This is a genomic window from Bradyrhizobium sp. MI1.3, assembly GCF_055811695.1.
This window is the reverse complement of record NZ_JBVVPQ010000002.1, coordinates 1-55,437: the sequence shown is the minus strand read 5'-3', so window position 1 is coordinate 55,437 and position 55,437 is coordinate 1. Positions and strand designations below refer to the sequence as shown.

53 protein-coding genes and 3 pseudogenes (1 of these 56 only partly in view) are annotated in these 55,437 nt (G+C 64.8%); 27 read left to right on the top strand and 29 right to left on the bottom strand.

What is annotated here, in order from left to right; all coding sequences use genetic code 11:
• Positions 1-220: the 3' portion of a nuclear transport factor 2 family protein gene (locus AC0L3A_RS01355; RefSeq protein ID WP_219683245.1), read on the top strand. Its footprint begins 191 nt before the window's first position; the window shows 220 of its 411 coding nt (coding positions 192-411); its start codon lies beyond the left edge, outside the window; it ends in the stop codon at positions 218-220.
• A gap of 11 nt (positions 221-231) precedes the next feature.
• Positions 232-864 (top strand): annotated as a pseudogene (locus AC0L3A_RS01350) (class I SAM-dependent methyltransferase).
• Positions 865-986: 122 nt separating this feature from the next.
• Here AC0L3A_RS01350 and AC0L3A_RS01345 read toward each other — a convergent pair.
• The 4 genes from AC0L3A_RS01345 to AC0L3A_RS01330 form a co-directional block, all read right to left on the bottom strand.
• On the bottom strand, positions 987-1,730 hold the full coding sequence (locus tag AC0L3A_RS01345; RefSeq protein WP_007592179.1) for an SDR family oxidoreductase: 744 nt from the start codon (positions 1,728-1,730) through the stop codon (positions 987-989).
• A gap of 246 nt (positions 1,731-1,976) precedes the next feature.
• Positions 1,977-2,387, bottom strand: a complete 411-nt coding sequence (locus AC0L3A_RS01340) for an SMI1/KNR4 family protein (RefSeq protein WP_007592181.1) — start codon at positions 2,385-2,387, stop codon at positions 1,977-1,979.
• A gap of 76 nt (positions 2,388-2,463) precedes the next feature.
• Positions 2,464-2,847, bottom strand: a complete 384-nt coding sequence (locus AC0L3A_RS01335) for a hypothetical protein (RefSeq protein ID WP_473253435.1) — start codon at positions 2,845-2,847, stop codon at positions 2,464-2,466.
• Positions 2,847-2,999 (bottom strand): integrase, encoded by a 153-nt coding sequence (locus tag AC0L3A_RS01330; protein ID WP_035992850.1) that lies wholly within the window; start codon positions 2,997-2,999, stop codon positions 2,847-2,849. Before AC0L3A_RS01330 ends, AC0L3A_RS01335 begins: the two co-directional genes overlap by 1 nt.
• Positions 3,000-3,118: 119 nt before the next feature.
• Between AC0L3A_RS01330 and AC0L3A_RS01325 the strand changes: the two genes are divergently transcribed.
• Positions 3,119-3,511: a VOC family protein gene (locus AC0L3A_RS01325; protein WP_007592186.1), complete on the top strand. Its 393-nt coding sequence runs from the start codon at positions 3,119-3,121 to the stop codon at positions 3,509-3,511.
• 113 nt (positions 3,512-3,624) lie between these two features.
• Here the strand turns inward: AC0L3A_RS01325 and AC0L3A_RS01320 are convergent.
• The 3 genes and pseudogenes from AC0L3A_RS01320 to guaA form a co-directional block, all read right to left on the bottom strand.
• A pseudogene (locus tag AC0L3A_RS01320) lies at positions 3,625-3,759 on the bottom strand (GMP synthase (glutamine-hydrolyzing)); the annotation flags it as partial.
• Between the two features lie 66 nt (positions 3,760-3,825).
• Entirely contained in the window at positions 3,826-4,725 is a 900-nt protein-coding gene (locus tag AC0L3A_RS01315; protein ID WP_473253434.1) for an HNH endonuclease, read from the bottom strand.
• A gap of 140 nt (positions 4,726-4,865) precedes the next feature.
• Positions 4,866-6,464, bottom strand: coding sequence for a glutamine-hydrolyzing GMP synthase (guaA, locus tag AC0L3A_RS01310; RefSeq protein WP_198288294.1), 1,599 nt, complete (start codon positions 6,462-6,464; stop codon positions 4,866-4,868).
• Positions 6,465-6,612: 148 nt separating this feature from the next.
• Between guaA and AC0L3A_RS01305 the strand changes: the two genes are divergently transcribed.
• The 3 genes from AC0L3A_RS01305 (at position 6,613) to AC0L3A_RS01295 (ending at position 8,020) form a co-directional block, all read left to right on the top strand.
• Positions 6,613-6,984 (top strand): nuclear transport factor 2 family protein, encoded by a 372-nt coding sequence (locus AC0L3A_RS01305; RefSeq protein WP_007592190.1) that lies wholly within the window; start codon positions 6,613-6,615, stop codon positions 6,982-6,984.
• Between the two features lie 235 nt (positions 6,985-7,219).
• On the top strand, positions 7,220-7,552 hold the full coding sequence (locus AC0L3A_RS01300; protein ID WP_219683300.1) for a DHCW motif cupin fold protein: 333 nt from the start codon (positions 7,220-7,222) through the stop codon (positions 7,550-7,552).
• Between the two features lie 258 nt (positions 7,553-7,810).
• On the top strand, positions 7,811-8,020 hold the full coding sequence (locus tag AC0L3A_RS01295) for a cold-shock protein (protein WP_007592195.1): 210 nt from the start codon (positions 7,811-7,813) through the stop codon (positions 8,018-8,020).
• 125 nt (positions 8,021-8,145) lie between these two features.
• Here the strand turns inward: AC0L3A_RS01295 and AC0L3A_RS01290 are convergent, their stop codons facing one another.
• Both AC0L3A_RS01290 and AC0L3A_RS01285 read right to left on the bottom strand, forming a co-directional pair.
• Positions 8,146-9,444 carry an RsmB/NOP family class I SAM-dependent RNA methyltransferase gene (locus tag AC0L3A_RS01290; RefSeq protein WP_473253433.1) on the bottom strand — a complete coding sequence of 433 codons (1,299 nt, stop codon included), beginning with the start codon at positions 9,442-9,444 and terminating at the stop codon, positions 8,146-8,148.
• 34 nt (positions 9,445-9,478) lie between these two features.
• Entirely contained in the window at positions 9,479-9,901 is a 423-nt protein-coding gene (locus tag AC0L3A_RS01285; RefSeq protein WP_007592199.1) for an MAPEG family protein, read from the bottom strand.
• Positions 9,902-10,070: 169 nt separating this feature from the next.
• Here AC0L3A_RS01285 and AC0L3A_RS01280 point away from each other — a divergent pair.
• The 10 genes and pseudogenes from AC0L3A_RS01280 to AC0L3A_RS01235 all read left to right on the top strand — a co-directional run bounded on the left by AC0L3A_RS01280 (position 10,071) and on the right by AC0L3A_RS01235 (position 18,659).
• A pseudogene (locus tag AC0L3A_RS01280) lies at positions 10,071-10,729 on the top strand (acriflavin resistance protein).
• A 70-nt stretch (positions 10,730-10,799) separates the two neighbouring features.
• On the top strand, positions 10,800-11,642 hold the full coding sequence (locus tag AC0L3A_RS01275) for a metallophosphoesterase family protein (RefSeq protein WP_473253431.1): 843 nt from the start codon (positions 10,800-10,802) through the stop codon (positions 11,640-11,642).
• Positions 11,643-11,782: 140 nt separating this feature from the next.
• The gene (locus AC0L3A_RS01270) at positions 11,783-13,078 is read left to right on the top strand and encodes an alanine racemase (RefSeq protein WP_007592206.1); all 1,296 of its coding nucleotides are present in this window, start codon (positions 11,783-11,785) and stop codon (positions 13,076-13,078) included.
• Positions 13,079-13,089: 11 nt separating this feature from the next.
• A complete protein-coding gene (locus AC0L3A_RS01265; protein WP_007592208.1) occupies positions 13,090-13,749 on the top strand; it encodes an amino acid ABC transporter permease in 660 nt (219 codons plus the stop codon).
• Between the two features lie 11 nt (positions 13,750-13,760).
• On the top strand, positions 13,761-14,411 hold the full coding sequence (locus AC0L3A_RS01260) for an amino acid ABC transporter permease (RefSeq protein WP_354127922.1): 651 nt from the start codon (positions 13,761-13,763) through the stop codon (positions 14,409-14,411).
• Positions 14,398-15,126, top strand: a complete 729-nt coding sequence (locus tag AC0L3A_RS01255) for an amino acid ABC transporter ATP-binding protein (protein ID WP_354127921.1) — start codon at positions 14,398-14,400, stop codon at positions 15,124-15,126. The genes AC0L3A_RS01260 and AC0L3A_RS01255 overlap by 14 nt, the downstream gene beginning before the upstream one ends.
• A gap of 35 nt (positions 15,127-15,161) precedes the next feature.
• Positions 15,162-15,959 carry a transporter substrate-binding domain-containing protein gene (locus AC0L3A_RS01250; RefSeq protein ID WP_007592214.1) on the top strand — a complete coding sequence of 266 codons (798 nt, stop codon included), beginning with the start codon at positions 15,162-15,164 and terminating at the stop codon, positions 15,957-15,959.
• A 56-nt stretch (positions 15,960-16,015) separates the two neighbouring features.
• Positions 16,016-16,360, top strand: a complete 345-nt coding sequence (locus AC0L3A_RS01245) for a RidA family protein (protein WP_354127920.1) — start codon at positions 16,016-16,018, stop codon at positions 16,358-16,360.
• Positions 16,361-16,423: 63 nt separating this feature from the next.
• Positions 16,424-17,452 (top strand): succinylglutamate desuccinylase/aspartoacylase family protein, encoded by a 1,029-nt coding sequence (locus tag AC0L3A_RS01240; protein WP_007592216.1) that lies wholly within the window; start codon positions 16,424-16,426, stop codon positions 17,450-17,452.
• Positions 17,453-17,594: 142 nt separating this feature from the next.
• Entirely contained in the window at positions 17,595-18,659 is a 1,065-nt protein-coding gene (locus AC0L3A_RS01235) for a LacI family DNA-binding transcriptional regulator (RefSeq protein WP_007592219.1), read from the top strand.
• 9 nt (positions 18,660-18,668) lie between these two features.
• Here the strand turns inward: AC0L3A_RS01235 and AC0L3A_RS01230 are convergent, their stop codons facing one another.
• The 3 genes from AC0L3A_RS01230 to guaB all read right to left on the bottom strand — a co-directional run bounded on the left by AC0L3A_RS01230 (position 18,669) and on the right by guaB (position 21,878).
• Positions 18,669-18,959, bottom strand: coding sequence for a hypothetical protein (locus AC0L3A_RS01230; protein WP_354161479.1), 291 nt, complete (start codon positions 18,957-18,959; stop codon positions 18,669-18,671).
• Between the two features lie 150 nt (positions 18,960-19,109).
• On the bottom strand, positions 19,110-20,132 hold the full coding sequence (locus AC0L3A_RS01225; protein WP_473253429.1) for an NADP-dependent oxidoreductase: 1,023 nt from the start codon (positions 20,130-20,132) through the stop codon (positions 19,110-19,112).
• A gap of 255 nt (positions 20,133-20,387) precedes the next feature.
• Entirely contained in the window at positions 20,388-21,878 is a 1,491-nt protein-coding gene (gene guaB, locus AC0L3A_RS01220) for an IMP dehydrogenase (RefSeq protein WP_007592224.1), read from the bottom strand.
• Between the two features lie 390 nt (positions 21,879-22,268).
• On the opposite strand from guaB, the gene AC0L3A_RS01215 reads away from it, so the two are divergent.
• Positions 22,269-23,759, top strand: a complete 1,491-nt coding sequence (locus tag AC0L3A_RS01215; protein WP_473253428.1) for an MFS transporter — start codon at positions 22,269-22,271, stop codon at positions 23,757-23,759.
• Between the two features lie 104 nt (positions 23,760-23,863).
• Here the strand turns inward: AC0L3A_RS01215 and AC0L3A_RS01210 are convergent, their stop codons facing one another.
• Positions 23,864-24,550: an RlmE family RNA methyltransferase gene (locus tag AC0L3A_RS01210; RefSeq protein WP_007592230.1), complete on the bottom strand. Its 687-nt coding sequence runs from the start codon at positions 24,548-24,550 to the stop codon at positions 23,864-23,866.
• A gap of 1 nt (position 24,551) precedes the next feature.
• Entirely contained in the window at positions 24,552-25,619 is a 1,068-nt protein-coding gene (locus AC0L3A_RS01205) for a Ppx/GppA phosphatase family protein (protein ID WP_219683305.1), read from the bottom strand.
• A 211-nt stretch (positions 25,620-25,830) separates the two neighbouring features.
• Here AC0L3A_RS01205 and AC0L3A_RS01200 point away from each other — a divergent pair, with 211 nt between their 5' ends.
• Positions 25,831-28,203, top strand: a complete 2,373-nt coding sequence (locus AC0L3A_RS01200) for a xanthine dehydrogenase family protein molybdopterin-binding subunit (protein ID WP_473253427.1) — start codon at positions 25,831-25,833, stop codon at positions 28,201-28,203.
• A gap of 173 nt (positions 28,204-28,376) precedes the next feature.
• On the opposite strand, the gene AC0L3A_RS01195 is transcribed toward AC0L3A_RS01200, so the two are convergent.
• Positions 28,377-29,177, bottom strand: coding sequence for a hypothetical protein (locus AC0L3A_RS01195; protein ID WP_473253426.1), 801 nt, complete (start codon positions 29,175-29,177; stop codon positions 28,377-28,379).
• 140 nt (positions 29,178-29,317) lie between these two features.
• Between AC0L3A_RS01195 and AC0L3A_RS01190 the strand changes: the two genes are divergently transcribed.
• The 3 genes from AC0L3A_RS01190 (at position 29,318) to AC0L3A_RS01180 (ending at position 32,773) form a co-directional block, all read left to right on the top strand.
• Positions 29,318-29,815: a YaiI/YqxD family protein gene (locus AC0L3A_RS01190; protein ID WP_007609125.1), complete on the top strand. Its 498-nt coding sequence runs from the start codon at positions 29,318-29,320 to the stop codon at positions 29,813-29,815.
• A gap of 8 nt (positions 29,816-29,823) precedes the next feature.
• A complete protein-coding gene (locus tag AC0L3A_RS01185; protein ID WP_354127916.1) occupies positions 29,824-31,629 on the top strand; it encodes an ABC-F family ATP-binding cassette domain-containing protein in 1,806 nt (601 codons plus the stop codon).
• Positions 31,630-31,693: 64 nt separating this feature from the next.
• On the top strand, positions 31,694-32,773 hold the full coding sequence (locus AC0L3A_RS01180) for an alanine racemase (protein WP_473253425.1): 1,080 nt from the start codon (positions 31,694-31,696) through the stop codon (positions 32,771-32,773).
• On the opposite strand, the gene AC0L3A_RS01175 is transcribed toward AC0L3A_RS01180, so the two are convergent.
• Positions 32,774-33,676, bottom strand: a complete 903-nt coding sequence (locus AC0L3A_RS01175) for a LysR family transcriptional regulator (RefSeq protein WP_007592243.1) — start codon at positions 33,674-33,676, stop codon at positions 32,774-32,776.
• 91 nt (positions 33,677-33,767) lie between these two features.
• Between AC0L3A_RS01175 and AC0L3A_RS01170 the strand changes: the two genes are divergently transcribed.
• Positions 33,768-34,985 (top strand): MFS transporter, encoded by a 1,218-nt coding sequence (locus AC0L3A_RS01170; protein WP_354127914.1) that lies wholly within the window; start codon positions 33,768-33,770, stop codon positions 34,983-34,985.
• 9 nt (positions 34,986-34,994) lie between these two features.
• Here the strand turns inward: AC0L3A_RS01170 and AC0L3A_RS01165 are convergent, their stop codons facing one another.
• The 8 genes from AC0L3A_RS01165 to AC0L3A_RS01130 all read right to left on the bottom strand — a co-directional run bounded on the left by AC0L3A_RS01165 (position 34,995) and on the right by AC0L3A_RS01130 (position 44,400).
• Positions 34,995-36,221 carry a BaiN/RdsA family NAD(P)/FAD-dependent oxidoreductase gene (locus AC0L3A_RS01165; protein ID WP_473253535.1) on the bottom strand — a complete coding sequence of 409 codons (1,227 nt, stop codon included), beginning with the start codon at positions 36,219-36,221 and terminating at the stop codon, positions 34,995-34,997.
• Complete coding sequence (locus tag AC0L3A_RS01160; protein ID WP_219683312.1) at positions 36,218-37,135, bottom strand: SDR family NAD(P)-dependent oxidoreductase; 918 nt, start codon at positions 37,133-37,135, stop codon at positions 36,218-36,220. Before AC0L3A_RS01160 ends, AC0L3A_RS01165 begins: the two co-directional genes overlap by 4 nt.
• A gap of 320 nt (positions 37,136-37,455) precedes the next feature.
• Positions 37,456-37,935 (bottom strand): MaoC family dehydratase, encoded by a 480-nt coding sequence (locus AC0L3A_RS01155; RefSeq protein WP_473253424.1) that lies wholly within the window; start codon positions 37,933-37,935, stop codon positions 37,456-37,458.
• Entirely contained in the window at positions 37,936-39,654 is a 1,719-nt protein-coding gene (locus AC0L3A_RS01150) for an AMP-binding protein (RefSeq protein WP_473253423.1), read from the bottom strand. It lies immediately after the preceding gene.
• A complete protein-coding gene (mmsB, locus tag AC0L3A_RS01145; protein ID WP_473253422.1) occupies positions 39,654-40,544 on the bottom strand; it encodes a 3-hydroxyisobutyrate dehydrogenase in 891 nt (296 codons plus the stop codon). The genes AC0L3A_RS01150 and mmsB overlap by 1 nt, the downstream gene beginning before the upstream one ends.
• A gap of 30 nt (positions 40,545-40,574) precedes the next feature.
• Positions 40,575-41,642, bottom strand: coding sequence for an enoyl-CoA hydratase/isomerase family protein (locus AC0L3A_RS01140; protein ID WP_473253421.1), 1,068 nt, complete (start codon positions 41,640-41,642; stop codon positions 40,575-40,577).
• Positions 41,639-42,784, bottom strand: coding sequence for an isobutyryl-CoA dehydrogenase (locus AC0L3A_RS01135; RefSeq protein ID WP_354161440.1), 1,146 nt, complete (start codon positions 42,782-42,784; stop codon positions 41,639-41,641). The genes AC0L3A_RS01140 and AC0L3A_RS01135 overlap by 4 nt, the downstream gene beginning before the upstream one ends.
• 119 nt (positions 42,785-42,903) lie before the next feature.
• Positions 42,904-44,400: a CoA-acylating methylmalonate-semialdehyde dehydrogenase gene (locus AC0L3A_RS01130; protein WP_007592262.1), complete on the bottom strand. Its 1,497-nt coding sequence runs from the start codon at positions 44,398-44,400 to the stop codon at positions 42,904-42,906.
• Between the two features lie 101 nt (positions 44,401-44,501).
• On the opposite strand from AC0L3A_RS01130, the gene AC0L3A_RS01125 reads away from it, so the two are divergent.
• Complete coding sequence (locus AC0L3A_RS01125; RefSeq protein ID WP_007592263.1) at positions 44,502-45,416, top strand: LysR family transcriptional regulator; 915 nt, start codon at positions 44,502-44,504, stop codon at positions 45,414-45,416.
• Between the two features lie 52 nt (positions 45,417-45,468).
• Here the strand turns inward: AC0L3A_RS01125 and AC0L3A_RS01120 are convergent, their stop codons facing one another.
• The gene (locus tag AC0L3A_RS01120) at positions 45,469-46,089 is read right to left on the bottom strand and encodes a TetR/AcrR family transcriptional regulator (protein ID WP_473253420.1); all 621 of its coding nucleotides are present in this window, start codon (positions 46,087-46,089) and stop codon (positions 45,469-45,471) included.
• Between the two features lie 59 nt (positions 46,090-46,148).
• Positions 46,149-46,688: a PaaI family thioesterase gene (locus tag AC0L3A_RS01115; protein WP_473253419.1), complete on the bottom strand. Its 540-nt coding sequence runs from the start codon at positions 46,686-46,688 to the stop codon at positions 46,149-46,151.
• Between the two features lie 149 nt (positions 46,689-46,837).
• Between AC0L3A_RS01115 and AC0L3A_RS01110 the strand changes: the two genes are divergently transcribed.
• From AC0L3A_RS01110 to AC0L3A_RS01100, 3 genes are all read left to right on the top strand, one after another.
• Positions 46,838-47,608 carry an enoyl-CoA hydratase gene (locus AC0L3A_RS01110; RefSeq protein WP_219683322.1) on the top strand — a complete coding sequence of 257 codons (771 nt, stop codon included), beginning with the start codon at positions 46,838-46,840 and terminating at the stop codon, positions 47,606-47,608.
• Positions 47,609-47,873: 265 nt separating this feature from the next.
• Positions 47,874-49,070: an acetyl-CoA C-acyltransferase gene (locus AC0L3A_RS01105; RefSeq protein WP_354127912.1), complete on the top strand. Its 1,197-nt coding sequence runs from the start codon at positions 47,874-47,876 to the stop codon at positions 49,068-49,070.
• Positions 49,071-49,180: 110 nt separating this feature from the next.
• Positions 49,181-50,476, top strand: a complete 1,296-nt coding sequence (locus AC0L3A_RS01100) for an MFS transporter (RefSeq protein WP_473253418.1) — start codon at positions 49,181-49,183, stop codon at positions 50,474-50,476.
• Here the strand turns inward: AC0L3A_RS01100 and AC0L3A_RS01095 are convergent.
• From AC0L3A_RS01095 to AC0L3A_RS01085, 3 genes are all read right to left on the bottom strand, one after another.
• Positions 50,473-51,876, bottom strand: a complete 1,404-nt coding sequence (locus AC0L3A_RS01095; RefSeq protein ID WP_473253416.1) for a carbohydrate porin — start codon at positions 51,874-51,876, stop codon at positions 50,473-50,475. The two genes, AC0L3A_RS01100 and AC0L3A_RS01095, sit on opposite strands and share 4 nt — an antisense overlap.
• A 22-nt stretch (positions 51,877-51,898) precedes the next feature.
• Positions 51,899-52,915 (bottom strand): transporter, encoded by a 1,017-nt coding sequence (locus tag AC0L3A_RS01090; RefSeq protein ID WP_219683326.1) that lies wholly within the window; start codon positions 52,913-52,915, stop codon positions 51,899-51,901.
• 109 nt (positions 52,916-53,024) lie between these two features.
• On the bottom strand, positions 53,025-53,804 hold the full coding sequence (locus AC0L3A_RS01085; protein ID WP_473253415.1) for an acetoacetate decarboxylase: 780 nt from the start codon (positions 53,802-53,804) through the stop codon (positions 53,025-53,027).
• 255 nt (positions 53,805-54,059) lie between these two features.
• Here AC0L3A_RS01085 and AC0L3A_RS01080 point away from each other — a divergent pair, with 255 nt between their 5' ends.
• Positions 54,060-55,235 (top strand): patatin-like phospholipase family protein, encoded by a 1,176-nt coding sequence (locus tag AC0L3A_RS01080; RefSeq protein ID WP_354161411.1) that lies wholly within the window; start codon positions 54,060-54,062, stop codon positions 55,233-55,235.
• The last annotated feature ends 202 nt before the right edge of the window (positions 55,236-55,437 follow it).

Genomic DNA, 55,437 nt, shown 5'->3' with positions numbered 1-55,437 from the left:
GGTCGAAACGTCCACCGAACCCCGGGAGTTCGTCGCGCAAGGCGACCGGGTCCTGGTCGTCGGCTTCGCGAAGGGGAAGATCAAAGCCACGAACAAGACGTTTAGGGACGACTGGGTCTTCGCCATCACCGTTCGCAACGGCAAACTGACGAACATCAGGGAATACATCGACACGCAGGCACTGGCACGAGCCGCGCGCGTGTCGAATGCCCAAGCCTAAAGGAGATCCAGATGTACGACCAATCCAAGCTGTCCAAGTTGATCCGGTTCGCACGCATCAATGCGGGCTCCACCGTCATCGACGTTTACCCAGGCGATGGCGACTGGACCCGTCTCTTCTCCGAGATCGTGGGAGGCGAAGGACGGGTTGACAGCTTCGTGCCGGCCGAAGTGGCCCACTTCAAGAACGATCCGCTCGGTCGCATCCAGGCGCTTGCAAGGGAGCCGGGTCGAGACAACGTCGAAGCCGTCTCGGCGGACCTCGTGGCGATGCCGGAGGTCACGCGACCGGCGGATGTGCTGTAGCTGCACCTGTTCTACCACGATCTCCACACCGCACTGATCCAGGCCCGGGGCGCGACGGCGGCCCAATTCAATCGAGCCGTCTACGAGCGGCTGAAGCCCGGCGGGTGCTACGTCATCGTCGACCACGCCGCCGCGCTCGGGGCGGGCACGAGCGAGGCCCAGTCGCTGCATCGGATCGAGCCTGCATCCGTTCGCAAGGAGGTGGAGGCGGCCGGCTTCGTGCTGGACGCACAAAGCACCCTGCTCGCGAACAAGGACGACCCGCACACGATCAAGGTGTTCGATCCCGCCATCAAAGGCAACACCGATCGCTTCGCCTATCGGTTCGTGAAGCCGTGACGCCTTCCCCGCGAAAGCAGCGCGCGACCCTTCACTCCCGCACAATCGACCGCGCCGGGATGCCCGCGCCGATCAGGATGCGGCAAATCCCTGAATGTTTGTTACCCGGCATGACGGCGGGCTCAGGCCTGCTGGGTGGGATAAAGCGTGAGGATGTTGACGTTGACCCTGGGCGGTTGCGTCACCGCGTAGAGGATGGCAGCGGCGATGTCCTCGCTCTCGAGCTGCTCCATGTCTCCCAGTCTGGTCTCCACCGCCTGGCGGACATCGGGACGCATCTGCGCGACAAACTCGGTTTTGACGGCCCCCGGCTCGATCGTCGTGACGCGGATGCCGTCCTTCCCGACTTCGCGTCGAAGCGATTCCGCCATGGCGCTGGCAGCATGCTTGGTCCCGGAATAGACCGTTGAGGCATGGATATAGCGTCCGGTGCCGGATGAGAGGATCACGATATGCCCCGAACCTTGCCGCTTCATTCCCGGCAGCGCGGCATGGATCGGGTAGAGCAGCCCCAGGAAGTTTACGTCGATCATCTGACGGTATTCAGCTGTCGTGGTGTTCTGGAACGGCGCGGCGACGCCAACGCCGGCTATGCAGAGCAACATGTCGAGCCGCCCAAACTCCTCGATAGCGCGCAGCACCATCGCCGAGACCTGCGCCTCGTCCGAAACATCGACTTCGAGCGGAAGCGCCTGGCCGCCGGCTTGGCGTATCCGCTCCGCAAGATCTCCCAAGCGCTGCATGCGCCGGGCTGCGATCGCCACGCGCGCTCCTTCGGCTGCAAGAGCCACGGCCGTTGCTGCTCCAATCCCGGATGACGCTCCGGTCACCAGCGCGACTTTTCCGATCAGTTTGCCTGTGCCCATGCGATGTCTCCGTTCGTCTTGCTCCCGCGGCTCACAGCATTGAACGACTTCTTGACGAAATCGCGGTGCGGCTTGTGCGGAGCGGACGCGCGCGAGGATCCGAGGCGAGGCTGCCGCGCAGCAGCAGCAAGCCCCAATACGAATGCGACGGATTTCGCTTTTGGCGGCGGGCTTCAGCAGCTCCAAACCGGCCGCTGGGCATCGACCTGACAGCGAAGTTGATCGTCGGCGCCCACGCGCGTGCTGCTATGAATCGGGGACCAGAACGGCGAGAAACTCCGGGAAGCTCGTCGCGACCAACTCCACGCGGTCCTCGCCAGGCTCCTGTTCGTGATCCCACCAATAGATGGCTCCGGTGCTCGGACCCATGCGGCAATCCAAAAGGTAGAGGTTACCACCTTGGTCTTCGCCAACTGCCAGCATCCCTTCGGGAAGGACGTCGCCAACCAGTTCATAACAACCATCGAGTTGGAGGTAGTCTTCAGCGTCCCCGATTTCGAAGATGCAGCTCACATCCCAGTAGTCTGGATTGGTCGAGACGACCTGAACCGGACGAGACGGCTCTTCCCTGTGTGACCGCAGGAAGGCGAGATACGTCACGGGCAAGCTGGCCCCAAGCGCTGCTTCCAAGCTCTCAATTCGTCGTTCGGCGTCCATAACGCGATGCTAGCGCTCGGCCCGCTCTGGCTCAATCGTCATCCCGCCCTCGTTCTTGAGCTTTCGGTCAGCCGGATCACTTTTGGGCCCTGCCGTCAGATGACTGCTCTGCCGACCCGCCGATTTTCTTCGCGACCACATAGACGTCGACGCCGCTCATCGAGCATTCCTCGCTTGATGCCTGGCTTTTCGTGATGACCTCGATTGTCTTGCCATCCTTGGTCTGAAACGTGATGTCGTAAACCTCCTGGTGGAGGTCCTTGCCGATCTTTTCGGATGCGAGACGAACGGCCTTGGTCTGCGCCTCGATCACGGATGGAATATCGATCAGGCCGGCGTTCTTGAGGTGCACGAGGGCCATGTTCGTGGGCCAACTCGCGCAGTCCGGAGACTTCGCCAGAGCCACCGCAGCCGGCATCACAAATATTGCGGCCAGTACCACTTTCAACGCGGCGCGCATCAATGCACCACCTTGATCGAGTGGTCGCCACTTTCGCAGATCTGCTTGCGCCTATTGATGGGCAGGACGGTAACGTACATGCCGTCGCGGTCGCCGCGCTTGTAGAGCTTCTTGCCAGGCTTAAGCTTCGGAAGTCCCGTATCGGTCAACAAGGTACTCTCCGTTCGGTTCGCCGCCAGATACTATCATGGTACTGCTTCATTATTCTCAAATACGTTGTTATCTTTTTGTCAAAAGAAACTCGACTGCCCTGTCAACTGAGGCCCTGCGAATGAAAAGCTTGAACAATCTAGAGTGCGTGACCCTCTTCGTTGACGACCTCGCGCGCGCGAGGGCATTCTACGAGTCCGTGTTCGACGCCAGGCCGATCTATTCCGACGCCGTATGCAGCGTGATCGGGCTCGGTGGCGTAATGGTCAATTTGCTACAGGAGACGGAGGCACTGCAGCTTGTGCAGCCGGTGGTGCCGGCTGCTTCGAGCGCCGGACCTCGCATGCTCATGACCATTCGAGTCGGCGATGTCGATGATGCCTGTGAGAGGCTCCGGCAAAACGGCGTAGACTTGGTGAACGGCCCGATCGATCGTCCCTGGGGTCGCCGCACCGCCGCCTTTTCCGACCCATCCGGTCATATGTGGGAGATCGCACAGGAGATACCCTCCTAACATCCGTCATCCGCGCCGGGACGTCTGCACCAAAGCGGTTCTCACTGGCGAGTGGCAGAGCATTGCTCCGATGGCATCAACAGGGCCAATCGGGCGATAGCGCCGCTATCCCCCTACTCCCACGCAATCGTCTCAGGCTGCTTGCTCGTCACGTTGTAGACCACCCGGTTCACGCCCTTCACCTCGTTGATGCGCGCCGCGGTCTCGCCCAAGAACTTCATGTCGAACTGGTAAAAGTCCGCGGTCATGCGCGCATTGCAAGCTTTTATGCACTGTCACCGCAATTCCCTAATCCAACATATTCCTATCGATACCTATTGCTTGAAGCAGTGCTCGCGATGCCATTGCAGGAAATGTGGATGTGGACGATCCAATGGCCGCCGCGGTTCAAGCGCGTGGCCGGTCTTGTTGACGACCGATCTTACGCTCTCGCGATCGTTTGTCTGACGTGAGATCAATATCTCCAGATCATCCGCCAAACTAATGAGACCACGATCGAACATCCAATGCGCGGTGCCTGAAAGAGCAATCCCGTTACTAACGATATCCGGTCCGTTCGCCTCGACTGGTCGGATGTGGGCGGCGGCCACCTCGGCGCGCCCCATTCCATTGATGAGCTTCAGCCCGGTGATCGCGCAACGCTCATCATAGGCCCGGAGCACGATCCGGCGGAAAATCCGGTCACGCAAAATTCTCGATACAGTCAGGCTGACGCGGTCGCGTTGTTGGTCGAACCTGAACGGCGCCTGCTCCTCGTTTAAATCGAGCGGTCGGACATCGTCGTCACGCCGCGGCAATAACGGCACGTTCTCGGCGAAACCAAGGGCGCATATTCTATTGAAATCTTCGAGCGAAAGTGGACGGACAGCGGACTGAGCCCGTCCCGAAATCCGTCCCTGCTCGTTCAAAACACCCCGCTCTACTGGTCCGTTCGACCCATTGAAGGGGACCGGATTGGCGAAATCGAGATAGCTTCCTGGCTCGATCACCGCGAGGTACATCCCGGAAGTACCGGGATCCGGAATCACTTGCTGAACCCTTGCAATCGCAAAGTAGCCTCGCGTTTCAGCTACCTTGCTCGGTTCATAATAGATGACCCAATCGTCAATGCAGGCTTCAACACGACGCAGGTACTGACTGGGAAACTGATAACGTTCAGCCGGGCTGTCATCGTAGATCGAGTCGGATCGATGGATGAATACCCCAAATGCCATAACTCAATTAAACTCGTCGGAAGCGACACCCGTCAATCTCGTTCTGCGATTCCGATGGGTTTCGCTGCGCTCTACCCATCCTACTGGCAGAGCATTACTCCGACGGCATTAACAAGGCCAATCGGGCCGCCGCTATCCCCCTATTCCCACTCAATCGTCCCCGGCGGCTTGCTCGTCACGTCGTACACCACCCTATTCACGCCCTTCACCTCGTTGATGATGCGCGTGGCGGTCTCGCCCAAGAACTTCATATCGAACTGGTAGAAATCCGCGGTCATGCCGTCGGTTGAGGTGACGGCGCGCAGGCCCACGACGAAGTCGTAGGTGCGGCCGTCGCCCATGACGCCGACTGTCTTGACCGGGAGCAGCACCGCAAAAGCCTGCCAGATGTCGTCGTAGAGGCCGTGCTTCCGGATCTGGTCGATGTAGACGGCGTCGGCCTTGCGCAGGATATCAAGTTTTTCGCGCGTGATGTCGCCGGGGCAGCGGATGGCGAGGCCGGGGCCCGGGAACGGGTGGCGGCCGACGAAGATTTCGGGCAGGCCGAGCTCGCGACCGAGCTTGCGCACCTCGTCCTTGAACAGCTCGCGCAGGGGCTCGACGAGCTTCATGTTCATGCGCTCGGGGAGACCGCCGACATTGTGGTGCGACTTGATCGTCACCGAGGGGCCGCCGGTGAAGGAGACGCTCTCGATCACATCAGGATAGAGCGTGCCTTGCGCGAGGAAGTCGGCGCCGCCGATCTTCTTGGCCTCCGCCTCGAATACCTCGATGAAGAGGCGGCCGATGGTCTTGCGCTTCACTTCCGGGTCGGTGACGCCTTCGAGCTCGCCCAAAAACTGCTTCGAGGCATCCACGTGCACGAGCGGGATGTTGTAGTGGTGGCGGAACAGATCGACCACGGTCTTGGCTTCGTCGAGGCGCAGCATGCCGTGGTCGACAAACACGCAAGTGAGCTGCTCGCCGATCGCTTCGTGGATCAGCACGGCCGCGACCGCGGAATCGACGCCCCCGGAGAGGCCGCAGAGCACCCTGCCCTTGCCGACCTGGGCGCGGATCTTGGCGATCTCCTCCTCGCGGAAGGCGCGCATCGTCCAGTCGCCGGAAAGGCCGGCGATCTTGCGGACAAAATTGCGGATCAGCTTGGCGCCGTCGGGCGTGTGCACCACTTCGGGGTGGAACATCAGGCCGTAATATTTGCGCGTCTCGTCCTGGATGATCGCGAACGGCGCGTTCGGCGAGGTGCCGGCCACCGAGAAGCCCGGCGGCATCTTGGTGATGCGGTCGCCGTGGCTCATCCAGACCTGGTTCTTGCCGCCCGGTGACCAGACGTCCTCGAACAGCTTGCTCGGCGCCTTCACCTCGACATCGGCGCGGCCGAATTCGCGGTGATGGCCGCCCTCGACGGTGCCCCCGAGCTGCTCCGCCATGGCCATCTGGCCGTAGCAGATGCCCATCACGGGCACGCCGGAATCGAAGATCGCTTGCGGCGCGCGGGGCGAGCCGGCCTCATGCACCGATTCAGGGCCGCCGGAGAGAATCACCGCCTTCGGCTTCATCTCGTTGAAGGCCTGTTCGGCCTTGTTGAACGGGACGATCTCGCAATAGACGCCGTCCTCGCGCACGCGACGCGCGATCAGCTGCGTCACCTGGCTGCCGAAGTCGACGATGAGAATCTTGTCGTGCGCCGAGGCCACCGAGGGCGTCGACGCGGAGCGGTCGGTCTGTGCTGCTGTCATGGCAAGCAGATACGCGACGGGGGCTTTTCCCGCAACCGCGCGGGCCGCGCGCCCACATTCTTCTTTGGGCATGGACAAATCGATATAGGTAAGTATTATTGACCTAATATGGCCCGCCACTCACCAAGGGCCGATCAGGGAGAACGTCATGCCACACCATCATCAGCCGTCGAATCTCGCCGCGCTCGGCCGCACCTGGGTCGAGGCCTGGAACGCACGCGATCTCGAGCGCGTGCTCACGCTCTATGCCGAGGACGTCGTGATGACCTCGGACCGCATCCCCGCGATGGGATTCGATGAAAGCGGCACCGTCCGCGGCAAGGATTCGTTGCGGGCCTATTGGAGCAAGGCGCTCGCCCTGTTGCCGGAGCTGCATTTCTCGCTCATCGAATTGTTCGTCAGCCCAGATAGCGTGGTGGTGTTCTACGAGAACGAGCGGGGAAAGCGGATCTGCGAATATCTGCGGGTGAATGCGGCCGGAAAGATCGTGCAGGGATCGGCGAATCATTTGGTGGGCTGACGCTCACCCACCGCTGTCATTCCCCGCGAAGGCGGGGAATCCAGTACGCTACGGCCTCTCGATTCAACTAGTGCGGCCTCTGGAATACTGGATCGCCCGCCTTCGCGGGCGATGACAGCGCGTGTCAGGCGTGAGCATGCCCCAAGCGCGATAGTGCGGGCGCCGCAATGACGGAGACTGTGGCGAGCGCATACGCTAACAACACCGGCGCCGGCACCGAGACAGGACCCTCCCCATGAAGCTCCCCACCTCCCCCTTCACCGTCACCGACTGGAGCAAGGTCGAGCCGACCATCCATCCCGGCGAGACCGGGCAAGCCCAGTGGCGCACGCTCAACATCGGCGATCTCCGGGTGCGGATGGTCGAATATACGCCGGGCTATCTCGCCGACCATTGGTGCGACCGCGGCCACGTGCTCTACGTGCTGCAGGGCGAGCTCGACAGCGAGCTGCGCGACGGCCGCAAGTTCAAGCTCACGGCGGGGATGAGCTATCAGGTCTCGGATTTCGGCGACGCAGCGCACCGGTCCTCGACCGCGACGGGGGCGACGCTGTTTATCGTCGATTGAGCGCCCGGGAAGGGTTAATTTGCACCGCAAAATAGCAAAATGCGGCGACATTCCGAGCGACGGGTGGTGCCTTGAAGTGGCCCCAAAATCTCGCTATATTGTGATCATCGATACTTGGCCGAACGACTGGGCCGCTTCGCTTCGTTGCTGACGGGCGCGCACGCTTCAGATGATTTCTCCAACATCGACTGATCAGGATTATGGGCGCAATAGTGCGTACCGGTCCGCGTGTTAACTTCTTAAGCAAAGGAAATTCCCATGGCTATGGGCACCGTGAAGTGGTTCAACAATCAAAAGGGTTTTGGTTTCATTCAGCCGGATGACGGCGACAAGGACGTGTTCGTGCACATCAGCGCCGTCGAGCGCGCTGGCCTCTCGACCCTCAACGAGGGCCAGAAAGTCTCGTTCGACATCGTCGCCGATCGTCGCAGCGGCAAGTCCTCGGCTGACAATCTCCGCGTCGGCTAACGCCAGCGCACCGTTCTGACCACGGACGTACCGGCAGAACGTCAAGTTAGAAAACCCCGCGACCGGGTTCCGGTTTGCGGGGTTTTTGTTTTGGGGGCCGCCGCAACCCGCGGTGACGGGGTGGGCTATGCCTTCTTCAAGACCGAGACGAAGAACCCGTCCGTCCCGGTCCGCCGCGGCGTCATCAACCAGCCTTCCGGCGATTGCAGCGCGGCTTGCGTAAACTCCTCCGCCTTGTCCCAGAGCACGCTCGCGGTCTGCTCCGGCGGCACCACCGCGAACTCAGGATGGCGGCCAGTGAACGCCCTCACCTGCTCGCCGTTCTCCTCCGAAAGCACCGAGCAGGTGATGTAGGCGATGCGGCCGCCGGCCTTGACCAGCGGAACCGCGCGCTCGAGCACCTCGGTCTGGTCCCGCAGGCGAATCTCCAGGGCGCCCGGGCGCATGCGCCATTTGGCATCGGGGTTGCGGCGCCAGGTTCCGGTTCCCGTGCAGGGCGCGTCGATCACGACGAGGTCGGCGGTGGCGCTGATCTCGGCCAGCGGATCGGCCTCGCCCTTGGGCGTGCGCACATCGGCATTGTGGATGCCGGCGCGCGACAGGCGTTCGTGGATCGGCGCAAGCTGCCGCTTGTCGCTGTCGGTCGCGATCAGCCGGCCCTTGCCCTGCATCATCGCGGCGAGCGCCAGCGTCTTGCCGCCGGCCCCTGCACAGAGATCGATCACCTGCTCGCCGGGTTTTGCCGCGGTCAAGGCAGCCGCAAGCTGCGACCCCTCATCCTGCACTTCGATGGCGCCCTTGATGAAATCCTCTTCGGCCTGAATGCCGGGGTTGCGCGCATCGGCCGAAAGCTCGATGCGCAGGCCGGTTGCGGACCACTGCGTCGGTTTCGCATGAAGATGAGCAAGCGCCCCCAGCACCTTGTCGCGATTGGATTTTAGCGTGTTGACGCGCAGGTCGAGCGGCGCCCGGCTCGCCATCGCGGCCGCCTCCGCGACGCGCTCGTCGCCGAAGGCTTTTGCCAAATACGGATCCAGCCATTCCGGATAGTCGCCGGCGATCGCGGCCGGGGCACCTTCCAGCGACCGCGAGGCGAGCGCGGCCTGCTCGGCCTCAGTCAACGGCGCCGGGGCAAAGCGGTTGCCGTCGAACAGCGCAGCCATCGTGGCCGTATCCATGTTGCGCTCGAGGCGAAGCATGCCGATCAGCCGCGACCGCGCGGTGTCCGAATCCATCAGGTAGGCGCTCGAGGCGTAGCGGCGCAGCACGTCCCAGACGAGGCCGGCAATGGCGGCGCGGTCGCCGGAGCCGGCGAAGCGGTGCGCGGTGCCCCACTCCTTCAGCGCCTTGGCCGCAGGCACGCGGTCTTTCTCGATGGTGTCGATCAGTTCGATGGCTGCGGACAGCCGGGCAGCGGGAGTCATTTGAATCTTTCAGATCAGGATCGGCGAGTAGCGCCTAGATCAGCAACAGCATTTTCAACGCGAAGTAGATCCACATCGCGAGCAGGACAAGCACGCCGGCGAGCCAGATCGTGGAGCGGCGGCCGAGATTGTTGGAGGAGACGAAGATTCCGGCATGGACGAAGCGCGTCACCACGAACACCCAGGACATCAGCACGATGAACAGATCGGCATGGCGCAACGGGAGCGCCAGCGCGATCAGGGCGTAGAACAGCACCGGCAGCTCGAACTGGTTGCGGTAGCAATTGGCGATTTGTGTGGCGCCCTTGGGCCAGTTGGGCTCGCCGAGCGCAATGTCGCGGCTCTTGGTCTCGCCGGAGACGAGCGCGCGCCGGCGTCCCATCGCCATGGCGATCAGGAGCGCGAAGGTGAGACCGACCTGCACGAAGACCGGCAGCAAAACCATTTGAATGGACATCGGAATTTCCCGGGATTTTCCCATCCGGCGGAAGGCATAGCTAGCGTCCCTTAGCGGTCACCGCTGGTCCTGACAATCAACGAGTTGAACCGGCGTTCCCGATGAGGCGACCAACGGTCGACAGTTAAAGCGATTTTGCCCCTCGGGGCGCGCAAGGCGAGAGACCGCCATGAACACCCTCTTCAGCCTGATCGCCAGCCTGACCGGCGCTTTGACCGAGTCCGCCGACGGCCAGTTCGGCATCCTGATATCGGCGCTGGCCGGCATCGCGACGGCGCTTGCGGTGGCGCTGGCGATGACGGTCTACTTCCGAACAGCTATCGGACCTGGCGAGATGTCCTCAGGCATGGTCTCGCTGCGCTCGCCGCCCTCGCCCTGTTCGCCTTTGCCGCCTACGACATGCGCCATGCCGCGCTGGCCTATCTCGGCCTCAATCCCTCGAAGCCCGCGGTCGAGTTCGAGATCCGCATGCCCAGGGAGACCTTGGCGGCGGCGTCCGACACCCAGATCGAGCTGCATACCGACCGCAACCAGACGCTGGCACTGGTCGATGGCGTGCAGGAGCTCGGTGATGGCCGCTCCGTGCTGCGCGGCGCGGTGGCGCTCAACCACCGCACCGCGGACCGCGTGCTGGTCGTGAACCTGCCCGGCAAGGGCACCTTCGAATTCCGCCTTCGCCTGCCGGCCGAGCCGCATCGCTCCGAGCAGTTCGGCCCTCAGTTCGGTCCTCAGTTCGGTCCTTGGCACCTCGCCGACCGCATCGCCTCGCCGCTGGCAACCCCGGTCGCGCCGCAGGATGCCTACACGATCCGCTATCGCGTGCTTTAAACTTTGTTCGATCGCTGACCGCGGAGGCGCCGTCATCGTTCCGACGTCGGGCGTGGCCTATGATCGATACATGTCCGAATTTCGCCTGACGCAGATCTCCGACACCCATCTTGGCCGGCGCTTCCCTGGCCTGATCGCCAACTTCCAGGCGCTCAGCGAGCATATCGACACCGACAGGCCCGATCTCGTTGTCAACACCGGCGACGTCTCGTTCGACGGGCCGACCAGCCGCGACGATGTCGAATTCGCCAAGGCCCTGCACGATGCCCTGCCCGTCGCCTGCCGCTACATCCCCGGCAATCACGACATCGGCGACAATCCGACCGCGATCGGCCCTGCGCCGAAGCCGCCGGTCGCGGAAGCGCATCGTCAGCAATTCCGCGAGATCATCGGCGAGGACCATTGGTCGTTCGAGGCCGCGGGCTGGTGCTTCATCGGCCTGAACTCGCTGGTGATGAATTCAGGGCTCGCCTTCGAGGCCGAGCAGTTCGATTGGCTTGCCTCGGAAGTTTCGCGCACGAACGGCAAGCCGGTGGCGCTGTTCGTACACAAGCCGGTATTTCTCAACGGGCCCGACGACCCCGAGACGCCGGAGACGTCGATCCGCTACGTGCCGCAGCCGGCCCGCGCGCGGCTGATCGAGATGTTTGCGCATGTCGACCTGCGCCTCATCGCCAGCGGTCACGTGCACCAGCGGCGCGACTTCACCTGGCGCCACACCCGCCACGTCTGGGCGCCCTCGGCCGGCTTCAAGATCAACGACAAGCGCCAGGACCGGATCGCGATCAAGGAGGTCGGGCTCGTGGAGTACCGCTTCCAGCCCGACAGCTTTGAGGTACGCCACGTCAGGGCCGCGGGCCAGGTCGACGTCGACATCGAGGAGCTGTTGGCCCAGATGGGTGGCGAGCACTAGCCCAATTGGCGGGCACGATTCCTTATCCTGATACCTCATTGCACCGAATTCGATCCAAAATGGCTAGAAGATACTAATGACAACGTTGTCATTCCGAAATATCGTTCTCCAAGCGGGCAAGGGCCGCGGGCGGAGTGACGATGCATTTCTTGTCCCGGTGGGATAGCCAACGTCTTTCAACGACCACGCGGGGTATTCCCCTGGTCGCCGGTCTGTCGATCGATGAGATCGCCGATCAGCATTGGCGGCCCTCTCGTGGCGACCTCGCCCTCCCCGCGCTCACGTTCGATGAGACCGCCTTCGCCGCCAATCGCGACCTTTTCCTGCGCTGGTGCAAGGGCGCCGGCGTCACTGTCGCGCCGCACGCCAAGACACCGATGTCGCCGGAGCTGGCCCGCTCGCTGCGCGAGGCCGGCGCCTGGGGCACGACGGTCGCCAACATCCAGCAGGCCGCGGTGCTGCTTGCGCATGGCGAGCGGCGGTTGTTGCTGGCCAACGAAATCGGCGGGCTCGCAGCCGGCCGGCGGCTCGGCGCTGTCCTCGGCGCGTATCCCGAGACGGAGTTTTACGCCTTCGCGGATTCACCGGCCGCGGTCGCGGCACTGGCGGAGGCTGCGCTGATCGCGGACCGGCGCGAGTTGTCCGTGCTGGTGGAACTCGGCGCCGGCCGCGCCGGCGCGCGCGATCGCGCCGCGGTCGAAGCAACAATTGCCGCGGTGCTCGCGGCCGACCGGCTCGTGCTGGGCGGCGTCGCGACTTACGAAGGCGCGGTCGCAACGTCCGATTCCAATGAGACGATGCGCGCGATCGCAGCGCTGATGGAGCGCACCATCGAGACCTTCGCGCTGGTGCGCGCTGCGGCCCCGCGCCTGCCGCTGATCATCAGCGCGGGCGGCTCCGCCTATTTCGACATCGTGGCACGCGCGCTCGCACCCGTCGCCCATGGCGACGGCAACGCCATCGTTCTCCTGCGCTCGGGCGCGCTGTTCTTCGCCGATCACGGCATCTATGCCCGCGCCCTCGCCGAGCTCGACCGGCGCGGCGGTCTACTCGTCGACGGCGCGCAACGCTCCGCCGCCGAAGGTTTTCGCCCGGCGCTCACGCTGTGGGCCGAGGTGCTGTCGCGGCCGGAAGCAGGCCTTGCCATCGGGGGCTTCGGCATGCGCGATGCCTCGTTCGACCAGGGACTGCCGGTGCCGCTGCGCGTCTTCCGCGACGGCGTCGCCCAGCAAGGGCTCGCCGCGACCTTGTCGGTCACACGTCTCAACGACCAGCATGCGTTCCTGTCGCTCGCGCCCGATAGCACGCTTGCGGTCGGCGACGTCATCGCCTTCGGCATCTCGCATCCCTGCACCTGTCTCGACCGCTGGCGTGTCATCTTCGCCCTCGATGCCGATGGCGTGGTGACGCGCGCCCTCCCCACCCAGTTCGGCTGAGAGCGGGCACGATGAATTTCCTGCCGCTCTGGCGCTATCAGAACCAGCTCATCGACGGGGCCATCGTCACGCTGGAGCTGACCGTGATCGCAGCGGTGGCAGGGCTTCTGATCGGCGTCGCCGGCGCGGTCGCGCTGAAGGGCCGCGTCACGCCGCTGCGCTGGCTCGTGCGCGCCTATATCGAGCTGTTCCGCAACACGCCGTCGCTGATCCAGATCTTCATCGTCTTCTTCGTGCTGCCGAATTTCGGCCTGAAGCTGCCGGCGTTCGAAGCCGCCTGTGTGGCACTGTCGCTCTATTTCGGCGCCTATTCGGTCGAGATCATCCGCGCGGGCCTCGACTCCGTGCCGAAGAACCAGATCGAGGCCGGCCAGTGCCTCGGTCTCTCCACCTGGCAGGTCTTCCGTCACATCCTGCTGCCACCGGCTCTGCGCAATGCCTATCCTGCCGTGACCAGCCAGTTCGTGCTCCTGCTGCTCGGCACCTCGCTTGCCTCGCAGGTTGCCACCGACGAGCTCTTCCACGTCGCAGGCTTCATCGAAAGCCGTACCTATCGCAGCTTCGAAGTCTACGCGGTGATCTGCGCGGTCTATTTCGCCATGGCGATGTCGTTCAAGGCGCTGTTTGCCGTCATTGGCGCGGCGGCCTTCCGCTGGCCGCGACGGCGCTGAGGGATCGGGCGATGCGTTCCTTCTCCCTCATCGATCTCGTCTCGCTCGTCGAAGCCCTGCGCTGGACTGTCGCGCTCGTCGTGCTCGCGCTCGCCTTCGGTACGCCGCTGGCGCTCGGGCTCGCCGTCGGCCGCATCAGCCGGTCCGCCGCCCTACGCTGGACGATGGCGGCGTCCATCCAAATCATCCAAAGCGTGCCGCTGCTCGGCCTGCTGTTCTTCTTCTATTTCGGCATGCCGGTGTTCCTGGGCATCCAGGTGCCCGCGACCGTCGCGGTGACGGTGGCCTACACGCTCTACACGGCCGCCTTTCTCGGCGAGATCTGGCGCGGCGGCCTGGAGGCCGTGAAGCAGGCGCAGTGGGAGGCTGGCGCCTGCCTCGGCCTCTCCGCCTGGCAGCAGTTTTGCCACATCATCGCGCCGCAGGCGCTGCGGCTGTCGCTGCCGCCGACCGTCGGCTTCCTGGTGCAGCTCATCAAGGGCACCTCGCTCGCCTCGATCCTCGGCTTCGTCGAGCTCGCGCGCGCCGGCCAGGTGGTGAGCGCGGCGACATTCCAGCCGCTGCTCACCTACGCACTGGTCGCCGCGATCTATTTCGCGCTGTGCCTGCCGCTCACGCTCTGGTCCCGCTCCCTGGAGGCCCGCCTCGATGGCTCTCGTTGAAATCCGCGACGTGCACAAGACATTCGGCCGGGTCGAGGTCCTCAAGGGCGTCTCGCTCGACGTCGAGGAAGGCGAGATCGTCACGATCATCGGCCGCTCCGGCTCGGGCAAGTCGACGCTGCTCCGCTGCATCAATGCGCTCGAGAGCGTCGATTCCGGCGATATCCGCGTCGAGGGCTTGAAGGTCCATGCCGAAATGCGCGACCTCAAGAAATTCCGTCAGCGCGTCGGCATCGTGTTCCAGGCCTTCAACCTGTTTCCGCATCTGAAGGTCGAGCGCAATATCACGCTCGCCCCGCTCCTCACCGGCCGCATCGACAAGGCCCGCGCGCGGGCGCTGGCCGAGGATGTGCTGACCCGCGTCGGTCTCGCCGACAAGATCGACGCCTGGCCGGAGCAGCTCTCCGGCGGCCAGCAGCAGCGCGTCGCGATCGCGCGGTGCCTGGCCATGGCGCCTCAGCTCATGCTGTTCGACGAGGTGACCTCCGCGCTCGACCCCGAACTCGTCGGCGAAGTGCTGAAGGTGATGGAAGCGATGGCAAAACAGGGCATGACGATGATCCTGGTCACCCACGAGATGGGCTTTGCCCGCAATGTCGCGGACCGCATCGTCTTCATGCACCAGGGCCGAGTCTGGGAACAGGGGCCGCCGGCAAAGCTGTTCGCCAGTCCTGACACGCCCGAGCTCGCAAGCTTCATCGCGTCGTCGAGATGACCATCGTTCACCAAATCCGCCACCAGGAGAGAGCCATGAGAAAACTGAAGTCACTCTTCACCATCGCAGCCGCGGCGCTTGCCGTTCTCGCAGCGCCGAACCTCGCGAACGCCGACAAGCTCCAGGACGTGCTCGGCTCAGGCAAGCTGCGCATCGGAATCCTCACCGATGCGGCGCCATGGGGCTTCAAGGACGACAAGGGCGAGATCGCAGGTCTCGACGCCGATCTCGCCAGGCTAATTGCTGCCGACATGGGCGTGAAGCTCGAACTCGTCCCGGTAACCGGCGCCGCGCGCATCCCGAGCCTGCTGTCGGACAAGATCGACATGCTGATCGCGGGCCTCGGCGCAACGCCCGAGCGCGCCCAGCAGGTGATGTTCTCGCAGCCTTATGCGGTGGTGAATCTCGGCGTCTACGGCGCCAAATCGTTTCCCGCCGCGACCGGCAAGAAGCCGGACAATCTCGACGGCCGCAGCGTTGCAGTGGCCAAGGGCTCGACGCTGGATGTCTGGCTCACCGACAATGCACCGAAGGTGAAGCTTGTGCGCTTCGAGGACACGCCCGCCGCACTCGCCGCGTTTCTCGCCGGCCAGGCCGAGACCTTCGCCGAGAACAGCGCGATCGCACTCAAGGTGCAGGAGCAGAACCCCGCCAAGGAAGTCGAGCTCAAATTCCTGATCCGCCAGTCGCCGGCCCATGTCGGCGTGCGCCAGGGCGAGCAGAACCTGCTCAACTGGATCAACACCGACATCTTCACCAACAAGCTCAACGGCAAGCTCGGCGCGCTGCAGTTGAAGTGGTTCAAGGAAGAGCAGTCGCTGCCGACGCTGTGAGCCAGCACGCGCTCCCGCGACCCCGCGGGAGCCACTGTCACGAGGAGGTATTTCAGATGATCAAACGTTACGTCGTGGGCTCGCGCATGAGCCAGGCCGTCGCCGCCGGCGGCATGGTGCATATCGCCGGCCAGGTCGCGGACGACCGCAAGGCCGGAATCGTATCCCAGACCCAGCAGGTGCTCGCCAAGATCGACGCGCTGTTGAAGGAAGCCGGCTCCGATTGCTCCAGGTTGATCGCGGTCAACGTCTTCCTGCCGCACATCATCGACTTCGACACCATGAACTCGGTCTACGATTCCTGGATCGATCCGGTCAATCCGCCGGCGCGCGCCTGCGTCGAAGCCCGCCTCGCCGATCCCGACCTGCGGGTCGAGATGACCGCGGTTGCCCTGCTGTAGCGGCGCCGCCCTTTCATTCAACCTTCGGCCGGCGTCGGCGACGACGCGGCCCCGAGGCAAGCCATGCATACCGGACTTTTCCACGACATCGATTTCGAGAAGGACCAGAAATGGTCCGGACATCTCGGCATTCCCTTCTCGATCGACCGCTCTCCTTACTACCAGCTCAAGATCCCGATCTTCCGGATCAAGAACGGTGCCGGCCCAAAACTCCTTTTGATGGCCGGCAATCACGGCGACGAATATGAGGGCGAGATCACGCTGACGCGGCTGTATCGCCGGCTCGATGACGCCGCCGTGAAGGGCGAGATCACCATCCTGCCCTTCGCCAACCTGCCGGCGGTGATGGCAGCACGGCGCCGCTCGCCGCTCGACGAGGGCAATCTCAACCGCGCCTTTCCGGGCGATTCCGGAGGCACGCCGACGTTCCGCCTCGCGCACTTCCTCGAGCACGAGCTATTTCCGCGGCACGATGTCGTCTTCGACATCCACTCCGGCGGCACCTCGATGGCGCATGTGCCTTGCGCGCTGATCGAGCGCCAGGGACCGCCCGAGATGTTCGGCCGCGCGCTGCGCCTGATGGAAGGGCTGGGGATGCCCTTCGCCTTCGTCGCCGAGAACGGCGCCACTGCGCCGACCTCGATGGCGGCCGCCGCACGTGCCGGCGCGATCGGACTCTCCGGCGAGTTCGGCGGCGGCGGCACCGTCACGCCGCAGACGATGGCCCTGACCGCGCGCGCCGTCGATCGCCTGTTGCTCGCGCTCGGCCTGGTCCAGGCCCCGGTGCTGGGGCCACATGCGCCGGTCGAGCGCGCCACCGAGCTGTTGGCATTGCAAAGCCATGCGCAAGCGGTGTTCGCCACGCGGCGCGGCTGGTTCGAGCCTGCCGTCACGGTCGGCGCGCGGGTTGCGGCCGGCGACGTCGCGGGCTGGTATCATGATTTCGAGCGCCCGGAGCTGGCCGAAGAGATACTGCGCTTTCCAGCCGACGGCATCGTTATCTCGCAAAGGCTGCACACCGACAGCCAGAGCGGCGACTGCCTCGTCCAGGTCGGCCGCGCGCTGGCACGCGATGAGGTGGGGACGCACTGAGCTTTGGAGACGGTACCGACTTCGATTAAAGCGCGATGAGATTGGGATGAATCGTCATCGCGCTTTAGGTTGTTATTTGAGCATGATCTTTTCGGAAAACCGCTTCACACTTTTCCGGATCATGCTCTAGCCTCGGGATTCGATGACCGATCCGGCAAAGCCGACCTATGACGACGTGGTGCGCATTCCGGCGCCGCCCGGCCGCAGCAGCGCGACCGGACGGCCGCCGCGCATCGCGGAGGTGGCGGAGCGCGCGGGCGTTGCGCCGATCACGGTGTCGCGGGTGCTGCGCCATCCCGAGAAGGTCAATCGCGAGACCCGCGAGCGTATCCTCGAAGTGATCGAGGCGACCGGCTATGCGTCCAACCCGCACGCGCGCGCGCTGCGCTCGGGCCGATCAAACGTGGTCATGGCTTTCGTCTCCAACATCCTCAGCCAGCAGTTTGGGCTGGCGGTGCGCAGCTTCGCCGCGACGCTGGAGCCGGAAGGCTTTGAAGTGCTGATCGGCCAGACCTCCTACTCCTATGCCAAGGAGGTCGCGATGATCCAGTCGCTGCGCGGCATCCGGCCTGCGGCCGTGATGTTCACCGGCGTGATCGAACTCGAGGAGAATCGCGCCGCGCTCGAAGAGCTCGGCATTCCCGTGATCGAGACCTGGGCGTTTCCGCGCGATCCCATCGACATGCTGGTCGGCCTTCCCAACGCCGATGCCGGTGCGATGGCGGCGCGAAGGCTGGCTGAGGCCGGGCATCGCCGCGTCGGTTTCATCGGACGCAGCGTTGGGCGCGGTGCGCTGCGCCGCGACGGTTTTCGCGCGGCCGCGGCACAGCTCGGGCTCGAGATCATCCATGAGATCGGTGTCGGCGAAATCACGGGGCTCGTCGACGGCCGCGCCGCCTTCACCGCCCTGCTCGACCGCGGCGACCGCATCGATGCCGTGTTCTGCGCCAACGATCTGCTCGCGACCGGCGCACTGATCGAGGCGCGCGGCCGGGGCCTGTCGGTGCCGCGCGATCTGGCTGTGCTCGGCTTCGGCGACAACGACGTCGCCGATCAGATCACGCCCGGCCTCACCACGATCTCGTTCGATGCCGCGGCTGTGGGGCGTATCGCAGGCGAACTGCTTCTGGCGCGCCTGACCGGCGCGCCACGGCCCGAGCAGCGACTTGCGGTCGAGCTGTTCATGGTCGAGCGCGGCAGCGTCTGAACGCGCGGATCAAGCGACGCTCTTGAGATCCTGCTGGATCGCGGCAAGCAAGGACTGCAGCGCGTCGCTGTTCACCGGTTTGGCCCCGGTATTGGCGGGCTGAACATTGGCAGGCCGCGCAGCTTTGACCGGGCGCTTGGGGAATGGCGGCGTGGGTGTCGGCATCGCGGATTGCGCGAACACGTCCTCGGTGTGAACGAACTTGCCATGGATGACGTCGTCGCGACGGCCCATGACAAACATCGTCGCCCAATAACCGGCGGCCACAAGGATTACGCAGAAAACAACAAGCTCTAACATCATCGCACCTGAAATATGCGCAATGATTCAATGCCTTCGCGGGCCCGTCAATGAACCGACGGTCACACCTGCGGCTTTTACGGGCGGGTGTGGCCGATCGGTCACTCTTTGTTAACCATATCCGGTCCCCGAGGGGGCCGAAGAGGCGGATCAAGCCCTATCCGGCCCGACCCGCACCAATTGCTTGCCGAAATTGGCTCCCTTCAGAAGCCCCATGAAGGCCCCGGGCGCGCTCTCCAGGCCCTCGGTGACGAACTCCTTGTACTTGACCTTGCCCTCGCGGACCCATCCGGACATGTCGCGCAGGAAGTCGCCATGGCGGGAGGCGAAGTCGGAGACGATGAAGCCGCGGAAGGTCAGCCGCTTGGTCAGGGTCGCGCGCATCATGCTGGCGGCCCATTTCGGCGGCTTCGCTTCAGTGTCGTTGTAATGGGCGATGAGGCCGCAGACCGGCACGCGCGCGAACGCATTGAGCAGCGGGAAGACCGCCTCGAACACGGCGCCGCCGACATTCTCGAAATAGACGTCGATGCCTTTCGGGCAGGCCTCCTTCAGCTTCGCCGCCAGATCAGGATCGCGGTGATCGAGGCAGGCATCGAAGCCGAGCTCCTTCACGACGTAATCGCATTTGTCCTTGCCGCCGGCGATTCCAACCGCGCGTGCGCCCTTGATCTTCGCGATCTGTCCCACGGCCGAACCGACCGCACCGGAGGCACCGGCGACGACGACGGTCTCGCCCGCTTGCGGCTTGCCGATATCGAGCAGGCCCGTGTAGGCGGTCATGCCGGGCATGCCCAGCACGCCGACGGCCGTCGAGATCGGCGCGAGCTTCGGGTCGATCTTGTTCAGCCCCTTGCCGTCGGAGATCGCGTGCGTCTGCCAGCCCGCGCGCGAGAGTACGATGTCGCCCTTGGCGAAGTTCGGATTGTTGGAGGCTGCGACCTCGCAGACCGTACCGGCTTCCATCACGCCGCCGACCGGCACCGGGGTCGCGTAGGACGGACCGTCGCTCATGCGCCCGCGCATATAGGGATCGAGCGAGAGCCAGATCGTGCGCAGCAGGACTTCGCCTGCGGCGGGCGTCGGTACAGCGAATTCCTCGATGCGGAAATCGGACGGCTTTGGCTCGCCGACGGGACGCGCCGCGAGAACGATGCGTTTGCCTTGGGACATGTTGGCTTCCTCCTGATTATGCTTCGGCGCGAACGGAAGCGGAGGGAGCGGAGCACGTCAATACAAAAGCGACGGAGCGTAGTTGCAGGACAGCGCCGCAAATGGAGTTTGGTACACACCAACCGCGCCCTCGCTGTCATCGCCCGACTTGATCGGGCGATCCAGTATTCCAGAGGCGGTCGTGGTTGAGCCGAGAGGCCGCGGCGTACTGGATGCCCCGGTCAAGCCGGGGCATGACAGCGGAATGTGGAGCGCCTAACCCCCGCCCGGATAGTTCGGCGCCTCGCGCGTAATGGTGACGTCGTGGACGTGGCTCTCGCGCAGGCCCGCGCCGGTGATACGCACGAACTGCGCCTTCTTGTGCAAGTCCTGGAGCGTGCCTGCACCGACATAGCCCATCGCGGCGCGCAGGCCGCCGGCGAGCTGGTGCATGACGTTGCCGACCGGGCCCTTGTAAGGCACCTGGCCTTCTATGCCTTCGGGCACGAGCTTGAGCGTGTCCTTGATGTCCTGCTGGAAGTAGCGGTCGGCCGAGCCGCGCGCCATCGCGCCGACCGAACCCATGCCGCGATAGGCCTTATAGGAGCGGCCCTGCCACAAGAACACCTCACCGGGCGTCTCATCGGTGCCGGCGAGCAACGAGCCGACCATCGCGATGTCGGCACCGGCAGCAAGCGCCTTGGCAAGGTCGCCGGAGAACTTGATGCCGCCGTCGGCGATCACGGGGATGTCGGACTTCTTCGCCGCTTCCACCGCATCCATGATCGCGGTGAGCTGGGGCACACCGACGCCGGCGACGATGCGCGTGGTGCAGATCGAGCCCGGGCCGATGCCGACCTTGATGCAGTCCGCGCCAGCATCGATCAGCGCCTGCGCACCCTCCGAGGTCGCGACGTTGCCGGCAACGACCTGCACGGAATTGGACAGGCGCTTGATGCGGTTGACCGCATGGAGCACGTGACGGGAATGACCGTGCGCGGTGTCGACCACGACGAGATCGACGCCCGCATCGATCAGCCGCTCGGTGCGCTCGAAGCCGCTATCACCGACCGTGGTGGCGGCGGCGACGCGCAGGCGGCCCTGCGCGTCCTTGCAGGCCAGCGGATGGGCGACCGCCTTCTCCATGTCCTTCACGGTGACTAGACCGACGCAGCGATACTGCTCGTCGACCACGAGCAGCTTCTCGATGCGGTGCTGATGCAGCATCCGCCGTGCCTCGTCCTGGCTGACATTCTCGCGCACCGTGACGAGACCTTCATGCGTCATCAGCTCGGAGATTTTTTGCTGGCGGTCGGTGGCGAAGCGGACGTCGCGGTTGGTGAGGATGCCGACCAGCTTGCCCGGCGTGGACTTGCCGGCACCGGTGACGACGGGAATGCCGGAGATACCGTGATCGCTCATCAGCTTGAGCGCGTCGTCCAGCGTGGCGTCGGGGCTGATGGTGAGCGGGTTCACCACCATGCCCGACTCGTAGCGCTTGACCTGTCGCACCTGGGCGGCCTGCCCTTCGGGATCGAAATTGCGGTGGATGACGCCGATGCCGCCGGCCTGCGCCATGGCGATCGCCATGCGGGCTTCGGTGACCGTGTCCATGGCGGAGGCCATGATCGGGATGTTGAGCGGAATGGCGCGGGTGACGCGAGAGCGGATGTCGACCTCGCCCGGCATGACGTCCGACAGGCCCGGCTTCAGCAGCACGTCGTCGAACGTGAGGGCTTCGCGAATGCCTTGTTGCACGGTGGCCATGTGCCAACTCCTTCCGCGGCCCTGCCGCAAATAGCTATGGATGAGCGCCGCCCTCGGCGTACCTTGCGGCAACGCCGGAGAATCGGAGCCCATCGGTGGGGTTGACGCGGGTCGATAGCACGGGTGGACGACGAATCAAAGCAAATCGGACCGCCGGCCAGCCATGCACAGGCTTTTTAGGCAAATTCAGCGGGGGATAGCCTCGCGGCGCCTCGTACTGGCGAACGGCGTCCCCGTGCCGGCCGATCATCACGGTCTCCGGCGCGGGCGCACTCACCTCGGGTCACGCAGGATTTAGGTGCTATGCGTCGATCCGCAATGGTCGCGGCCCAATGCCGGTGATAAGCCGCAATTCTCGCCCTTCCGTCCAATTTCCATTACCGATTCATCATGGTCGACAAGCAACGCATCATTCCGCTGATCGTGGCCACTGCTCTCTTCATGGAGAACATGGACTCGACGGTGATCGCCACGTCGCTGCCCGCGATCGCAGCCGACATCGGCACCAGCCCATTGACGCTCAAGCTCGCGATCACCTCCTATCTGCTGTCGCTTGCGGTGTTCATCCCGGCGAGCGGCTGGACCGCCGACCGGTTCGGCGCGCGCATGGTGTTTGCGATTGCCGTCGGCGTATTCATGGTCGGCTCGGTCGGCTGCGCGCTCTCGACATCGGTCACCGATTTCGTGTTCGCGCGCATCCTGCAAGGCATGGGCGGGGCGATGATGACGCCGGTCGGGCGCCTCGTGCTGTTGCGGTCGGTCGATAAGAGCGCGCTGGTCAATGCCATGGCGTGGGTGACGGTTCCTGCCCTGATCGGCCCCGTGATCGGGCCGCCGCTCGGCGGCTTCATCACGACCTATGCGTCCTGGCACTGGATCTTCCTGATCAACATCCCGATCGGGTTGCTCGGCATCTTCATGGCCTTGCGCTTCATCGATCCCATCAAAAGCGAGGAACGAGAGCCGTTCGACCTCTATGGCATGGTGCTCGCGGGCCTCGGGCTCGCCGGCATCGCCTTCGGGCTGTCGGTTGCCGGACTCAATCTGCTGCCATGGAGCACAGTTGCCGCCCTGGTCGTCGGCGGATCAATCTCGATGACACTGTATGTCCTTCACGCGCGGCGAACGGGGTCGCCGGTGCTGGACTTCACGCTGCTGAGGCTGCCGACGCTACGCGCCGCCGTTCTCGGCGGATTCATGTTCCGGCTCGGCATCGGCGCGCTGCCGTTCCTGTTGCCGCTGCTGATGCAGATCGGCTTCGGCCTCTCGCCGTTCAAGTCCGGCCTCGTCACGTTTGGCTCCTCGCTCGGCGCCATGGGCATGAAGGCGCTGGCCGCACGCATCATCCGCGCCTTCGGCTTCCGCAACCTGATGACGGTGAACGCGATCATCAGTGCCGTCTTTCTCGCCGCCTGCGCCCTCTTCACCGTGACGACGCCGCTGCTGATCATCATGATCATCCTGGTGGTCGGCGGCTTCTTCCGTTCGCTCGAGTTCACCGCGATCAACACGGTTGCCTATGCCGAGGTCGAGCAGGCGCAGATGAGCCGCGCCACCACGCTCGTCAGCGTCAACCAGCAGCTCGCGGTCTCGGCCGGCGTCGCCGTCGGCGCTGCGTCCGTCGAGACGACGATGTGGCTCAGCCACGCCAGCGAGCTCAATGCCACCGTGTTTGCGCCGGCCTTCGTCGTGGTCGCGCTCACCTCGGCGGCGTCGAGCTGGTTCTTCTGGCAGATGCCCGCCGATGCCGGTCACGAAGTCTCCGGCCGCAAGGCCGTGGAGATCGCGAGCCGCAAGGGTGCCGGCAAGGGCGCGGCCAAGGCGGCCGTCAAGGCGGCGACCGAGGATACCCAGGACGTGCGGGATCAGCGGCTGGGGTAGCCTATCTCGTCATTGCGAGCGAAGCGAAGCAATCCAGAATCCCTCCGCGGAGACAGTCTAGATTGCTTCGTCGCAAGAGCTCCTCGCAATGACGGAGTTTGTTGCTATTCCGTCGCCCCGCCGCGAAATCCCGTCGCCAGCACGTAGCGCTCCGAGGAATCTGCACGGCTTGCGGCCGGCTTGACGTGACGCACTGTTGCGAAATCGCGCTTGAGCTGGGCGAGCAACTCGGCGTCGGCGCCGCTCTGGAACGCCTTCGCCAAGAAGGTCCCGCCCGGCTTCAGCACATCGCAGGCGAACGCGGCGGCGGTCTCGATCAGGCCGACGATGCGAAGCTGGTCGGTCTTGCGGTGGCCGGTGGTGTTGGCGGCCATGTCGGACATTACGATGTCGGCGCCGCCGTCGAGCATGGCCTTGAGCTTGTCCGGCGCGTCATTGTCCATGAAGTCGAGCTGCGCGAACTCGACGCCGGCGATTTCGGGGATTTCCAGCAGGTCGATTGCGATGACCTTGCCCTTGCCGTCGACCGAGCCGACGCGCTTGGCGGCGATCTGGCTCCAGCCACCCGGCGCCGCACCGAGATCGACCACCGCCATGCCGTGCTTGAGTAGCCGGTATTTGTCGTCGATCTCCAGCAGCTTGAAAGCGGCGCGCGAGCGATAACCCAGCGCCTTCGCCTTCACCACATAGGGATCGTTGAGCTGCCGCTCCAGCCAGAGCTTCGACGACAATTTGCGCTTGCCGTGGGTCTTGACCTGAACGTGCAAGCGGCCGGTGGTGTCCTTGGCCATCTCACCAGCTCCTGAGCGCGCCGTCTTCGCGCATCATCTCGACCAGCATGCCTTCGCGCAGGCCCCGGTCGGCGACGCGCAGGCGCGGCAGCGGAAAGGCGCGGCGGATCGCGTCGAGGATGGCGCAGCCGGCCAGCACGAGATCGGCGCGCTCGATACTGATGCAGCTGTTGGCGGCGCGCTCCTCGTAGCTCATGCCGAGCAGCTTGTTGATAGTCGCGGTGACGTCGGTATCGTTCATCCAGACGCTATCGATGCGGCGGCGGTCGTAGCGCGCGAGGTTGAGATGGATGCCGGCGAGCGTCGTCACAGTGCCTGACGTGCCGAGCAGATGCATGTCGGCGAGATCGCCGCCATGCTGTTCGGCGAACGGCCTGATGTGATGGGCGACCTCGCGCTCCATCGCGGCGTAGATCTCCGGCGTCACGTCGCGTCCGCCGAACTGCTCGGCAAGCGTGACCACGCCGAATGGGATCGACATCCAGGCTTTGATGCGCGGCTCCGGATTTGCGGCGTCGCGCTCGATCCGCACCAGCTCGGTCGAGCCGCCGCCGATGTCGAACAGGATCGCGCCGCGCCCCCTGGGATCGACCAGCGGCGAGCAGCCCAGCACGGCGAGCGCCGCCTCGGTCTCGCGGTCGATCACCTCGAGCTCGATCCCGGTCTCGGCCGCGACGCGGCTGCGAAAGCCTTCGGCATTCGAGGCGGCGCGGCAGGCTTCGGTGGCGATCAGCCGCAGCCGCCGCGCCTTGCGCAGGTTGATCTTGTCGCGGCAGATGCCGAGCGCCACGATGGCGCGCTCGATCGCGGCCTCGCTGATGCACCCGGTTGCCGAGACGCCCTCGCCGAGCCGGATGATGCGCGAGAAGGAATCGACCACGCGAAAGCCGTCGTGGGTCGGACAGGCGATCAGGAGCCTGCAATTGTTGGTGCCGAGGTCGAGCGCCGCGTAGACGCCGGTTCCCGGCGCTTGCGCGCCGACGGCCGGTTCAGTGGCGAACGCCGCCGCCATCGACCCCAGCTCACCGTGCGGCGCAAGGCCGTCGCGGAGCCGCGTGTGGTCATTCATACAAACTGTCTTTCCGCGGCCGGTTAGGCCGAGCTGGAATTGCTTTTTCGCCTGAAACATTAGCAGCGCGCCAATCCTGCGCAACAACGCATCACATGGGACCATGCCCATTCGTGCGTTGTCGTGAACGGGCCGGTGGGTTATTTTTGAGGGGTCCGGCCCCCAGGCGCCCCCCAAAACCGCGCAATTGCCGGCTTTTCAGGTCAATTCCATGCAAGAACACACCAAATCCTCCACGCTCGAAAACGCTATTGCACTGCAAAAATATGGTGTCGGGCAGCCGGTCCGCCGCAAGGAGGACGATACGCTGGTGCGCGGCAAGGGCCGCTACACCGACGATTTCAACTTGCCCGGCCAGGCCTATGCCGTGATCGTCCGCTCGACCCATGCCCACGGCGTCATTCGCGGCATCAACGTCGACGCAGCCAGGGCGATACCGGGCGTGCTGGGGGTCTGGACCGGCAAAGACCTCGATGCGGCCGGCTACGGCCCCTTCACCTGCGGCCTGCCGCTGAAGAGCCGCGACGGCTCGCCCCTGCTCCAGACCAACCGCCAGCCGCTCGCAACCGACAAGGTCCGTTTCGTCGGCGATCCCGTCGCCTTCGTGGTGGCGGAGACGCTGGCCCAGGCGCGCGACGCGGCCGAGGCGGTCGAGCTCGACATCGAGCCGTTGCCGGCGGTGACCGATCCCGAGCAAGCCGCAAAACCCGGCGCGCCGCAACTCTACGACCACATCCCGAACAATGTCGCGCTCGACTACCACTATGGCGATATCGAGAAGGTCAATGCGGCCTTCGCCAGCGCCGCTCACGTGACCAAGGTCGACATCGAAAACACCCGTGTCGCCGTGGTCTCGATGGAGCCGCGCGTCGGCCTTGCCTCCTACGACAAGGAGACCGAGCGTTACACCATCCAGATGCCGACGCAGGGCGTCGCCGGCAACCGCGCCAACCTCGCCAAGAACCTGAAGGTGCCGAACGAAAAGGTGCGCATCCTCACCGCCAATGTCGGCGGGTCCTTCGGCATGAAGAACGTCAACTATCCCGAGTACATGTGCATCCTTTACGCGGCCAAGGAATTGGGGCGGCCGGTGAAATGGCTGGACGAACGCTCGACCAGCTTCTTGTCCGACAGCCACGGCCGTGCGCAGAAGATTCACGCCGAGCTCGCGCTGGACGCCGAGGGGCATTTCCTCGCCGCCAAGCTCTCGGGCTACGGCAATCTCGGAGCCTATATCACTGGCGTTGCTCCCAGTCCGCTCTCGCTCAACACCAGCAAGAACTTTTCCAGCGTTTATCGCACGCCGCTGATGGCCGTCGATATCAAGACGGTGCTGACCAACACCACGCTGATGGGCGCCTATCGCGGCGCCGGACGGCCCGAGGCCAACTACTACATGGAACGGTTGATCGACCGCGCCGCCGACGAGATGGGCATCAACCGCCTGACGATGCGCAAGCGCAACTTCATCAAGCAAAACCAGATGCCCTTCGCCGCGTCCTCCGGCGTCACCTATGACAGCGGCGACTTCCAAGCTGTCTTCAACAAGGCGCTCGAAATCTCCGACCACGAGAACTTTGCCAAGCGCAAGAAGGAGAGCAAGAAGGCCGGCAAGCTGCGTGGCATCGCTGTCGGTTCCTATCTGGAGGTGACCGCACCTCCCGGCGTCGAGCTCGGCAAGATCGTGTTCGATCCCGATGGCTCGGTGCAGCTCATCACCGGTACGCTCGATTACGGTCAGGGCCACGCCACGCCGTTCGCGCAGGTGCTGTGCGAGCAGCTCGGCGTCCCCTTCGACAGCGTCAAGCTGGTGCAGGGCGACAGCGACATCGTGCACACCGGCAATGGCACCGGCGGCTCGCGCTCGATCACCGCGACCGGCATGGCGATCGTGGGCGCCGCCAAGCTCGTGATCGAAAAGGGCAAGCGCGCCGCCGCGCACATGCTGGAGGCATCCGAAGCCGACATCGAATTCGAAGGCGGCAGTTTCACGATCGCCGGCACCGATCGCAGCATCGACATCATGGAGCTGGCCAAGCGCCTGCACGACAGCAAGATGCCGGAGGGCGTGCCCGACAGCCTCGACGTCGATCACACCAGCGAACCGGTGCCGTCGGCCTTCCCGAACGGCTGCCATGTCGCCGAGGTCGAGATCGACCCTGAGACCGGCGTCGTGCAGATCGTGCGCTACAGCGCGGTCAACGATTTCGGCACGGTGATCAACCCGCTGCTGGTCGCCGGCCAGCTCCATGGCGGCGTCGTCCAGGGCATCGGCCAGGCGCTGATGGAGCACGTCCGCTACGACGACAGCGGCCAGCCGATCACGGGCTCGCTGATGGACTACGCCCTGCCGCGCGCCGAGGACGTTCCGAACATGACGGTCGGCGACCACCCGGTGCCGGCCACGACCAATCCACTCGGCAGCAAGGGCTGCGGGGAAGCCGGCTGCGCCGGCAGCCTGTCCACGGTCGTGAACGCGGTGATCGACGCGCTCTCCGACTACGGCATCAAGCACATCGATATGCCGCTGACGCCGGAGCGTGTGTGGCGCGCGATCCAGGATGCGAAGGGGAAAGCGGCGTAAAGCTGCCCTTCTGCCCTCCACACGCACACTGTGATCGCCCGGCTCGACCGGGCGATCACAGTACTCCGAGGCAGCAGTGATTCACGGAGAAGCCGCGGCGTACTGGATGCCCCGCCTTCGCGGGGCATGACACCGAGCTTGGAGCGGTGTACTTGCCTCTCGCCGCCCGCGCTCTACGCCGCCGCCTGCTCGCGCGGCTGGTAGATCGCGGTGTACTGGCAGTGCGCCAGCGGCGTCGTGCCGTTGGCGACCACCAGCGCGTCGAGCTCGACGAAACGGTGACCCTTCTTCTCGTAATTCGCGGTGACTTTGGCCCGCGCGGTGATCTCATCACCGGCGCGTGCGGCTGACAGCAATTGCATGCGGCTGCCGACATGGATCCACGGGCCAAGGATCGTGTTGTCCACCAGCACGCGGTTCATGACGCGCTGGATCAGGCCGGGATGGCCGAGCCCCTCGCGCGCGAAGATCGGATCGGCCTCGCGGACATCAGCGAGATAGTCGGCTGCATCCTGCCCGGCCCAGCGGCGCGGCGTCGTGCCGAGCCATTTGCCGGTTTCGAAGGTTGCCGGGCTGACCGGTTTGCGCTCGGCAATCGCGGGCACCTCGACATAATCGCTCAACGAAACCGCAGGCGCAGTCGCCGGCAGCGACGCCGTCCCCGTCGCGCAGAGCTCGGTGCGGCTGAACACCTCGATCGTGAGCAGGCCGTTGTGTTCGGTCGCATCGACATCGGCGGTCTCGCCGTCATAGACCGGCTTGATGAAACGCGCCTCGATCAACCCGCGCGACAGGAAATCGCGGCCCCAGCGCACCACCGGCACATGCATCATGTAGGCAAAGACATCGACGCCAGGAACCAGCCCGCCGGAAAACCCGAATCGGCGCGCCACTGCATCATCATGCATCTTGTTTTCGGATTGCTTGGCCGTGTTGTAGGCCTCGACACGATAGGTCTCGAGCCGGTTCGGCATGGCTTGGCTTCCCCAAATTCTTATTGTTTCGGGCCGATCGTAGGCCCTGAGGAACCGGGGTCAATCCCCTCGCCTTTGCGGCCCGAATGGGGTACCACGCGGCTGCTGCGGAACCGCTTCGCAAGCCCCATCTACGGACCATGACGAACCCTCAAAACACCACCCGCATCTATGTCGACGCCGACGCCTGTCCGGTGAAGGACGAGATCTATCGCGTCGCCGGCAGGCACGGCCTGCCGGTGAGCGTAGTCGCGGGCAATTTCATCCGCGTGCCCCAGGATCCGCTGATCGAGCGGGTCGCCGCGGGTGCCGGCATGGACGCGGCCGATGACTGGATCGCGGAACGCGCCGGGCCCGGCGATATCGTCATTACCTCGGATATTCCACTCGCGAGCCGCTGCGTGAAGGCCGGCGCCGATGTGATTGCGTCAAACGGCAAGGCGTTCACCGAGGAATCGATCGGGATGACGCTCGCCGTCCGCAACCTGATGACCGATTTACGCTCGGCCGGCGAAGTCACCGGCGGTCCGAAATCCTATTCGCCACGCGACCGCTCGACGTTTCTGTCGACGCTCGACCAAACCATCCGCCGCATCCAGCGCCGCCGCGCCGATCAGGCCGCAACAAGACAGGACTGAGACACCGCATGGCGCCACCGCTGATTCAACTGCGCGATATCAAACTGACCTTTGGCGGCACGCCGCTCCTGGCGGGCGTCGAACTGTCGGTTTCGACCGGCGAGCGCGTCTGCCTGATCGGCCGCAACGGTTCCGGCAAATCGACGCTGCTCAAGATCGCCGCCGGCCTGGTCGAACCGGATGGCGGCAGCCGTTTCGTGCAGCCCGGCGCCACCATTCGCTACCTGCCGCAGGAGCCGGATTTTTCCGGTTTCTCCACCACGCTGGCCTATGTCGAGGCCGGCCTCAATGCCGGCGACGACCACTATCAGGCGCGCTATCTGGTCGAGCAGCTCGGCCTTAGCGGCGAAGAAGATCCGGCGCATGTCTCCGGCGGCGAAGCCCGCCGCGCCGCGCTGGCGCGCGTGCTGGCGCCCTCGCCCGATATCCTGCTGCTGGACGAGCCTACCAACCATCTGGATCTTCCGACCATCGAATGGCTGGAGGGCGAACTGGAGAGCCGCCGCTGCGCGCTGGTGATCATCAGCCACGATCGGCGCTTCCTGGGCAATCTCTCGCGCAGCACCGCCTGGCTCGACCGCGGCCAGATCCGGCAGATCGACCGCGGCTTCAGCGCCTTCGAGGCCTGGCGCGACGAGGTGCTCGCGGAGGAAGAGCGCGACCAACACAAGCTCGACCGCAAGATCGTCAACGAGGAGCACTGGTTGCGCTACGGCGTCTCGGGCCGCCGCAAGCGCAACGTCAAGCGACTCGGCAATCTCCACGCGCTGCGCGACCAGCGCCGCACCCATCGCGGCGCGACGGGCAACGCCAACCTCGCGGCTGCCGAAGCCGACAAATCCGGCAAGCTCGTCATCGAGGCCAAGAATATCAGCCGGTCCTATGGCGAGCGAAAGATCGTCGACGGCTTCTCGATCCGCGTCCAGCGCGGCGACCGCATCGGCATCGTCGGCCCGAACGGCGCCGGCAAGACCACGCTGATCGAGATGCTGACCGGCGGCAGCGCACCGGACAGCGGCAGCATACGGCTCGGTGCCAACATCGAGATGGCGACGCTCGACCAGCATCGGGAAAGTCTCGATCCGAAGACGACGCTGGCCGAGGCGCTGACCGGCGGCCGCGGCGACCATGTCATGGTCGGCGGCAAGCCGAAGCACGTCGTCAGCTACATGAAGGACTTCCTGTTCGCCCAGGAACAGATGCGCACGCCGCTGGAGGTGCTGTCGGGCGGTGAACGCGGCCGGCTGATGCTGGCGCGCGCCCTGGCGAAGCCCTCGAACCTCCTGGTGCTGGACGAGCCGACCAACGACCTCGACCTGGAGACCCTCGACGTTCTCGAGGAAATGCTCAGCGACTACGAGGGCACCGTGATTCTGATCAGCCACGATCGCGATTTTCTCGACCGCGTGGTGACGTCTGTGATCGTGCCCGAGGGCAACGGACGCTGGCTCGAATATGCCGGCGGCTATACCGACATGCTCGCCCAGCGCGGCGCTGACGTGAAGCGCGCGACAGCGAAGGCCGTCGAAGAGACGAGAGAGCAGCGAACCGTCGCGCCTTCCGGCGTCGCGAAGCGACGGTTGACCTTCAACGAGCAACACGCGCTGGAGACGTTGCCCAAGACCATCGCCAAGCTGCAGGCCGAGATCGCCAAGCAGCAGCGCTTCCTTGACGACCCCGATCTGTTCCGGAAAGATCGCAAGCGCTTCGATCAGGCCTCCGACGCTCTGACGAAGGCGCAAAAGGAACTGGCCGAGGCCGAGGACAAATGGCTGGAGCTCGAAGTGCGGCGCGAAGAGATTGAACAGGCCTAGCGTGCATTTCGCAAAAGTGGGCACCGCTTTTGCAAACGGGATGCGCGCCAACTCAGAGACTTCCATGACAACGACCCTTGCCGCCAAGATCGCCCGCGAATACGGCACGCCCTGCGCCGTCATCGACATGGACAAGGTCGAGCACAACATCGCGCGGATCCAGAAGGCCTGCGACGACGCCGGAGTTGCCAACCGTCCCCACATCAAGACGCACAAGAACCCCACGATCGCGAGGATGCAGATCGCGGCCGGCGCGAAGGGCATCACCTGCCAGAAGCTCGGTGAAGCCGAGATCATGGTCAATGCCGGGATCGACGACATCCTGATCAGCTACAATTTGCTCGGCGAAGAAAAGATGGCGCGGTTAGGGGCGCTGCAGGCGAAGGCCAACATGACGGTCGCCGCGGACAATTCGACCGTCGTTGCCGGCCTGCCCAAGGCCGCTGCGGCCTCAGGCCGACCGCTGTCGGTCGTGGTCGAATGCGATACCGGCCGCAAGCGCGCCGGCGTCGAGACGCCCGCCGAGGCGATTGCCCTGGCGCAGGAGATTGCCGCATCCAAGGGACTGCAATTCGCCGGCTTCATGATGTATCCGACCGAGACCGGCTGGGCCGACGCACAAAAATTCTATGACGAAGCTCTGGCCGGCGTGCGCGCACACGGGCTGGATGCAAAAATCGTCTCGACCGGCGGGACGCCGAACCTGAAGAACCTCGGCAAGCTCAAGGGCGGCACCGAGCATCGCTTCGGCACCTACATCTACAACGACCGCATGCAGGTCGCGGCCGGCGTCGCCACCTGGGACGACTGCGCGCTGCACATCTATTCGACCGTGGTCAGCCGCGCCGCGCCTGAGCGCGGCATCCTCGACGCCGGCTCGAAGACTCTGACGACGGACACCGGCGGCCTCGACGGCCACGGCCTCATCCTGGAGCACCCCGAAGCCAAGATCGCACGCTTCGCCGAGGAGCACGGCTTCCTCGACCTCTCCCGCAGCAACACCCGGCCGAATGTCGGCGACATCGTGCGGGTCGTGCCAAATCATGTCTGCGTCGTCGTCAACATGATGGACGAAGTGGTGATGGTGCGCGGCGAGGAGATCATCGGCACGCTGCCGGTGGCGGCACGGGGGAAGCTGAGGTAGCTAGCCCCCGATCAGTGCCTGGAGTTCCCGGACCAATCCATCGCGGAAGAGTTTGATCGGCCGCTCCAGCCGACCGGCGGGGGCGCGATGCACCACCCATGCGCGCACCGCGGGTTTGAAGTCGCGCGCAGCGACCGGCTTGAGCTTGTCGCGAAATGCGCTGCGTTTCAGGGCGATCGGGGTGACCAGCCCGACGCCGAGACCACGCGACACCAGCGACAGGCGAAGCTCACTATCCAGCGCCTCGACCGCGATGTTGAACGGCAGATGCGAGGCATCGAATTTTCGCTTCAGCGTATCGCGAAATCCACAGCCATCCTGGTTGATTACCCACGACAGTTGGGACAGCCGTTCCAGGTCGACGGTGCGCGGGATCTTCATCTCTCGTGCGACGACGAAGACGACGGGCTGCGCGCCGAGATCGTCGGCCGCGAGATCGGCGGGCGGCACTGCACCGTCGGGGAGACAAATCGCGGCCGCATCGAGCTCGTTGCGGCAGACACGCTCGAGCTGGTTCGGCGACCAACCGGAGACCACCCGCACCGCCAGCGCGGGAAATTCGGCGCGCACCGCATCGAGTGGTGCGGTCAGGCCCGCCTCCGAGAGAAACGGCGTCAGACCGAGCCTGAACTCGCCGCGAACCATTCCGTCGTTGGCCACGCCCGACTTGAGGTCGTCCAGCATCCTGAGCAGGCGCCTGCCCTGCTCGTAGGCTTCATGGCCCGCCGCCGTCGGCTTCAGGGGCTTCGAGAGCCGATCCAGAAGCTGCGCCCCCAGCATCTCCTCGAGATTCTGGATACGTCGGGTCACGCCAGGCTGGGTGAGATTGAGACGCGCCGAAGCTGCGACAATCGATCCGGTCTCGACGACGGCGACGAAAGCGACGAGGTCATGGGTATTCATAACAAACCCGCATATTCTTTATCGGCTTATTTGAATTGTAGCATATTGACCACTCCGCTTAAAGGGTCTCGCGCCACAGCTGCGAGGTCCCATGACTACCTCCGAAGCCACCAGGCCTGCCTCCCGAAACCAACTCGCCGAGCGGCCCCTGATCTGGCTCGGCGCAATCACCGCCGGTGTCGTCGTCACCAATCTGTTCGCGCCGCAGATCCTGCTCGGCCTGATCGGCCGGTCAATGTCCATGCCCGCGTGGCAGGCGGGCCTGATCAGCACGCTGACGTTGCTCGGCTATGCACTCGGCCTGCTGCTGCTCGTGCCTCTGGTCGATCTGGTCGAGAACCGGCTTGTCATCCTCCGCACGCTCGGCTGCGCGATCCTCGCCGCCGTGGCGACGGCGCTCGCGCCGACGCCCGCGCTCCTGCTGCTCGCCACCTTCATCCTCGGCGCCTGCTGCGCGGCGATCCAGATGATGGTTCCGCTTGTCGCATCGATGGTGGCGCCGGATCGCCGCGGCCAGGCCATCGGCGAGGTGATGGGCGGATTGATGATCGGCATCCTGTTGTCGCGACCTGCGGCGAGCCTGATCGCCGATCTCTGGAGCTGGCGCGCCTACTATGTCGTCTCGGCCATTCTGATGACCCTGCTTGCCTGCGCGCTCGCCCGCTACCTTCCAACCCTTCAACCGACGGGACGCGCGAGCTACGCCGACTTGCTCCTGTCCTTTCCAAGACTGCTCCGCGAAGAGCCCGTGCTCCGCGTGCGGGCCTGGACCGCATCGCTGGTCATGGCTTCCTTCACGGCGTTCTGGTCGGCGGTCGCGCTGCGGCTGCCGGAGGCGCCGTTCGACCTCGACGCCAAGGGAGTTGCCGCCTTCGCACTGATCGGCGTGGCGGGCGCCGCGGCGACACCGATGGCCGGCCGCTGGGGCGACAGGGGCCGGGCGCGGCCGATGTTCTTTGCCGCCCATCTGCTCATCATCGGGTCGCTTGCGCTCTGTACCTGGGCGAGCGTGCTTGAATCCCAGATCACCGGTCTGCTGGTCCTGAGCCTCGGCACGATCCTGCTCGACGTCGGCATCACCACCGACCAGACGTTGGGCCGTCGCGCCATCAACCTGTTGCGCCCCGAGGCCCGCGGTCGCATGAACGGCCTGTTCGTCGCGCTGTTCTTCATTGGCGGTGGCGTCGGCGCGGCGGCGGCATCGCTGGCCTGGAGTTTTGGCGGCTGGACGATGGTCTGCGCAGTGGCGGCAAGCTTCGGCGTGCTCGGCCTCCTCACGGATCTCGCAACCCGGACCGGGACGTCATGATGCGGATGGTCAGGACGACAGTTGGGCGAGCCGTCGCAACACACCCCTACCCGCCGCAGCCCCCGTCGCGAACGAGGCCTGGAGCAAATAGCCACCCGTCGGCGCCTCCCAGTCCAGCATCTCTCCGGCCGCGAACACGCCCGGCAGCTTGCGGATCATGAATTCCGAGTCGAGTTCATCGAAGGAAATCCCGCCGGCGCTGGAGATCGCGCGCGCGATTGGCGCGACGCCCGTGAGCTTGACCGGCACGGCGTTGATGAGCTCCACCAATCGCTCAGCCGACATCGCCGACAACGACTGGCCAGCACTGATGGCAGCTTCCTGCAACAGCCCGACCGCGACCGGAGACAGCTGTGCAGCCTTGCGCAGGAAATTGGAGAACGATTGCTTGCCGCGCGCGGCGGACAGGCGCTGGACGAGTTCGCCATGATGGACATCCGGCCGCAACGCGACGTGCAGGACCGCTTCGCCGTTCGCCGCAATCGCCTCGCGCAGTTCGGCCGACAACGCATAGATCGCCCCGCCTTCGATCCCGCCGGCTGTGATCATGGCCTCGCCGCGCGCGCGCTGTGGGCCGAAGGACAGCGCGATGGCCTTGAGCGGTTGGCCTTCGAAGCGCGTGCTGAAGATTTCGGACCAGGCGACGGTGAAGCCGCAGTTCGCCGGCCGCAGCGGCGAGATCGCAACGCCTTTGTCGGCGAGGATCGTCGTCCAGCCGCCATCGGAGCCTAGTCGCGGCCAGCTTGCGCCGCCGAGTGCCAGCACCGTGGCATCCGCGGCGATGGCGGCGCCGCCGCCGGGTGTGTCAAAGACCAGTTGTCCGTCTCTATCCCACCCCATCCAGCGCTGGCGAAAGGCAAAGCGGACGCCGGCCGCATCGAGGCGTCGCAGCCAGGCGCGCAGCAAGGGCGACGCCTTGAACGCTTTCGGAAACACACGCCCGCTGGAGCCGACAAAAGTCGGCTCGCCCAGCGCCTCGCTCCACGCGCGCAGCGCGTCCGGCGGAAACGCGTCGATCGCAGCCTGCAACCTCTGCGCCGCCTCGCGGTAGCGCGTGATGAACTGCGGCAGCGGTTCGCTGTGGGTGAGATTGAGCCCGCCGCGGCCGGCCATCAAGAATTTCCGGCCAGCGGACGGCATCGAATCGTAGACGGTGACGCGAGCACCACCCTGCACGAGCACTTCGGCCGCTATCAGCCCGGCAGGGCCGGCGCCGATGACGGCGACGGCTGTCAGAGTTTTACCCCGGCACGCGCAGCGGCTTGCGCCACATATTTCTGCGTCTGCTCGAAAGCCCCCTGCAGCGCCTTCGCCTTCGACATGTCGCTGATCTCGGCGAAATGCGCCGCGACCGCGTCCGGGGTCCACTCGGATTCCGGCAGGTTGATGCCTTCGCTCTCGACGATCTTGATTACCGCGAACGAGCCGGCGCCGGCGCCCATGATGGTGCGGGTCGGCGCGTCCTCGCTCAGCATGTACTCGACCGCGGGCGTGATCGCGTTCGGCTTCATCAACTGCAGCGCCTGCGGCGGCAGCAGCTCTTCCGTCATGCGGGTTGCCGCCGTCGGCGAGATGATGTTGACACGGATGTCGGTCTTGCGGCCCTCTTCCGCCAGCACGTTCATCAGGCCGACCATGCCGGACTTGGCCGCACCGTAATTGGCCTGGCCGAAATTGCCGTAGAGGCCGGAGGACGACGTCGTCAGGACGATGCGGCCATAGTTGCGATCGCGCATGCCGGCCCAGGCCGCCTTGCAGCAATAAAAGGTGCCGACGAGGTGCACGTCGAGCACCTTCTGGAAATCGGCCGCTTCCATCTTGCCGAACGACTTGTCGCGCAAAATGCCGGCATTGGCACACAAGAGGTCGACGCTGCCCCACTCCTTGGTGGCGCGCTCAACCATCGCGGTGACCTGCTCAAAATTGGAGACGTCGGCGCCGTCGGCCATGGCGATGCCGCCCGCTTTACGGATCTCCTCGACCACGGCTTCCGCCGGCGACAGCGAGCCGCCGCTGCCATCGCGCGCGCCGCCGAAATCGTTGACCACGACTTTGGCGCCGCGGCTCGCCAATCCCAGCGCATGCGCCTTGCCGAGACCATTGCCCGCGCCGGTGACGATGGCGACGCGTCCGTCGAACCTGATTGCCATGAGTGCAGTTCCTGCTTCTTCTTCCTTCTCCCCTCGTGGGAGAAGGTGGCATAGGCGGCCAACGGCCGCCGTTCCCAGTTAAAACGCCAACGCGTAGCGTTGGCTACGGCGCCGGATGAGGGGTCTCCATCGACAGCGGAGCTCGTGGAGGGATACCCCTCACCCGGCTTCGCGTTCCGCGAAGCCACCCTCTCCCGCAGGGGGAGAGGGTGAGAAGGCTTCGCGAGCGATTTGAACAGCTTTTGAGCAGCCATGGCTTGCCGGGTCAAGCCTGGCAACGACAGGCGGCGTCAGGCGGCGTCAGGCGGCGTCAGGCGGCGTCAGGCGAAATAGATCAATCCCAGCCACTCCGCGACAAGCGCGGGCTTGTCCTCGTCTTCGATCTCCACGGTGACGTTGGTGCGCGACTGCAATTCATTCGGCTTGCGCAGCTTGGCTTCCGCCAACACGAAACGGCCGCGAACGCGTTTTCCTGAACGCACCGGCGAGATGAAACGCAGCTTGTCGAAACCGTAGTTGACACCCATCGTGGTGCCCGCGATGACGGGCATCACCTCGTAGGACATGATCGACAGCAGCGACATCGTCAGGAAACCGTGCGCAATGGTGGTGCCGAACGCCGTCTCCTTCTTCGCACGCTCCGGGTCGACGTGAATGAACTGATGATCCTCGATCACGTCGGCATAGGTGTCGATGCGTGGCTGATCGACCAGGTGCCATGACGACACGCCGATCTCCTTGCCGACCATGGCTTGGTAGGCCCGAAGCGTAATCGGCGGCTTCTTCCAGACTTCGTTCACTTAGGTCTCACTCCGTGTTTTCGGCAGCTCCGGAAAATCCTCTTCGCGGAATTCCCGGCCGCGCAGGGGATCGTTGCGATCGTCGTCACGCTCGAGACGTCTGAGCTGGACGCGGCGGATCTTACCCGAGATCGTCTTCGGCAGCTCCGTGACGATCTCGAGGCGGCGGATGCGCTTGAACGGCGCCAGGCGCGTGTGCAGATGCTTGAAGATGGAGAGCGCGGTTGCCGGCGAGCGCTCCGCGCCGGATGTCAGCAGCACAAAGGCCTTGGGAATCGCGAGCCGGATCGGATCCGGGCTCGGCACGACTGCGGCTTCCGCGACGAGCTCGTGCTCGAGCAACACGCTCTCAAGTTCGAACGGGCTGATGCGATAGTCGGAGGATTTGAACACGTCGTCGGACCGGCCGACGAAAGTGAGATAGCCGTCATCGTCCTCGAACACGACGTCGCCGCTGCGATAGAGCTCGCCTTCGGCGCCGGACAGCCCGCCGTTGTCGCCCTGATAGCCCTGCATCAGGCCGGCGGGACGGTTTTCGCCGAGCACCAGAGCCACCTCGCCCTCCTTGGCCGGATGACCATCGGCGTCGCTGACCTGCACGCGATAGCCCGGCAGCGGCCGGCCCATCGAGCCGATCTTGATCTTTTGCCCCGGCGAGTTGCCGGCGAGCGCCGTCGTTTCGGTCTGGCCATAACCGTCGCGAATGGTGAGGCCCCAGGCGGCCTGCACCTGGTCGATCACCTCAGGATTGAGCGGCTCGCCGGCGCCGCAGACCTCGCGCAAGGCCACCTTGAACGACGCAAGGTTCTCCTGGATGAACAGCCGCCACACCGTCGGCGGCGCGCACAGCGTGGTGACGCCGCAGCGGCCGATGGTGGCAAGCAGCCCCTTGGCGTCGAAGCGCGGCTGGTTGACCACGAACACGGTCGCGCCCGCATTCCAAGGCGCAAAGAAACAGCTCCAGGCGTGCTTGGCCCAGCCGGGCGAGGAGATGTTGAGATGGACGTCGCCGGGCTTCAATCCGATCCAGTACATGGTCGAGAGATGGCCGACGGGATAACTGCGCTGGCTGTGCCGCACCAGTTTTGGCTTTGCGGTGGTGCCCGAGGTGAAATAGAGCAGCATCGGGTCGTCAGCGTTGGTCGGGCCGTCGGCTGCAAAGCTCTCCGACGCCTCTGCCGCGTCATCATAGGAAAGCCAGCCATCGGAGGCCTCGCCTACGACGATGCGGACGATATTCTCGGCGCCAAGACTGGCAAACTTCGCAACCTGGTCCTGCGCTGCCACCACCGCCTTCGCCTTGCCGCGATCGAGCCGGTCGCGCAGCTCGTCGGCGGTGAGCAGGGTCGTCGCGGGAATCACGACGACGCCGAGCTTGATCGCGGCTAGCATCGTCTCCCACAGCGGAACGACATTGCCGAGCAGCAGCAGGAGATGATCGCCGCGCTTCAAGCCCTGTGCTCGGAGGAAATTCGCGACCTGGTTGGAGCGGCGTGACAACGCCCCGAACGAGAGCTTGGTCTGCCGGTCCTGCGCGGCATCGACGATCCAAAGCGCAGGACGATCCTTGCTGTCCGCATTCGCCGCCAGCTCGGCGTCGAACCAGTCGAGTGCCCAGTTGAAGGGGACCGGATCAGGCCAGCGGAAGTCCTTGACCGCTGTCTCATAGTCCGTGCGGTTGTGAAGCAGAAGCGCGCGCGCTTCCTGAAATGTCGTCATCAAGCTTTCCCGGCTAGACTCCTAACGTGCTCGATAATTCCGGAAAAATCCACCCCGCCGTGGCCGGCTGCGTCGAATGACTGATAGATCTCCTGCGCATGCTTGCCGAGCGGGGTTGCGGCGCCTGCGGCCTTCGCCGCGTCCTGCGCCAGCGTCAGATCCTTCACCATCAGCGCCGAGGCAAAGCCCGGCTTGTAGCCGTTGTTGGCGGGCGAGGTCGGCACCGGACCGGGCACCGGGCAATAGGTCGTCAGCGACCAGCACTGGCCCGACGAGGTCGAGGCCACATCGAACAGCGCCTGGTGCGAGAGCCCGAGCTTCTCGGCCAGCGCGAACGCCTCGCTCACGGCGATCATGGAAATGCCAAGGATCATGTTGTTGCAGATTTTTGCCGCCTGGCCTGCGCCGGCCCCGCCGCAATGCACGATCTTCTTGCCCATGTTCTCCAGCACGGGCTTTGCCGCTGCAAACGCGTTGTCCTCGCCGCCGCACATGAAGGTGAGCGTCGCACCCTTGGCGCCGCCGGTGCCGCCGGAGACCGGCGCGTCGACCGAAAGCACCCCGTACTTGGCCGCCAGCGCATGCGCCTGGCGCGCGCTCTCGACGTCGATAGTGGAGGAGTCGATGATCAGCGTGCCCTTGGTCATGGCGGGCACGACCTCGCCCCACACGCCGAGCACATGCTTGCCGGCCGGCAGCATGGTGACGACCACATCGGCGCCCTTCACGGCGCCCGCCGCGCTGTCGGCGATGCCGGCACCGTCGGCCTTGGCCTGGTTCCGGGAGGCCTCGGCGAGGTCGAAAGCGACGACCTTGTGGCCGGCCTTGACCAGATTGGCGGCCATGGGCCCGCCCATGTTGCCGAGACCGATGAATGCGATCGTGGCCATCTTGGTTTCCTCCGCTGAACGTTTCGTTGGTTAGTTGAACTTCAATTCGTCGGCGCCAATCTCGGCGAGATACGGCGCAAGCAGGTCCGGAGTGACATCCTCGATGCGGGGCGGCGACCAGGTCGGATTGCGATCCTTGTCGATCACGGCGGCGCGCACGCCTTCGCGAAAGTCGTCGCTGCGGAAAACTTCCAGCGCAGCGCGATATTCGCGCACCAGGCATTCTTCCAGGCTCGACGCGGTGCGCCCGAGCCGCAGCAGCTTGAGCGTCACCACCATGCCGCGCGGCGATTTTTCGTTGAGCCTCTTCAATGTCGCCAGCGCGAACTCGGAACCGTCGCGCTTCAGCGCGGCAAAAATGTCTTCCATGCGGTCGAAGCCGAACAGTGCGTCGATCGCCGGCTCCTTTGCGGCGACCGGCCCCGCGGTCTCCCCCGTCGCAAAACCGTCGATGAGCTTGCTGACATCGGCCGCGGTGACGCCCTGGCGAACCTTGGTCAGCGCGTCGCGCAACTCGGGCCATTTGACCGCTGGTACCACCGCGTCGGCAAACCTGGCATGGATCGCATCGAGGCCGTTCATGGTCTGCCCGGTCAGGCCAAAATAAGTGCCGATCTCGCCCGGCGAGCGTGACAACAGCCAGGTGCCGCCGACGTCGGGAAAGAAACCGAGCCCGACCTCGGGCATCGCAAGCCTGGTGCGGTCGGTGACGATGCGATGGCTCGCATGCGCCGAGAGTCCGACGCCGCCGCCCATCACAATGCCGTCCATGAAGGCGACATAGGGTTTCGGGAATTTCTTGATCCGGGCGTTGAGGATGTACTCTTCTCGCCACAGAATCTTGCCGAGATCGCCGTCGACCTTCGAGCTCTCCCAGAGCGCGCGAATGTCGCCGCCGGCACACAGGCCGCGCTCGCCGGCACCTTCCAGCACGATCACGGCAACGGCGGGATCGGCCTCAAAACGGTCGAGCGCCTTGTCGATGTCGCGAAACATCTCCAGCGTCACGGCGTTGATCGCCTTCGGACGGTTGAGCCTGACAATGCCGGCCGAGCCCTCGACCCGTGCGACCAGATCGCCCTCCTCCACTCCACTCATCGTGCGCCCTCGATCAATTTGCGCGCCACGATCAGCCGCATGATTTCATTGGTGCCTTCGAGAATCTGGTGCACGCGCAAATCGCGCACGATCTTCTCGATGCCGTATTCGCTGAGATAGCCGTATCCGCCATGAAGCTGGAGCGCCTGGTTGGCGACCTCAAAGCCGACATCGGTGCCGAAGCGTTTGGCCATCGCGCAGAGCATGGTGGCGTCGGGGTCCTTGCGATCCAGCGCGGCGGCGGCACGCCACAGGAACGTGCGTGCGGCCTCGAGTTCGATCGCCATGTCGGCGAGCTTGAATTGCAGCGCCTGGAATTCGTCGAGACGCTTGCCGAACGCTTTGCGCTCTTTCATGTAGGCGCGCGCCTTGTCCAGCGCGGTCTGCGCGCCGCCGAGCGAGCAGGCCGTGATGTTCAGACGGCCGCCGTCGAGGCCGGCCATCGCGATCTTGAAGCCGACACCCTCCTCGCTCAAGCGATTGGCGACCGGCACGCGGGCGTTCTCGAAGATCACGGCGCGGGTCGGCTGCGCGTTCCAGCCCATCTTGCGCTCGTTGGCGCCGAACGAGACGCCCGGCGTCTTGCCGTCGATCACCAGCGTCGAGATGCCGCCGGGGCCATCGCCGCCGGTGCGCACCATCGCGACCAGCAGATCGGTGCCGCCAGCGCCGGAGATGAACTGTTTCTGGCCGTTGAGGACGTAATGATCGCCGTCGCGCACGGCACGGGTGCGGAGCGCTGCCGCGTCCGAGCCGGCGCCCGGCTCGGTCAGGCAGTAGCTCGCGATCAGCTCCATGGTGCAGAGCTTGGGCAACCATTTGTGGCGCTGGGTGTCGCTGCCGTAGGCATCGATCATCCAGGACGCCATGTTATGGATGGAGATGAAGGCCGAGGTGGTCGGACAGCCCGTCGCCAGCGCCTCGAAGATCAGCGCCGCCTCGAACCGCGACATCGCGGAGCCGCCGACATCGTCGCGGATATAGATGCCGCCCATGCCAAGCGCTGCTGCCTCGCGCATCACTTCGACGGGAAAATGCTTCTCCTCGTCCCAGCGCAGCGCGAACGGCGCGATCTTTTCCGCCGCAAACGCCAACGCCATGTCGCGAACCGCGATCTGATCCTCGTTCAGAGCGAACTGCATGATGGGCTGCTCACTGTTCTCGTCATTGCGAGGAGCGAAGCGACGAAGCAATCCAATGTGTCCGAGGAGAAAGTCTGGATTGCTTCGCTACGCTCGCAATGACGGGCTGGACTACAGCCTTACTTCATCAGCGGGATCGAGAACTCCGCGCCTTCCTTGACACCGGACGGCCAGCGCGAGGTCACCGTCTTGGTCTTGGTGTAGAAGCGGACCGAATCCGGACCGTGCTGGTTGAGATCGCCGAAGCCGGACTTCTTCCAGCCGCCGAAGGTGTAATAGGCGATCGGCACCGGGATCGGCACGTTGATGCCGACCATGCCGACATTGACCTTGGCCGCGAAGTCGCGCGCGGCATCGCCGTCGCGGGTGAAGATCGCAACGCCGTTGCCGTAGTCATGCTCCGACGGCAGCGCCAGCGCTTCCTTGTAGTCATGCGCGCGCACGACCGAGAGCACGGGGCCAAAAATCTCTTCCTTGTAGATTCGCATGTCCTTGGTGACGTTGTCGAACAGCGAACCGCCGAGATAGAAGCCATTCTCGTAGCCCTGCATCTTGAAGCCCCGACCGTCGACGGCGAGCGTCGCGCCTTCCTTGATGCCGATGTCGATATAGCCCTTCACCTTCTCGACCGCCTCGCGCGTCACCAACGGACCGTAATCGGCCGACGGATCGATCGAGGTGCCGATCTTGAGCGACTCGACGCGCGGGACCAGCTTTTCCATCAAGCGGTCGGCAGTGGACTTGCCGACCGGGACCGCGACGGACACGGCCATGCAGCGTTCGCCGGCCGAACCGTAACCGGCGCCGATCAGTGCGTCGACCGCCTGGTCCATGTCGGCGTCGGGCATGATGATGGCGTGGTTCTTGGCCCCGCCAAAACACTGGCAGCGCTTCCCGGTCTGGGCGGCGCGTTCGTAGATGTATTGCGCGATCGGCGTGGAGCCGACGAAGCCGACGGCCTTGATATCGGGATCGTCGAGGATGGCGTCGACCGCTTCCTTGTCGCCGTTGACGACATTGAGGATGCCGGCCGGCAGGCCCGCCTCGATCATCAGCTCGGCAAGCATCATCGGCACGCCGGGATCGCGCTCCGACGGCTTCAGGATGAAGGCGTTGCCGCAGGCGATCGCAGGCGCGAACTTCCACATCGGGATCATCGCCGGGAAATTGAACGGCGTGATGCCGGCAACGACACCGAGCGCCTGGCGCATCGAGTAGATGTCGATGCCGGGGCCGGCGCCTTCGGTGTATTCGCCCTTCATCAGATGCGGGATGCCGCAGGCGAATTCCGCCACTTCGAGGCCGCGCTGGATGTCGCCCTTGGCGTCAGGAACGGTCTTGCCATGCTCGCGGGCGAGCAGTTCGGCCAGTTTGTCGTAGTCGCGCTGCACCAGCTCGACGAACTTCATCATGACGCGGGCGCGGCGCTGCGGGTTGGTCGCAGCCCATTCCGGCTGAGCAGCGCGGGCGTTTTCCACGGCGGCGCGGACCTCGGCCTTGGACGCCAGCGCCACCTTGGCCTGGACGTCACCGGTCATCGGCTCGAAAACGTCGGCGGTGCGGCCCGAGGTGCCCTTGACCTCCTTGCCACCAATGAAATGTCCGACTGAACGCATGGAATCGTCTCCTTAAGGCGAGCTTGAACGCTTTGACAAATCCTATCGACCTGCATTTTATAGGATTCAAGTCTGAGATAATGCACCATAGATGTGCGAAAATGCTGGATCAAGGCGCTATCGACTGGGATGACTTCCGCTTCGTGCTGGCCATCGTGCGGGGCGGCTCGGTTTCGGCTGCGGCAAAGCAGCTCGGCGTGGACCATGCTACCGTGATCCGCCGCGTGGACCGGCTAGAAAAGCACCTCTCGGCCAAGCTGTTTGACCGGCGCAAGACCGGTTACCTGCTGACAGAGGCCGGCCAGCGCGTCGCCGACAGCGCGGAAGCGATGGAATCGACCATTGTCGCCAACCAGGAGCAGGTCGGTGGCTCCGTGGCGCGGCTGACCGGCACGGTGCGGATCGGCGCCCCCGACGGCTTCGGGACCGCCTTCCTGGCGCCGCGGCTCGCTCAGTTCGCCGACCGGTATCCCGATCTCGATTTGCAACTTGTGGCCACCGCGCGGCTGTTCAGCCTCTCCAAGCGCGAGGCCGATATCGCCATCAGCCTGACCATGCCGAAGGAAGGCCGCATCGTCGGCCGCAAGCTGCTCGACTACCGCCTCGGACTCTATGCCGCGCCCGCCTATCTCGACCGCTTCCCGAAAATCACCTCGCGCGAGGTCCTGCCGCAGCATCGCTTCGTCGGCTATATCGAGGAGCTGTTGTTCACGCCCGAGCTCGACTATCTGCCGCAGGTGTCGCCGAAGATCTCCGCACGCTTGCGTAGCGCCAATCTGATCGCGCAACTCAACGCCACGCTCGCCGGTTTCGGTATTGCGGTGCTGCCGCACTTCATGGCGGCCGACTATCCGAAGCTGATTGCGGTGCTGGCGGAAGAGGTCTCGATCACCCGCACCTTTTGGATGCTGATGCACGCCGACAGCAAGGACCTGGCGCGGATCCGCGCGGTGGCGGATTATATTTCCGAGATTGTGGAGCGCGAGCGGACGTTGTTTGCGGGGCGGACTTCGTAGGGTGGGTTACGCCTTCGGCTAGCCCACCCTACGCATTCAACGGCACCTCGGCCTAGCTCTGCTTCGGCTTCTTTGCAACCGCAGCCTTCGGCTCACGCCGCGCGCCGTCCAGCGCGCTGTCCCTGCCCGTCTTCAGCACCTCGTCCGACAGCTCACTCGACCCGGCGATGCGCGCGAGCAACATGGTGCCGGCCATCGTCGCCAGCGTCGCGATCGCCTGCTTGCGCGCAGCCTTGCGCGGCAGATTCGGGATGAAGTCCGTGATCATCTCGATCATTTCGTCGAGCTTGCCGGCAAAGGCCTTTCGCGTCTTCGGGCTCTCCCGGGCGATCTCGGCGCCGAGCGCGGGGATCGAGCAGCCGTGACCGGGGTTGTCGCGATGCACCGTGGAGAGATAGGTCTCGACGATCTGGGGGAGCTGCTTCTCCGGCGCAACTTGATCGGATTGCTTGCGCCAGTGCTCCATCGAGCGATTCATGGCGTAATCGAACGCCTCGATCACCAGCGCCTCGCGGGAATCGAAATGGGCGTAGAAGCCGCCATGGGTGAGGCCCGCTTCCTTCATGAGATCGGCGACGCCGATGCCGTGGGCACCCTTTTCGCGCAGCCGCACGGAAGCTTTCTTCACGATGCGGTCGTGGGTTTCCTGCTTGTGTTCCCGGGAATAGCGCATGCGGATCTCATTGGATGTCGGAGGTCATCTAATAACACGGATATCGGTCGGACGGCGCATTAATTCCCGGTAAAATTGTTGCCGATCATGGAAAAGGTCGCCGTTGCGTGCACCGCAAGCGCCCCCTTACCGTCGCGGACGAAGCCCTCGGCGTAGCTGGTCTGGCGTCCCAGCTTGATCACCTTGCCTTCGGCGGCGATCAGCCCGGACCGGACCGAGAGCGGACGCAGGAAGGTCATTTTCAGATCGAGGGTGACGGAGCCCTGCCCGGGCTCCAGCCGGGTCGAGATCGCACACCCCATGGCGGTGTCGATCAGCGCGGCGGCTGTGGCTCCGTGCAGGAGGCCGATGGTGTTCTCGAGATCCTCGCGCGGTTCGAGTTCCATGACGATCCGGCCCGGCTCGACCACGGCCATGACGAAGCCGATCAGCTTGGCAAAGGGTGGCGGCGGCAGCCTTCCGTCGCGGATGCCCAGCATCGCATCCATGCCTGACAGGCCCATCGCCACTTTCGCAACCGGCGCAGGCACCTGCCACTCCACCACCCGCTCGCGCCGCTGCGCGGGCGAAAACAGGTCGAGTTGATCGATGTTGGTCATTGCGGCCTCTTTGTATGATTTACATCATATTATGCCGCGGACTTCGCGCTGGCAACTCCCTCCCCGCCCGCTTGACAAGCAATGCGTTTCGGCCCGGAAGTGTGATCCGACCGGCGTATTCGCGCGTCCACGAACTCAGAGATCCCCTCATGGAAATGCTCAACCACCACTGCGGCGTGACGCGCGATGCGCGCGGCGTCGTTCATGTCGCGATCTGCAACGCCGGCTCGCTGAACATTTTGGGCTCGCCCATCACCGATGCGGTGCGCGAAGGCTTGCAGCAGCTCTCGTCCGACCGCAGCATCCGGGTCGTGGTGCTGCGCGGCCAGAGCGAGAAGAGCATGATCGGCGGCGCCGACATCAAGGAGATGGCCAGGCTCGACCAGAATTCCGCCGAGGCTTTCATCAGCCGCCTGCGCGACCTCTGCGAGGCCGTGCGCGCCTTCCCGGCCCCGATGATCGCGCGCATGCCCGGCTGGTGCCTCGGCGGCGGGCTCGAAGTCGCGGCCGCCTGCGATTTCCGCATCGCCGCCCATGACGCGCATTTCGGTATGCCGGAGGTGCGGGTCGGCATTCCCTCGGTGATCCATGCCGCGCTGCTGCCGCGCCTGATCGGGTGGGCCCGCGCGCGCTGGCTGGTGATGACCGCTGAGAACATCGACGCGGCGACGGCTCTGGCGTGGGGACTGGTCGACAAGGTCGCGCCGGAGGGCGGGCTCGATGCCGAGGTCGAGCACCTCGTGAAGGCCCTTCTCGAATGCGGCCCCGAGGCGCTGCGCTCGCAGAAAGCACTACTGCGACAATGGGAGGAGCTGCCGCTGACGGAATCGGTGAATTTGAGCGTCAAGGTGTTCGGCGAGTCGTTCCTGACGGACGAGCCGACGCGACTGATGGGCGCGTTCGTGAATCGGAAGCGGTAGGGCCATCAGCAACGATGTCATGCCCCGCGAAGGCGGGGCATCCAGTACTCCGCGCGCCATCGGTTCAGTCACAACTGCCTCGGCGTACTGGATCGCCCGCCTGCGCGGGCGATGACAGCAAGTTGTGGGACAACCTCGTCCGATCGAACGAGCAAATCTCATCTGAGCCACGACAATTTCTCATGCCGGACGCGGTTGCATTTTTTGCGCCGCATCATATGATGATCATAATCTTACATACCCGACATCATAGGGAGTCTCCACCATGGCCGAAGCCGCCGATCCCGTCGTCATCGTCTCCGCCGTCCGTAGCCCGCTCGGCCGCTTCATGGGCGAGCTGTCGCCGCTCCCCGCGCACAAGCTCGGATCGCACGTGATCGGCGCGGCACTCGAGCGTGCCAAGCTTGCGCCGGAGAAGGTCGACGAGGTCTTCATGGGCTGCGTCCTTCCCGCGGGTCAGGGCCAGGCCCCGGCGCGCCAGGCTGCGCGTGCCGCCGGCTTGCCCGACGCCACCGGCGCGACCACCGTGAACAAGGTCTGCGGCTCCGGCATGAAGGCGACCATGCTGGCGCACGACATCATCCGCGCCGGCTCGGCCGAGATCGTCGTCTCCGGCGGCATGGAAAGCATGAGCAATGCGCCGTATCTGCTCGCCAAGGCGCGCGGCGGCTACCGCGCCGGCCACGACCGCATCATCGACCACATGATGATGGACGGCCTCGAAGACGCCTACGAGACCGGCCGCTCCATGGGCGATTTCGGCGAGGCTACCGCCGAAGCCTATCAGTTCACCCGCAAGGACCAGGACGCCTATGCGATGGAAACATTGGGCCGCGCGCGCAAGGCGGTCGAGGGCGGCGCGTTCAAGGCCGAGATTGCGCCGATCACGCTGAGCGAGAAGGCAGGTCCCCGCATCGTTGCCAATGACGAGCATCCGCTCAAGGTCGATCCCGCAAAGATCCCCGGGCTGAAGCCGGCGTTCCGCGCCAACGGCACCATCACGCCGGCGGCCTCCTCCGCCAACGCCGACGGCGCCGCCGCGCTGGTGCTGACGAAGCGCTCGCTCGCCGATCGCAGCGGCCTGCCGGCTCTCGCCGAGATCAAGGGCCACGCCACCCACAGCCAGGAGCCGCAATGGTTCACCACGGCGCCGATCCCGGCGATCCGCAAGCTGCTCGACAAGATCGGTTGGAGCGCCGGCGATGTCGATCTGTTCGAGATCAACGAAGCCTTCGCCGTGGTGGCGATGGCGGCCCAGCGCGATCTCGGCATTCCCCGCGACAAGCTCAACATCAACGGCGGCGCCTGCGCGCTCGGCCATCCCATCGGCGCCACCGGCGCACGGCTGATCGTGACGCTGCTGCATGCGCTCGAGGCGCGAAACCTCAAGCGCGGCGTGGCGGCGCTCTGCATCGGCGGCGGCGAAGCCACCGCGATCGCGGTGGAGCGCCTGACGCACTGACGTAAAAGTCCGGAAATGAGGGAACTCCGTCATTTCAGACGGACGCGTCCCGTGCCATTCTGCAAACTCGCGCAGGTGTTTCAAATCCTGCCCATCAAGATTGAGGCCCAATGATCTCGAACTGGCTCGCGGCAACGCTCGGCCGCCGCAATATCCACTACGGCTGGGTGATGGTCGGCGTGACCTTCCTCACCGCGCTGATCAGCGCCGGCACGGTCGGCGCGCCCGGCGTGTTCATCGTTCCGCTTCAGAAGGAGTTCGGCTGGAGCACGGCGGAGATCTCCTCCGCGCTGTCGATCCGCTTCATCCTGTTCGGGCTGATGGCGCCGTTCGCGGCTGCCCTGCTCAACCGCTACGGCCTGCGCAACGTCACCCTGACCGCACAGCTCATCGTGGTCTCGGCGCTGGTGCTCTCGCTCGGCATGACAGAGGTCTGGCAGCTCGTCGCGCTGTGGGGCGTCGTGATCGGGATCGGCACCGGCATGACCGCGCTGGTGCTGGGCGCCACCATCGCGACGCGCTGGTTCGCGGCGCGGCGCGGCCTCGTCGTCGGCATCATGACCGCGAGCGTCGCCACCGGCCAGCTCGTGTTCCTGCCGCTGCTGGCAAGCCTGACCGAACGTTTCGGCTGGCGGCTTGCGCTCGGCTTCGTCTGCATCGCGCTTGGTGTTTCTGCCCTGGCGGTCCTGCTCGCGATGCGCGACCGTCCGAGCGATCTGGGCCTGCGCCCGTTTGGCGACAAAGGCACCACACCCCTGCCCCCGCCGCCCGTCAGCCATGGCTCGATCACGGGCGTTGCACTCGGCACGCTGCGCGACGCCTCGAAGAGCAGCGCGTTCTGGGTCCTGTTTGCGACGTTCTTCGTCTGCGGTGCATCCACCAATGGCCTGGTGCAGGTGCATCTGATTCCGATGTGCCTCGATTTCGGCATCCCGCAGGTGCAGGCCGCGGGCTTGCTGGCCGCGATGGGCATCTTCGACTTCTTCGGCACCATCATGTCGGGCTGGCTGTCGGACCGCTACGACAACCGCTATTTGCTGTTCTGGTATTACGGCCTGCGCGGGCTCTCGCTGATCTTCCTCCCCTTCAGCGATTTCTCGTTCTATGGGCTCTCGATCTTCGCGATGTTCTATGGGCTCGACTGGATCGCAACCGTACCGCCCACGGTGCGCCTCACCGCGCAGAAATTTGGGCCCGAGCGCGCCAATCTGGTGTTCGGCTGGATCTTTGCCGGCCACCAGCTCGGTGCAGGCACCGCCGCCTTCGGGGCCGGTTTCTCGCGGACGGTCTATCAGAGCTACCTGCCCGCCTTCTTCATCGCCGGCGCGCTCTGCGTGTTCGCCTCGCTGATCGTGCTGACGCTCTCGCGACAACCGAAGCCAAAGCCGCAAGCCGCGATGGCTTAGTACCTGATCGTGGTGGTGACGCCGAAGACCGCGGCGTCACCAATCCGCGCAACACCGCTCGGGTCGTCCGGATTCGGGATGCCGCCCGAGGGACGGAACACATATTGGAAGTACGGCGCGATCAGCCAGCCCGGCTTGATGTGCGCCTCATAGATCATCTCGATCAGGGTCTCGTTGCTGCGCACTGGGCTCTGGATGCCCGTGAAGAATTGGGTATCGACGTCGAGGTTGCGCGCGGAGTTCGAGATGCGCATGTAGGCCGCCGCCACGCCGAAGCGATCGAGCGGACGACCGGATACGAAGCCGACAAAGCCGATGCCGCCGTCGAGATAGAGATCGATCAGGTTGCGGTCCGGCGGGCTGTAGGCGATGCGGCCGAACGCGGTGACACCCGGGATCGAGGCCGAAGTGGTGCTCTCCCTGACCTCCGGCGGCCGGTACAGCACCTGCTCGATCACCGCGAAGATACCGTAATTGCCGCGAAGCTTTGCCGGAATGCCGCTGCCGTCGGGATCGGCGATCGACCGCCCATCCGTGGCGAAGCGCTGACTGTCGAACGAGCCATAATGCTTCCAGGCGCCCGGCGTAAAATTGCCGGCGAGCGAACGGCCGCCGATATCGAGGTCGTAGTTGAAGCGGACCTGCCCGATCACCCAAGGCGGGTCGTTGACGCGGAAGGCAAGACCATGATGGTCGCGCAGCTGCGGATCCTGATTGCCCGGGCCTGACGGATCGCCATTGAAGACGGCACCGAACGCGGTGATCTGATCGGTCAGCGCGGCCTTGATGCGAATGCCGGGGACTGCGATTGGCGGTGCCGGGCCGCCGGCCGGGAGATTCGAGGCCTTGATCGCGGGCCAGCCGAAGGTGCCGTTGATGAAGAGATCGTCGGTCTGGCTGTCGAAAAACTCGACATCGGCGGCCTGCTGGCCGGCCCTGATGTTCAGGCGGTCGTTGAAGAAGCTCTGCTCGAAATAGGCATTGTAGAGCCGCTGGTCCGGCAACGCCTCGATCTCGCTGATGGTCGCGAGATTCATGATGTAGTTGCGACTGAGGCCTCGCCCGTAGATCACGAACGCGTTGGCGTAGAAGCGGCCGCCGCTCCAGCCGACCAGCTTGTCGAGATCGGCATCGACCGAAAGATCGAGCCGGCCGAAATGGATAGCGCCGCGCCTAACGCCGCCGGACAAATTTCCAATGTTGTCGGCGATGTAGGCGGCGCCGAAATTCAGGCCCTTGTTGGCGAGGCCGTCATGCCACTCGTTGAACCATTTTGGAGCTAGCCACTCCGCCGCGTTCTCGTCCTTGGCGCCGGCCAGCGCGCTGGTGCTCGCGATCGTCCAGGCCAGCACAATCGCGGCCGCATTTCGCAGCGGAAATAGATGTGCGGTCCCGATCACGGCTGATACCGACTGGCGTGCTTTACTTGAAGATACCGGTACGCCGCATGAAGAGATAGGCCGCGCCGACCGACGAGGCCATCAGGAGAGCCGCCCAGAAAAATCCACTCTCGACCTCGGTCAGAGGCAGGCCCTTGGTGTTCATGCCGAAGATGCCGGTGATCAGCGTCGGCGGAAGCAGCAGCGAGGTCACGATCGAGAGCGTGTGGAGGTGGTTGTTGCTTTGCTCCTCGTTCTTGAAGCGCAGCTCCTCCTCGAGCAGGCGGCTGCGTTCGCGCAGTTCCACGATGTCGTGGTCGAGGCCGTCCAGCCGCTGCGCCAGCTTGCCGGCCTGGATACGCAGGTCCGGCGAAAGGTGGTCGGTGTTCTTCTGGTCGAGGCGATGGAACAGCGTACGCAGGCCGGTGAGCTGGCGATGCAGCCTGACGCAGGTCCGGCGCAGCCGGCCAAGATTGCGGCGCATCTCCGGCTTGGCGTCGTCGGCCAGAATTCGCTCCTCGATCTCGTCGATCTCCTGACCGAGCTTATCGGCCATCCTATCAAGCGTGTCGGCGACCTCATCGACGATCTTTTCGAGGAGATGGGCGACATTGTCGACGCGGTAGCCGCCTTCGAGCACCCGGCGTGTCGCATCCGCCGAGCACAGCGCCTGATGGCGGCCGCTGATCAGGAGCCGCTCGGTCATGGCGAAGCGCAGGAACGCGGTCTCCTCCGTCGCACTGCCGATGTCGCGCACGAGGTCGGAGAACACGCCGTAGACGCAGTGGTCGATGACGTGAAGCTGCTGGAAGGTGTCGTTGGACAGCAAGAGTTCGCGCGCGAGCGGCGGCAGCTGTGATGCGGCGATCCACGGCCGTGCGCGCGTGTCCGTGAGGTTGAAATGCAACCAGAGCCGGCCGTCGTGACTGAACTCGATCGGCTGGTCGATCGGCAGCGCCTCGGCGCCGCCGTCGCTGTGGAGGCGGAATGCCCACACCAGGCCGGGAATGCAAGGCACGGAATCCGATATCGTGCTGACAAGCTTAGCCGGCTCGGCCATACCAACTCCCACCGTCAACGAATGCCCCGCTCCGGAAGATGGCTGACGGCATCTCCCGGACCTTCGCGGGTACTCAATTACGGCATTGTTACAGTTTGATGATGACGCCCTACTCGGCGGCCAGCCCGGTGGTGGCCAACTCGGCTTCCCTGATGTAGTCGTGCACGACGCGGCCGAACGGCAGCGTCAGGTCGGCGATGTAATGATGCGCGCCGAGGCAGCGGCGGACCGGGAAATCGGCGACGGGCGCATTGACATGCGGCACCAGATGCAGCCGGCCGGGCCCCATCCAGGAGCCCTTCGGCACGATGTCGATGAGGTTGATCGCGACCAGTTGGCAGATCTCGAGGCGGCCGTCGACGCCGGGGATCATCTTCAGATTGATCTGCGTTTTCGACAGCGTCGCCCGGGTCAGATCGCCGTTGCCGGCCATGCTCTCGTGCTTGTAGCCCATCGTGCCCATGGCGACGAGTTGGCCGGCATATTCCAGCGTGCCCGTCAGCGTGTCTTTGACGATCTCGAGTTTGGGATGGGCGTATTTCTTGGGAAAGCCCCAGATCTCGCGGCCGGCGGCGATCGGCGGATCATCGTCCAGATACATCTGCGAGACGAAGTTGACCTCCTCGCCGTGCAGGCGCGCGGGGATGACGAGGCCGGATTCGGTGTAGCTGCCGAAGCCGGACGAGTCCGGCATCCTGATCCATTCGTAATGCACGATCGGCTGGTCGATCGGCTCCAGCGGCTCAGGCAGGCCGGCGCGGATCAGGTCCGGATCAGTCTCGTAGGTGATGACGAGGAATTCACGGTTGACGAAGCGATAGGGCCCGGCCGGATAGCTCGGCCCAGCCGCCGGCATCGACGGAAGCCTCAGCAAATCTTCCCTGCGCATCGCTGGTCTCCTCTCGTGGTGCTCATGTGATGCCCACCCGGCGGCGTCAGGCGGCGATGCAGATTGCTAGCCGCCGTCATTGACTGCGATGTGAAGGATTTCCGTCAGCCGCACGACCGCAGCCATTCCCAAGGCGGTCATGGTGCATGCAAGCGATGCACCGGCGCCAGAATGTCATCACGCCGTCACCGCCCGACGCAATCGTTTGGCCTCTGTCATTGAAGCATGATCTCCATGCTTGCCAGGAGGCACACCATGGACGCCCGAACGTCGCAACCGGCTCATCAGACGCATCAGCCTCCCGCACGAGGCTGGCGGCCCGAGCGCTGCGACCGCGTTGCGCTGGTGCTGCAAGGTGGCGGCGCGCTCGGCGCGTACCAGGCCGGCGTCTACCAGGCGCTGCACGAGGCCGGCATCGAGCCCGACTGGGTCTGTGGCGTCTCGATCGGCGCGATCAACTCCGCCATCATCGCGGGCAACAAGCCGGAGAAGCGGCTCGAGGCGCTGCGCATCTTCTGGGAGCGCATCACCAACCGCAAGATCTGGCACTACACGCCTGACGGAGACATCTTCCGCCAGTGGCGCAATCTCACCAGCGCGTGGATGACGTCGGCGATGGGCCAACCGGGCTTCTTCAGCCCGCATCAGGTCAATCCCTGGCTGAGCCCGGTCGGCGCCCGGACCGCCACCAGCTATTACGACACGATGCCGCTGAAAGAGAGCCTGCTCGAGCTCGTCGACTTCGACCTCATCAACGAGAAGAAGGTTCGCTTCGCGGTGGGCGCCGTGAACGTGCTCTCCGGCAATTTCATCTATTTCGACAATTCCCACGACGAGATCGAGCCGGAGCACATCATGGCTTCCGGCGCCCTGCCGCCGGCACTGCCGATGGTGCGGATCGGCACCGATCATTTCTGGGACGGCGGCATCGTCTCCAACACGCCGCTTCAGCACCTGCTCGACCAGGAAGACGCGCTCAATTCGCTGGTGTTCCAGGTCGACCTGTTCAGCGCACGCGGCGTGCTGCCGCGCTCGATCCAGGACGTGATGGCCCGCCACAAGGACATCATGTATTCCTCGCGCACCCGCCACAACACCGACGTCTACCGCCGCACCCACAACCTCAAGGTCCTGCTCTACAAGGCCTTGGCCAAGCTGCCCGACGAGCAGCTCTCCGAGGAGGAGCGCAAACTCAAGTCGAGCCTGCGCCACATGCCTGAGATCGCGATCCTGCATCTGATCTACCAGCAGAAGGCCTACGAGGGCGACGCCAAGGACCACGAGTTCTCGGGCACCTCGATGCGCGAGCACTGGACCTCCGGCTACGAAGACACCAAGCGCACCCTGAAGCGCCGCGACTGGATCAAGATGCCCGACGAAGGCATGGGCCTCGTGGTGCACGACGTGCACCGGGAGACGGAGAGCGCGTAGCTCTATCGTCCCGTCGCGATCACCCAATTCCCGTTCCCGGCTTGCAGGCACACTTTCGCATTCTCGCGACTCATTTTGCCCGAGCTTTGCTCTAGTCTTAGCACCCTCTCGAAAGAAAGGGCGCAGGGAAGGCCGGGCGCCGGCGTCACCTGTCGTCCACCCCGTGCGCGTCTTGCTCGCACACGGGACTACGGGTGCCAGC

Coding starts and splice junctions, on each gene's coding strand:
- AC0L3A_RS01315 (WP_473253434.1), bottom strand. CDS start 4,725: ATGGCATTTGGGGTATTCATCCATCGATCCGACTCGATCTACGATGAC.
- AC0L3A_RS01205 (WP_219683305.1), bottom strand. CDS start 25,619: ATGAATGACCACACGCGGCTCCGCGACGGCCTTGCGCCGCACGGTGAG.
- AC0L3A_RS01175 (WP_007592243.1), bottom strand. CDS start 33,676: ATGAATACCCATGACCTCGTCGCTTTCGTCGCCGTCGTCGAGACCGGA.
- AC0L3A_RS01130 (WP_007592262.1), bottom strand. CDS start 44,400: ATGCGTTCAGTCGGACATTTCATTGGTGGCAAGGAGGTCAAGGGCACC.
- AC0L3A_RS01300 (WP_219683300.1), top strand. CDS start 7,220: ATGAAGCTCCCCACCTCCCCCTTCACCGTCACCGACTGGAGCAAGGTC.
- AC0L3A_RS01250 (WP_007592214.1), top strand. CDS start 15,162: ATGAGAAAACTGAAGTCACTCTTCACCATCGCAGCCGCGGCGCTTGCC.
- AC0L3A_RS01090 (WP_219683326.1), bottom strand. CDS start 52,915: ATGGCCGAGCCGGCTAAGCTTGTCAGCACGATATCGGATTCCGTGCCT.
- AC0L3A_RS01295 (WP_007592195.1), top strand. CDS start 7,811: ATGGCTATGGGCACCGTGAAGTGGTTCAACAATCAAAAGGGTTTTGGT.
- AC0L3A_RS01190 (WP_007609125.1), top strand. CDS start 29,318: ATGACGAACCCTCAAAACACCACCCGCATCTATGTCGACGCCGACGCC.
- AC0L3A_RS01255 (WP_354127921.1), top strand. CDS start 14,398: ATGGCTCTCGTTGAAATCCGCGACGTGCACAAGACATTCGGCCGGGTC.
- AC0L3A_RS01200 (WP_473253427.1), top strand. CDS start 25,831: ATGCAAGAACACACCAAATCCTCCACGCTCGAAAACGCTATTGCACTG.
- AC0L3A_RS01185 (WP_354127916.1), top strand. CDS start 29,824: ATGGCGCCACCGCTGATTCAACTGCGCGATATCAAACTGACCTTTGGC.
- AC0L3A_RS01100 (WP_473253418.1), top strand. CDS start 49,181: ATGATCTCGAACTGGCTCGCGGCAACGCTCGGCCGCCGCAATATCCAC.
- AC0L3A_RS01210 (WP_007592230.1), bottom strand. CDS start 24,550: ATGGCCAAGGACACCACCGGCCGCTTGCACGTTCAGGTCAAGACCCAC.
- AC0L3A_RS01225 (WP_473253429.1), bottom strand. CDS start 20,132: ATGTCCCAAGGCAAACGCATCGTTCTCGCGGCGCGTCCCGTCGGCGAG.
- AC0L3A_RS01125 (WP_007592263.1), top strand. CDS start 44,502: ATGCTGGATCAAGGCGCTATCGACTGGGATGACTTCCGCTTCGTGCTG.
- AC0L3A_RS01160 (WP_219683312.1), bottom strand. CDS start 37,135: ATGGCAATCAGGTTCGACGGACGCGTCGCCATCGTCACCGGCGCGGGC.
- AC0L3A_RS01235 (WP_007592219.1), top strand. CDS start 17,595: ATGACCGATCCGGCAAAGCCGACCTATGACGACGTGGTGCGCATTCCG.
- AC0L3A_RS01290 (WP_473253433.1), bottom strand. CDS start 9,444: ATGACTCCCGCTGCCCGGCTGTCCGCAGCCATCGAACTGATCGACACC.
- guaB (WP_007592224.1), bottom strand. CDS start 21,878: ATGGCCACCGTGCAACAAGGCATTCGCGAAGCCCTCACGTTCGACGAC.
- AC0L3A_RS01215 (WP_473253428.1), top strand. CDS start 22,269: ATGGTCGACAAGCAACGCATCATTCCGCTGATCGTGGCCACTGCTCTC.
- AC0L3A_RS01275 (WP_473253431.1), top strand. CDS start 10,800: ATGTCCGAATTTCGCCTGACGCAGATCTCCGACACCCATCTTGGCCGG.
- AC0L3A_RS01110 (WP_219683322.1), top strand. CDS start 46,838: ATGGAAATGCTCAACCACCACTGCGGCGTGACGCGCGATGCGCGCGGC.
- AC0L3A_RS01180 (WP_473253425.1), top strand. CDS start 31,694: ATGACAACGACCCTTGCCGCCAAGATCGCCCGCGAATACGGCACGCCC.
- AC0L3A_RS01080 (WP_354161411.1), top strand. CDS start 54,060: ATGGACGCCCGAACGTCGCAACCGGCTCATCAGACGCATCAGCCTCCC.
- AC0L3A_RS01305 (WP_007592190.1), top strand. CDS start 6,613: ATGCCACACCATCATCAGCCGTCGAATCTCGCCGCGCTCGGCCGCACC.
- AC0L3A_RS01325 (WP_007592186.1), top strand. CDS start 3,119: ATGAAAAGCTTGAACAATCTAGAGTGCGTGACCCTCTTCGTTGACGAC.
- AC0L3A_RS01120 (WP_473253420.1), bottom strand. CDS start 46,089: ATGCGCTATTCCCGGGAACACAAGCAGGAAACCCACGACCGCATCGTG.
- AC0L3A_RS01105 (WP_354127912.1), top strand. CDS start 47,874: ATGGCCGAAGCCGCCGATCCCGTCGTCATCGTCTCCGCCGTCCGTAGC.
- AC0L3A_RS01260 (WP_354127922.1), top strand. CDS start 13,761: ATGCGTTCCTTCTCCCTCATCGATCTCGTCTCGCTCGTCGAAGCCCTG.
- AC0L3A_RS01230 (WP_354161479.1), bottom strand. CDS start 18,959: ATGTTAGAGCTTGTTGTTTTCTGCGTAATCCTTGTGGCCGCCGGTTAT.
- AC0L3A_RS01245 (WP_354127920.1), top strand. CDS start 16,016: ATGATCAAACGTTACGTCGTGGGCTCGCGCATGAGCCAGGCCGTCGCC.
- guaA (WP_198288294.1), bottom strand. CDS start 6,464: ATGACAGCAGCACAGACCGACCGCTCCGCGTCGACGCCCTCGGTGGCC.
- AC0L3A_RS01170 (WP_354127914.1), top strand. CDS start 33,768: ATGACTACCTCCGAAGCCACCAGGCCTGCCTCCCGAAACCAACTCGCC.
- AC0L3A_RS01150 (WP_473253423.1), bottom strand. CDS start 39,654: ATGACGACATTTCAGGAAGCGCGCGCGCTTCTGCTTCACAACCGCACG.
- AC0L3A_RS01195 (WP_473253426.1), bottom strand. CDS start 29,177: ATGCCGAACCGGCTCGAGACCTATCGTGTCGAGGCCTACAACACGGCC.
- mmsB (WP_473253422.1), bottom strand. CDS start 40,544: ATGGCCACGATCGCATTCATCGGTCTCGGCAACATGGGCGGGCCCATG.
- AC0L3A_RS01340 (WP_007592181.1), bottom strand. CDS start 2,387: ATGGACGCCGAACGACGAATTGAGAGCTTGGAAGCAGCGCTTGGGGCC.
- AC0L3A_RS01285 (WP_007592199.1), bottom strand. CDS start 9,901: ATGTCCATTCAAATGGTTTTGCTGCCGGTCTTCGTGCAGGTCGGTCTC.
- AC0L3A_RS01140 (WP_473253421.1), bottom strand. CDS start 41,642: ATGAGTGGAGTGGAGGAGGGCGATCTGGTCGCACGGGTCGAGGGCTCG.
- AC0L3A_RS01135 (WP_354161440.1), bottom strand. CDS start 42,784: ATGCAGTTCGCTCTGAACGAGGATCAGATCGCGGTTCGCGACATGGCG.
- AC0L3A_RS01115 (WP_473253419.1), bottom strand. CDS start 46,688: ATGACCAACATCGATCAACTCGACCTGTTTTCGCCCGCGCAGCGGCGC.
- AC0L3A_RS01240 (WP_007592216.1), top strand. CDS start 16,424: ATGCATACCGGACTTTTCCACGACATCGATTTCGAGAAGGACCAGAAA.
- AC0L3A_RS01265 (WP_007592208.1), top strand. CDS start 13,090: ATGAATTTCCTGCCGCTCTGGCGCTATCAGAACCAGCTCATCGACGGG.
- AC0L3A_RS01335 (WP_473253435.1), bottom strand. CDS start 2,847: ATGCGCGCCGCGTTGAAAGTGGTACTGGCCGCAATATTTGTGATGCCG.
- AC0L3A_RS01085 (WP_473253415.1), bottom strand. CDS start 53,804: ATGCGCAGGGAAGATTTGCTGAGGCTTCCGTCGATGCCGGCGGCTGGG.
- AC0L3A_RS01345 (WP_007592179.1), bottom strand. CDS start 1,730: ATGGGCACAGGCAAACTGATCGGAAAAGTCGCGCTGGTGACCGGAGCG.
- AC0L3A_RS01270 (WP_007592206.1), top strand. CDS start 11,783: ATGCATTTCTTGTCCCGGTGGGATAGCCAACGTCTTTCAACGACCACG.